This is a genomic window from Pristimantibacillus sp. Z349TD_6, from assembly GCF_056173205.1.
Genome location: NZ_CM149662.1, coordinates 5,132,965 through 5,190,635 on the forward strand (window position 1 = coordinate 5,132,965; position 57,671 = coordinate 5,190,635).

General features: G+C 45.4%; 42 protein-coding genes, 1 pseudogene and 1 riboswitch (2 of these 44 only partly in view). Of the genes and pseudogenes, 9 read left to right on the forward strand and 34 right to left on the reverse strand.

The annotated features are described in order from the left end of the window. Both AC0VYE_RS22610 and AC0VYE_RS22615 read right to left on the reverse strand, forming a co-directional pair. On the reverse strand, nt 1-332 hold the beginning of the coding sequence (locus AC0VYE_RS22610) for an extracellular solute-binding protein (protein WP_475449686.1). It extends 2,533 nt beyond the left edge of the window; the window shows 332 of its 2,865 coding nt (coding positions 1-332); it begins with the start codon at nt 330-332; its stop codon lies beyond the left edge, outside the window. 241 nt (nt 333-573) lie between these two features. Then, nucleotides 574-1,935: an ABC transporter substrate-binding protein gene (locus AC0VYE_RS22615; protein ID WP_475442942.1), complete on the reverse strand. Its 1,362-nt coding sequence runs from the start codon at nt 1,933-1,935 to the stop codon at nt 574-576. A 517-nt stretch (nt 1,936-2,452) separates the two neighbouring features. On the opposite strand from AC0VYE_RS22615, the gene AC0VYE_RS22620 reads away from it, so the two are divergent. Further along, nucleotides 2,453-3,457, forward strand: a complete 1,005-nt coding sequence (locus AC0VYE_RS22620; protein WP_339203713.1) for a LacI family DNA-binding transcriptional regulator — start codon at nt 2,453-2,455, stop codon at nt 3,455-3,457. 111 nt (nt 3,458-3,568) lie between these two features. Here AC0VYE_RS22620 and AC0VYE_RS22625 read toward each other — a convergent pair whose 3' ends face one another. Both AC0VYE_RS22625 and AC0VYE_RS22630 read right to left on the reverse strand, forming a co-directional pair. After that, entirely contained in the window at nt 3,569-5,023 is a 1,455-nt protein-coding gene (locus tag AC0VYE_RS22625) for a cellulase family glycosylhydrolase (protein WP_083681682.1), read from the reverse strand. A 145-nt stretch (nt 5,024-5,168) separates the two neighbouring features. Beyond that, nucleotides 5,169-8,393, reverse strand: a complete 3,225-nt coding sequence (locus AC0VYE_RS22630) for a glycosyl hydrolase (RefSeq protein ID WP_475442943.1) — start codon at nt 8,391-8,393, stop codon at nt 5,169-5,171. A gap of 483 nt (nt 8,394-8,876) precedes the next feature. On the opposite strand from AC0VYE_RS22630, the gene AC0VYE_RS22635 reads away from it, so the two are divergent. Then, entirely contained in the window at nt 8,877-10,895 is a 2,019-nt protein-coding gene (locus AC0VYE_RS22635; protein WP_083681680.1) for a serine hydrolase, read from the forward strand. 122 nt (nt 10,896-11,017) lie between these two features. On the opposite strand, the gene AC0VYE_RS22640 is transcribed toward AC0VYE_RS22635, so the two are convergent. From AC0VYE_RS22640 to AC0VYE_RS22695, 12 genes are all read right to left on the reverse strand, one after another. Next, nucleotides 11,018-11,662 (reverse strand): HNH endonuclease, encoded by a 645-nt coding sequence (locus AC0VYE_RS22640; RefSeq protein WP_076266682.1) that lies wholly within the window; start codon nt 11,660-11,662, stop codon nt 11,018-11,020. Between the two features lie 102 nt (nt 11,663-11,764). Beyond that, the gene (locus tag AC0VYE_RS22645; RefSeq protein WP_076266681.1) at nt 11,765-12,451 is read right to left on the reverse strand and encodes an ECF transporter S component; all 687 of its coding nucleotides are present in this window, start codon (nt 12,449-12,451) and stop codon (nt 11,765-11,767) included. After that, on the reverse strand, nt 12,439-14,088 hold the full coding sequence (locus AC0VYE_RS22650; protein WP_475442944.1) for an ABC transporter ATP-binding protein: 1,650 nt from the start codon (nt 14,086-14,088) through the stop codon (nt 12,439-12,441). The genes AC0VYE_RS22645 and AC0VYE_RS22650 overlap by 13 nt, the downstream gene beginning before the upstream one ends. Then, entirely contained in the window at nt 14,079-14,948 is an 870-nt protein-coding gene (locus AC0VYE_RS22655) for an energy-coupling factor transporter transmembrane component T (protein ID WP_475442945.1), read from the reverse strand. Before AC0VYE_RS22655 ends, AC0VYE_RS22650 begins: the two co-directional genes overlap by 10 nt. Then, the gene (locus AC0VYE_RS22660; protein ID WP_475442946.1) at nt 14,941-15,714 is read right to left on the reverse strand and encodes a DUF4430 domain-containing protein; all 774 of its coding nucleotides are present in this window, start codon (nt 15,712-15,714) and stop codon (nt 14,941-14,943) included. The genes AC0VYE_RS22655 and AC0VYE_RS22660 overlap by 8 nt, the downstream gene beginning before the upstream one ends. A gap of 176 nt (nt 15,715-15,890) precedes the next feature. Beyond that, nucleotides 15,891-16,091: riboswitch (cobalamin riboswitch) on the reverse strand. Nucleotides 16,092-16,105: 14 nt separating this feature from the next. Beyond that, nucleotides 16,106-16,771 (reverse strand): ABC transporter ATP-binding protein, encoded by a 666-nt coding sequence (locus AC0VYE_RS22665; protein ID WP_475442947.1) that lies wholly within the window; start codon nt 16,769-16,771, stop codon nt 16,106-16,108. Beyond that, a complete protein-coding gene (locus tag AC0VYE_RS22670) occupies nt 16,768-18,423 on the reverse strand; it encodes an ABC transporter permease (protein ID WP_475442948.1) in 1,656 nt (551 codons plus the stop codon). The genes AC0VYE_RS22665 and AC0VYE_RS22670 overlap by 4 nt, the downstream gene beginning before the upstream one ends. Nucleotides 18,424-18,425: 2 nt before the next feature. Then, nucleotides 18,426-19,565 carry a Fe(3+) ABC transporter substrate-binding protein gene (locus AC0VYE_RS22675; protein ID WP_076266675.1) on the reverse strand — a complete coding sequence of 380 codons (1,140 nt, stop codon included), beginning with the start codon at nt 19,563-19,565 and terminating at the stop codon, nt 18,426-18,428. 126 nt (nt 19,566-19,691) lie between these two features. Further along, nucleotides 19,692-21,107, reverse strand: coding sequence for an ATP-binding protein (locus AC0VYE_RS22680; protein ID WP_475442949.1), 1,416 nt, complete (start codon nt 21,105-21,107; stop codon nt 19,692-19,694). Beyond that, nucleotides 21,104-21,781, reverse strand: a complete 678-nt coding sequence (locus tag AC0VYE_RS22685; RefSeq protein WP_475442950.1) for a response regulator transcription factor — start codon at nt 21,779-21,781, stop codon at nt 21,104-21,106. Before AC0VYE_RS22685 ends, AC0VYE_RS22680 begins: the two co-directional genes overlap by 4 nt. A gap of 144 nt (nt 21,782-21,925) precedes the next feature. Continuing rightward, entirely contained in the window at nt 21,926-23,368 is a 1,443-nt protein-coding gene (locus AC0VYE_RS22690; protein ID WP_076267040.1) for a DHA2 family efflux MFS transporter permease subunit, read from the reverse strand. 57 nt (nt 23,369-23,425) lie between these two features. Then, a complete protein-coding gene (locus tag AC0VYE_RS22695; RefSeq protein WP_475442951.1) occupies nt 23,426-24,010 on the reverse strand; it encodes a TetR/AcrR family transcriptional regulator in 585 nt (194 codons plus the stop codon). Between the two features lie 212 nt (nt 24,011-24,222). Here AC0VYE_RS22695 and AC0VYE_RS22700 point away from each other — a divergent pair, with 212 nt between their 5' ends. Continuing rightward, nucleotides 24,223-25,212 carry an aldo/keto reductase family protein gene (locus AC0VYE_RS22700; RefSeq protein ID WP_475442952.1) on the forward strand — a complete coding sequence of 330 codons (990 nt, stop codon included), beginning with the start codon at nt 24,223-24,225 and terminating at the stop codon, nt 25,210-25,212. A gap of 14 nt (nt 25,213-25,226) precedes the next feature. On the opposite strand, the gene AC0VYE_RS22705 is transcribed toward AC0VYE_RS22700, so the two are convergent. The 6 genes and pseudogenes from AC0VYE_RS22705 to AC0VYE_RS22730 form a co-directional block, all read right to left on the reverse strand. After that, nucleotides 25,227-26,120, reverse strand: a complete 894-nt coding sequence (locus tag AC0VYE_RS22705; RefSeq protein ID WP_475442953.1) for a LysR family transcriptional regulator — start codon at nt 26,118-26,120, stop codon at nt 25,227-25,229. Between the two features lie 178 nt (nt 26,121-26,298). Beyond that, nucleotides 26,299-26,925, reverse strand: a complete 627-nt coding sequence (locus AC0VYE_RS22710; RefSeq protein ID WP_076266669.1) for an FMN-dependent NADH-azoreductase — start codon at nt 26,923-26,925, stop codon at nt 26,299-26,301. A 159-nt stretch (nt 26,926-27,084) separates the two neighbouring features. Beyond that, on the reverse strand, nt 27,085-27,744 hold the full coding sequence (locus AC0VYE_RS22715; protein WP_076266668.1) for a response regulator: 660 nt from the start codon (nt 27,742-27,744) through the stop codon (nt 27,085-27,087). Between the two features lie 9 nt (nt 27,745-27,753). Beyond that, entirely contained in the window at nt 27,754-29,406 is a 1,653-nt protein-coding gene (locus AC0VYE_RS22720; protein ID WP_475442954.1) for a GAF domain-containing sensor histidine kinase, read from the reverse strand. Nucleotides 29,407-29,513: 107 nt separating this feature from the next. Continuing rightward, nucleotides 29,514-29,843 (reverse strand): annotated as a pseudogene (locus tag AC0VYE_RS22725) (MFS transporter); the annotation flags it as partial. Further along, nucleotides 29,813-30,016 (reverse strand): hypothetical protein, encoded by a 204-nt coding sequence (locus AC0VYE_RS22730; RefSeq protein ID WP_475442955.1) that lies wholly within the window; start codon nt 30,014-30,016, stop codon nt 29,813-29,815. The gene AC0VYE_RS22730 and the pseudogene AC0VYE_RS22725, both read right to left, overlap by 31 nt. 176 nt (nt 30,017-30,192) lie before the next feature. On the opposite strand from AC0VYE_RS22730, the gene AC0VYE_RS22735 reads away from it, so the two are divergent. The 4 genes from AC0VYE_RS22735 to AC0VYE_RS22750 all read left to right on the forward strand — a co-directional run bounded on the left by AC0VYE_RS22735 (nt 30,193) and on the right by AC0VYE_RS22750 (nt 34,983). Beyond that, nucleotides 30,193-31,134, forward strand: a complete 942-nt coding sequence (locus tag AC0VYE_RS22735) for a ribose-phosphate diphosphokinase (RefSeq protein WP_076266664.1) — start codon at nt 30,193-30,195, stop codon at nt 31,132-31,134. A 152-nt stretch (nt 31,135-31,286) separates the two neighbouring features. After that, nucleotides 31,287-32,756, forward strand: coding sequence for a spore germination protein (locus tag AC0VYE_RS22740; RefSeq protein ID WP_475442956.1), 1,470 nt, complete (start codon nt 31,287-31,289; stop codon nt 32,754-32,756). Nucleotides 32,757-32,761: 5 nt separating this feature from the next. Continuing rightward, nucleotides 32,762-33,862: a GerAB/ArcD/ProY family transporter gene (locus AC0VYE_RS22745; RefSeq protein WP_475442957.1), complete on the forward strand. Its 1,101-nt coding sequence runs from the start codon at nt 32,762-32,764 to the stop codon at nt 33,860-33,862. Beyond that, the gene (locus AC0VYE_RS22750; protein WP_475442958.1) at nt 33,859-34,983 is read left to right on the forward strand and encodes a Ger(x)C family spore germination protein; all 1,125 of its coding nucleotides are present in this window, start codon (nt 33,859-33,861) and stop codon (nt 34,981-34,983) included. The genes AC0VYE_RS22745 and AC0VYE_RS22750 overlap by 4 nt, the downstream gene beginning before the upstream one ends. A 64-nt stretch (nt 34,984-35,047) precedes the next feature. On the opposite strand, the gene AC0VYE_RS22755 is transcribed toward AC0VYE_RS22750, so the two are convergent. The 3 genes from AC0VYE_RS22755 to AC0VYE_RS22765 all read right to left on the reverse strand — a co-directional run bounded on the left by AC0VYE_RS22755 (nt 35,048) and on the right by AC0VYE_RS22765 (nt 37,652). Beyond that, a complete protein-coding gene (locus AC0VYE_RS22755) occupies nt 35,048-35,812 on the reverse strand; it encodes a DUF3891 family protein (protein ID WP_475442959.1) in 765 nt (254 codons plus the stop codon). 58 nt (nt 35,813-35,870) lie between these two features. After that, nucleotides 35,871-36,173, reverse strand: coding sequence for a chorismate mutase (locus tag AC0VYE_RS22760; RefSeq protein ID WP_475442960.1), 303 nt, complete (start codon nt 36,171-36,173; stop codon nt 35,871-35,873). 171 nt (nt 36,174-36,344) lie between these two features. After that, a complete protein-coding gene (locus tag AC0VYE_RS22765; protein ID WP_475442961.1) occupies nt 36,345-37,652 on the reverse strand; it encodes a family 4 glycosyl hydrolase in 1,308 nt (435 codons plus the stop codon). Nucleotides 37,653-37,719: 67 nt separating this feature from the next. Between AC0VYE_RS22765 and AC0VYE_RS22770 the strand changes: the two genes are divergently transcribed. Continuing rightward, nucleotides 37,720-38,700 carry a helix-turn-helix domain-containing protein gene (locus AC0VYE_RS22770; RefSeq protein ID WP_475442962.1) on the forward strand — a complete coding sequence of 327 codons (981 nt, stop codon included), beginning with the start codon at nt 37,720-37,722 and terminating at the stop codon, nt 38,698-38,700. Here the strand turns inward: AC0VYE_RS22770 and AC0VYE_RS22775 are convergent. The 9 genes from AC0VYE_RS22775 to AC0VYE_RS22815 all read right to left on the reverse strand — a co-directional run bounded on the left by AC0VYE_RS22775 (nt 38,687) and on the right by AC0VYE_RS22815 (nt 51,349). Then, on the reverse strand, nt 38,687-40,303 hold the full coding sequence (locus tag AC0VYE_RS22775) for an alpha-amylase family protein (protein ID WP_475442963.1): 1,617 nt from the start codon (nt 40,301-40,303) through the stop codon (nt 38,687-38,689). The genes AC0VYE_RS22770 and AC0VYE_RS22775 overlap by 14 nt on opposite strands. Nucleotides 40,304-40,506: 203 nt before the next feature. Next, on the reverse strand, nt 40,507-41,598 hold the full coding sequence (locus AC0VYE_RS22780; RefSeq protein WP_475449688.1) for an LLM class flavin-dependent oxidoreductase: 1,092 nt from the start codon (nt 41,596-41,598) through the stop codon (nt 40,507-40,509). 199 nt (nt 41,599-41,797) lie between these two features. After that, a complete protein-coding gene (locus AC0VYE_RS22785) occupies nt 41,798-43,795 on the reverse strand; it encodes a beta-galactosidase (RefSeq protein ID WP_475442964.1) in 1,998 nt (665 codons plus the stop codon). Further along, complete coding sequence (locus AC0VYE_RS22790) at nt 43,792-44,619, reverse strand: carbohydrate ABC transporter permease (RefSeq protein ID WP_076266656.1); 828 nt, start codon at nt 44,617-44,619, stop codon at nt 43,792-43,794. The genes AC0VYE_RS22785 and AC0VYE_RS22790 overlap by 4 nt, the downstream gene beginning before the upstream one ends. After that, nucleotides 44,616-45,500, reverse strand: a complete 885-nt coding sequence (locus tag AC0VYE_RS22795) for a carbohydrate ABC transporter permease (RefSeq protein ID WP_076266655.1) — start codon at nt 45,498-45,500, stop codon at nt 44,616-44,618. Before AC0VYE_RS22795 ends, AC0VYE_RS22790 begins: the two co-directional genes overlap by 4 nt. A 186-nt stretch (nt 45,501-45,686) precedes the next feature. After that, a complete protein-coding gene (locus AC0VYE_RS22800; protein WP_339203749.1) occupies nt 45,687-46,982 on the reverse strand; it encodes an ABC transporter substrate-binding protein in 1,296 nt (431 codons plus the stop codon). Between the two features lie 101 nt (nt 46,983-47,083). Next, a complete protein-coding gene (locus AC0VYE_RS22805) occupies nt 47,084-48,145 on the reverse strand; it encodes a response regulator transcription factor (RefSeq protein WP_475442965.1) in 1,062 nt (353 codons plus the stop codon). After that, nucleotides 48,138-49,916, reverse strand: a complete 1,779-nt coding sequence (locus AC0VYE_RS22810) for a sensor histidine kinase (RefSeq protein ID WP_475442966.1) — start codon at nt 49,914-49,916, stop codon at nt 48,138-48,140. The genes AC0VYE_RS22805 and AC0VYE_RS22810 overlap by 8 nt, the downstream gene beginning before the upstream one ends. Before the next feature lie 95 nt (nt 49,917-50,011). Continuing rightward, complete coding sequence (locus AC0VYE_RS22815; protein WP_475442967.1) at nt 50,012-51,349, reverse strand: glycoside hydrolase family 30 protein; 1,338 nt, start codon at nt 51,347-51,349, stop codon at nt 50,012-50,014. Nucleotides 51,350-51,564: 215 nt separating this feature from the next. On the opposite strand from AC0VYE_RS22815, the gene AC0VYE_RS22820 reads away from it, so the two are divergent. Further along, nucleotides 51,565-57,671: the 5' portion of a DUF7507 domain-containing protein gene (locus tag AC0VYE_RS22820; protein WP_475442968.1), read on the forward strand. It continues 601 nt past the right edge of the window; 6,107 of the gene's 6,708 nt are visible here — the first part of the coding sequence; the start codon lies at nt 51,565-51,567; its stop codon lies off the right edge, out of view.

Genomic DNA, 57,671 nt, shown 5'->3' on the forward strand with positions numbered 1-57,671 from the left:
TAGAGCAAAGAAAGATTATAAAGACCCGCATCAGTCACATCAAATGACCATTCCACTTTGCCCGATTCGCCTGTTAATAAGGAAGATCCGTCCATGCCCTCGTAGTTGTTAAGCTTCTCGAACTCAGCACCCTCTACATGGCTGTAATTGATTGCTTCTAATACGATTTCCCGCTCTGGACGGGCAGCCGCCTCATATTGCGAGACATATTCATGATATTTTTGTTCATTATAAGCAGAGATCTTCGTCGATCCGGATTGAATGGACTCCTCCGTCAGCGCATTATCCGAACTGCCGACTGCATGCACCTTAGGCACTGACGGAAGTACCATTAAAACTGCCAAAACAAAAGGGACTATCTTCTTTGCCACATTGGTTAGCCGCAAATTGCTTATCACCAGAGGTCCTCCTTACATGCATAAACGGTTTCTCCGTCCATAGGCGGGGAAGCTCACGTTTGATGGTGAAATATAAGCCCATATATCTTCTAGCATTTATTTTCCTCGTTCTCATACAATCGGGGGAAGTCACGAAAGACGTCCCCCGACCTGTACATTAAACCGCTGCCTTCAATTACTTAGAAAGCTTGGCTATGGACGCTTCTGCTTCCGGCTTATACTTCTCTGCAGTCGCAGTCACTGATTGATTGTTTACGATAATATCTGTAACGAACTTTCCAGTCGGGAATTCAGGATAAGCATCATCCAGCAAGATTTGGCCTGTGTTCGTAATATGATCACGCTGCATAGCTACATCTTCCTCGTGATTGTAGAGACCTTCCAGCCACTCTTGGCTAGGGAACTCTTCCGTTTGAGTAATATCAAATGTTTCTTCGTAAATTTGGTAAACCAATTGAGCGTCTTTTACGCCTTTTGGAATAAATTTAGCCGCTTGTGCTGGGTTCGCATAAGTAACCTCAGGACTTCCTTGAGGGCCGTTCGGAATAGGCACTACGCCGATATCGAACGTTAAATCACTAATGTTCCATACCGGTGCTTGGAACATGGCTACATCGCCGTCTTTAAACGTGTTGAACTCTTCATAATTCATTCTGTCGCCTGTTTTAATTTTCATAACGTTCTCAACGTTGTATAAACGGTTCATGAACTCTGCCGCTTCAATCGTTTTTGGATCGGTTAAGCCTTGAACGCCTGTTCCTTCGTCAACGATTTTGCCGCCGTTTGCAGCAGTAAAGTTGCGGAAAATATCAATGGACCAGCCTGAGAAGCCATAAACGTCAATTTTTCCGTCATTGTCTGTATCCTTAGTTGCTAGCTTTGCAATTTCCAAAAACTTGTCCCAGTTCCATTGGCCGCCTGTGTAAAGCTCTTGAAGATCCGGAAGGCCAAGCTTTTTGAACAAATCACGATTGTAGTGCATAGCTGTACCGCCTGAGCCCGGATTGTCAAATGCGTATTCGCCGCCAGCAATAGCAGGTGCTTTGGCCATCAAGTTTGCATCGTTGTTGATGTTATTAGCTGAAGTTGTAAACTCGCTGATCGGAAGCAGCTGGCCTTTCAATACAGCCGGCAATGCTGCTTTGTATTCCATTTGAACGATGTCTGCAAAAGGCTCACCTGTCAGGACAGTAGCCGTAAACTTCGGCATGTATTCTTCAAAAGGAACGTTTATGAATTCGATTTTCACATTATATTTTTTTTCAACTTCTTCAATCTTAGCGAGACGCTCTTTCTCGGAAGCCGTTGCTCCTGCTGGTGTCAAATCCCACCATGCAGCTATTTTAATAACGCGTCCACCCATATCGACAGGTTCTGGTGTTGCTGTGGATTCCTCAGGTGCTGCAGTCGGATCAGTGACAGCGCTTTCTTTTGGAGCGTTATTTGTTCCTTTATTTCCGCCGTTCCCGCCGCTGCAAGCTGTAAGTATGAGCATGAAACATAACACCAAAATGGACAAACCTTGTATTTTTCTCATGACCGAACCTCCCATTTTCACATTCATCAGTTGGTATAAAGTAAAAATCCCCATTTAAAAGCGCTTTCATTCCTAAACTTTGAAAAACCCAACAGCTAACCTCACCGCCTTTTCGTTATTTGATTTCCGTAATTTGTTATTTCGTTTTGCATAACGAATATAACATCAAAAACAAAACTGGTCAATTGTTTTTTATTTGTTATCTAAACCCACTAAAATTTCTAAAAAAATAAGTTAAATTTCGTTTTATCGCTTGTATACCCTTGAAAAAACAGCTATATTTATCTACATAACAAAATAACAAAAAGAAAATAATAAAGCATTGAGGTGAATCAACTTCCTAAATAAAACTCTAAATAAAATAATGATGTTTAATGTTTTTTAGCAATTAAAAAACAAGTTTAATTGTTAGTAACAATACGGTAAAATAATGACTAGCATTTCTTCACATATAATAATGGACTTCTTTACATATAGATGGCTTGGCAAACTAACTAATTAAGGTAGGATGAAATTTATGCGCCGGAAGGTAACGATTCAATCAATTGCCGATTATACAGGGTTGTCAAAATTCGCAGTATCACGAGGGTTATCCGGGAAATCGGGGGTTAGTCCACAAACAAGAGAAGTGATATTAAGAGCTGCAGGACAGCTTGGTTATTTTAAGGACGCTCAGACGCCTCCTGTTTCAAGCGAACTGATGGATACAGAATCACGAAGCTGGTCCGGAACCATTCTTGTGCTTTTCCCAAATGTTCGTTATCAAAATACTGATTCCTTATATTGGGGTCCAATATTTAACGGCATATCTACAAGGCTGAACCAAAAGGGCATTAACATCCTTACATTAACCGAGCCTACTAACGACTCCATGTTCTCACTTTTAAACCCAGAAGCAATTATGGGCATTATTACTGTAGGCTCTATTTCTACCTCTGTGTTGCTTGATATTAAACGGCTCGGCATTCCTGTCGTGATGGTCGATCATTACGATCCAAACTTTCACTGCGACTCGATTTTTACAGATAACTTGTCCAGCATGAGAGAAATAATGAACGCCGTCATTACAAAAGGCTACAAAAACTATCAATTTTTAGGAAATATTAGAGATGCGCAAAGCTTCTATGAACGATTCCTTGGTTTCCGTTCAGCTCTCGAGGACAATGATATTGAACTAAAGCAAATTCCTTCCCTAATGGGACCGGAAATTGAGAACTTTCACGATACATTCAAAGCTGCTATTGAGGAGCATGGTTTACCTGAAGTATTTGTTTGCGCCAATGATATATTTGCCTCTTTTGCGTTAGATACCTTGAAAAATATCGGCATGTATATTCCAGAAACGCTCGTTTTCACCGGCTTCGACAATACCCATCCTCAGATTCCTTTTTTGGCAACTGTTAATGTAGATAAGGAGCTGCTCGGCAAACGTGCTGTTGATCAGATGCTTTGGAGAATACTCAACGCAACTACGAGCTACGAGAGGACCCTTATCCAAGCTGAGATTATTTTCAGAAACTAAACATAAAAAGAGGATGACCATCGCGGTCATCCTCTTTTCGCAGTAGTGCTTCGTTTAAAAATCCGGCAGGCCTTCCTTCCTCTCCCTATCTATAAGTACCTATCCATTTCGTTATTGCAGCACAACACTGTCTACATAAACCGAAGTTGATCCGCTTGAGTTAGTAGGTGAAATGAACTGAACGCCCACTTCACGCACATCACCCAAATTGGCTACTCCAGATAAGCTCAGTGAAATCGTAGATGCCCCCGATGAATTGATGTTTACCGTTCCTGAATCATACCAAGTGTAAGCGGAGCCCGTCTTAATAAACAGCTTCGCCTGCAGGCCGCTGCCAAAGCTTCCCCATGCCGCATGCTTCACTTTAACAGAAACAGAAGATTTGCCGCTGAAATTATTAGCACCCGCATATTGCAAATAAAATTGACCGCCGCCTAACGTAACGTCTGCTTTGAGCGAGCTGCTGCCGCTTGCCGCCCATTCGGTTACAGACCATGGCCCGCCAGCAACGTTTGATGCCGTCCAGCCTTGTGCATTTCCACCTTCAAAATCGTACAACGTAGAGCTGCTGCTGCTGTTAAACACGGAAGCTTTTGTAGAAGTAGCCCCAATGCCATTTGTTCCGTTAATGACAAGATTGCCCCATGTAGTAAGCGTCTGCCAATCACTTGTCGTCATATCCAGCCATGAATTGGCCGAATCATTTCCTGTCCACGACCATGCCATATAACCGATGCCTTTCGCCTGACTTTGGTTCATGACCTCTTGTGCATTAACTTGACTTCCCAAGTTGTTATTGCCGTTGTTGTAGTTATAGCCAAACTCTCCAACCATAACAGCCAACCCTAAATTTTTAATCGCTTGCAGCTCCGTGCCAATCCGAGACGAATCATTCCATGAGCCATACATATGAATGGAGAACATGACATTATGATCCGGATCATGAGTGAGGAGCGCGTTGCCATATGCTTTGATTGGTGAAGAATTTTGTCCCCAGCCTGAGGCATCAACGATAATCGTGTTATGAATTCCAGCATTTCGAATGGTTGAAATAGCCGTCTTGTACGCATCGCGCCAAGCGGTATCCGCAAGATTCCCATCGCCCCATTCATTAGCAATATTAACGAGCACATACTTTTCATTGCTCGTCAAAATCGTTTTAACCGCGCTGCTGGCAAAATAACTAGCCATATTATTTAAAGCAGTTGCGCTGTTAGAGCCTGTTGCATCATGCAGTTCAACAATGGCAACCATGCCGAGCTGTTTGCAACGATCGATAATTTGCTGCAATCGCGATGCCGAACCGCTTGTCGTCCAGACGATTCTAACAGCGTTCGCTTTTTTCGAGCTAATCGTGCTTAGCGCATCATACGCTTGTGTATCAAACCATGCGTGAGCATTATTGACACCTCGAATGACAAAGTTATTGCCGTTTGCATCCTTCAAATTGTTGCCGCTTACATAAAAACCGTTAGCCGCATGGGTTTGTTCAGTTGCGATAAAAGGCACAACCAAGGCTAGCATAAGCACAAGCATAAACGTCATTTTCAATCTCCTGATCATCATAATAACTAAATCCCTCCAACTGTTTTTTTGTTTTGCAGCCTTAGGTTCTTAGTGTTTGATCTGGTTGCCTGTTACTTTAAAGACGTTGACATATTTATGAGAGCCTACCACCCCCTTTCATCACCTGGTGCTTTCTTCGTTTTCCTTAATCGAGAAACCGCATCAAATTAGAAACCATTTCAGCCGCTTGCTCACGGTTCACAACTGACTTTGCTAAAATGGAATCATTACTTTTCCCAGCTGTACTTCCAATAAGCTTGGCGACGCGTTCCAACACTGCTGCCGCATCCTGCTTAGTCATGGCTTCGCGCGGACCAAAACTTCCGTTTTCTTTTCCTTTAATAAGCCCGAGCTTTTGAGCTGTTGAAACAGCCTTGGTATACCAGCCATCACTCGGAACGTCGTTAAATGTGTTGCTGGCGGTATCGTCATTCAAATCAAACGCTTGAATAATGATTTGAACAAACTCCGCTCTTGTCACAAGGTCAAGAGGCTTAAATAAACCATTGCCTTTTCCCTGTATGATTCCTCTTGCAGCCAAATAATCGATTGCGTCCTGGCTTGCTGCGGATGAGCCTTTATCCTTGAATGAAACATCTACTGCCGCAGCTGCATATTGACTGAAATGCGTGGGATGAAAAATAACTTTTTTTGTTGTTGCATCGTAATAGCTGTTTTTTACAACCTCAAGCTCGCCGTTTTCTTTGATGTGGTATGTCACGATCGTGTTTGAATTTGCGCCCGTGGCCAATGAATAATTCAAAGCAACTTTTAAAGATGCTGCATGAAATGTAGTTATTTTCTTTCCGTCAATGTCAAGATTCAGGTCATAAACCTGCGCGCCACCAAGCTTAGCTTGGGCAAGATCGCTCATTTGGGATGGATCGACAATAGCGAATGTGAACGTAATCGTTGCAGATGTTCCGCTTAAATGGCTTGATAATTCGGAAAGTGAAATTGTAATCGCAGCATAACCGATATTCACTTCTATCCGCTCAAGACCTTTGTCTATAGCCTTGGCTATTTGCTCAGCTGGAATATTGACCTTTACCTCCTTAGCTCCTGCTGCTGGAGTCCCGGTAACAAGGATTGTACCCTTTTGAGCTTTGGCGACAGCTGCCTCAAACTCTGCGCTATTAAGCTGAATCGTTTGTTTGCCGCCAGGTCCCGCTGCAGGAGGCTGGCTTGTGTCTGGATTAGACGGCGTAACGATGGGCTCAGACAAAGTGGTTACTTCAATCTGCGGACCGCCAACGCTCCAAACTCCATCTCGTGTAGCCGCTTCTACTTTAAACGTATATTTTGTACCCGCTGCTAGTCCGCTAACCTCATAGCTGCTGCTGGAGCCATTCACCGCAGCCAGTTGAATACCGTCTTTATAAATCAAATAATTTATGATTTCCTGCTCGCTTGATGCACCGCTCCATGACAAGGTCGCGTTCGTTTGATTGACATTTGTTGCTTTTAACTCAGCATTGATCCACTCTGGCGCTTTCAAGCCATAGGTTGACAAGTTGCTCGGCAGCTCATCGAGCGTAATGACATACTCATGGTTGAAGACATGAGTAAGATGCTCGGCCGTATTATAAATACCGTTTCTTATAAAATCACCCGTCCATGTGCTGAACCAGCTCCAGTCTGCACCATATAAAGGCAGCAAATCAGGATCTGGAATCGTTCCGGTCTCCGGAAGTGCCACAAGCTTGCGATCCTTGACGACCTCTACTAGACGATCATATTTATTAATATTTGGGCTATAATCGCCTGCTTGGTTGTAAATGTCGGTGCTAATAATATCAACCACATCATCTCCTGGATACCAGTCGGATGACACGGAGTTCCACACCCAAATCAAATTGTTCAATTGATGCTCGTTTGTTAACCGCTCATACATCAATCGATATAGCTGCTTAGCAGACTCTGGTCCTTTGGCGCCCCACCAGAACCAGCCTCCCTCTGCCTCATGCAGCGGTCTCCATAGAACAGGAATATTAGCATCCTGAAGCCGCTTCAGCTGAATGGCAATCACATCGATGTCACTGAGCAGCAGCTTATACTCCTCTGAATCCGGATGACTAAGCGCATACTCAACATCAAACGTTGTGGAGTCGGTGTAGAAGGCTCTCCACCATTCTTTGCCCGGCACATCGATTAAACCGTTTGGCGAATTCCAATGCCAGCAAAGGGATACGATCCCGCCTCTTTCCGCCCACTCCATCATTTTTTCTGTTTCCTCTGACTTCGTACCATGAGCTACCCGAGTAGGAGAATAGTCGATAAGGTCGAAGGAAACCATCGCAGGAAGCTTGCCGGTTTTTTCATAAATCCACTCCGCATCAGATAATTCCTGCTGGCCGGAAATGATGTTTTTGCCGTAGTTATCAACTAAATAATTCATGAGCGCACGCGCTTCCCTTGTTGCATTTGGGTTGATTAACGACTTTGAAACCTGATGCTCTTTATTCTCGATAGGCATTGGAGTGAGCTTTATATAATCAATGTCATACCAACTCCAATTGGCATCAAAGGTTATCGTGTTGTTTCCTGCATTCAAAAAAATCTTACCTGCCGATATTTCAACAAATTCAGCCGATTCATTAAGATCAACTTCAATCCCTGAAGCCCCGGCTTCATTTTTATTAACGGTTATTAGCGTTTTTTTGAAGCCATAAGAAGCTCTGTAACCAAAATCCAGCGTATAAAAACCTTCAGCAGGAGCCGATACATTTAACTGAACAGATCCTCCTGGAATAAAAACATAACCGTCGCCGGAATAGCCGTTTCCAGTAGAGCGTATTTCTGCTCCACCCGCCAAAATCCCCGCTTCCGCTTCATATTGGCTGGTATCTGGCACAATAACGGTATCCGCGGATTCAAGCGTAATGTATTCAATGCCATAATAACCCCAGCCTCTTTCAAAACGAATCGTATTGTCGCCTTGCTTCAGCATAACTTTCCCTGCGGAAGCTTCTGCCGAGACAGAGCCAGCATCCGTAATCGCAGGCAGCTCAATCTCCCCGTTGCTCTGACCGTTTACGAGCAGCGACGTTACCTTCCGTCCATAAGGCGAGTAATAACCAATGTTCAGCTTATATAAGCCAGTTGCTGCTGCTTGAACATGAAAGGTTGCAGCTCCAGGATCACCAGAGAAAAATGAAATGTAACCGTTTCCAATATATTCAATGTCACCTCCTGCAGTTGTAGTTAAAAATTGTGCTGCGCCCTCTACTTCTGCACTTGCTGCTTCATATTTAAAAGCAGATGCAGTCGCGTTTACATAAGGGTAGAGAGGAATGGCACCCATAACAAACGTTAGGATCAAAGCATAAAACAAAACCTTCCGTGTTCCCCATCGGTAGTTAAAACCCATTTCATTCGTCACCTCTAATTCATAATGATGAAGCTATGCTTTTGGGACGTGCCGCCTTGCGATAGTATAATCAGTCCCGCCAGAAAACGCTTTCAAAAATGAATCACCTCCTTTCTACGTTTAGTAGACGTAAGTAGCTAAGTTACATGAACAGGAGCATCTTGCTGCATGGGTAAATTTACAAGCTGCATTTCGTTATTGAGAAGATAACATAAATAACATTATTTTTGCAATACAAATAATAAATAACTTTACAATAACAAATATCACTTTTGTTATTGTCGAATTTGGCCGTATAAATGCTGCACTTTGTCTCATTTGCTAGCTCAAACGAATAACAATTTTCATAAACCTTGCAAACAAAACCTACCCTTTCGACTAAAGTCTAGGTAACAATTAGACCAATGACTGATTTGATGAAATGGCGATTCCATTAAAGTTAAGAGGAAATAAATTACATATTAATTGAAAGGATGGAAATCAATGATGTTGGTGTTTCAACAAAGAAGGAAAAGTAGGAAAGCTTGGGCTCCCGCCCTACTCGCAGCAGTGATCGCCTTTTCGGCCATCTCATTTCCTGCAAGGAGCGTTGAGGCAGCAGGTGCAACTGGCCCCAAGGATGCTAAGGAAGTTGAGGCGTTTGTCGATGAGTTCTTTAATCGTCCTGAGGTTGCGAGCTCGCTAGCTGGAAGTGCAGTGGTAGTGGTGGGCAATGATAAAGTACTGCTGAACAAAGGTTATGGTTATGCCGATGTGGAGAGTAAGAAACCTGTTGATCCTGATAAAACCATGTTCAGAATAGCTTCCATATCCAAAGTATTTACAGCAACAGCCGTCATGCAGCTCGTAGAAGAAGGCAAAATAGATTTGGATCAGGATGTAAGCCCCTATTTGAAAGGTGTGACGATTCCCAATGAGACCGGCAGCAAACTAACGATGCGACATTTATTGACTCATACAACAGGTTTCGACAAAACAGATGTATTGACTGCTCCAGATGCGACCCGCAAAGACTATCCTCTCGAACAATATATTAAAGAGAATTTACCTACCATCGTGCGTAAGCCGGGAGCGGCTTATCGCTATGATAATTTAGCTTTCAATTATCAAGGATTAATCGTGCAAAATGTGACAGGCAAGCCTTTCGAACAAGTCGTTGATGATCAAATATTCCGTCCGCTGCAAATGACAAACAGTGATTTCCGGTTGACGGATAAAGTGCTGGCAAACCTTGCTACCGGCTATAACCAATTAAAGGAGCCTTGGCCGCAATACCAGCTCACGCCTACAATAGCGCCAGACGGGGGCATGTTCGCAACTGGCACGGATATGAGCAAATTTATGCTCGCTCAGTTAAACGGCGGCAAGCTTGGTGAAAATCGTATTTTGCAGGAAAATACAGTTAAGGAGATGCAGCGGGTACAGGTTGGCATTCATTCAGAAATTCCGAACATGGCTTTAGGTTTTGAGATGTTTTTCCAAGAACATTTTAATGGCGAGACTGTCATTGGAAAGGGCGGAGATTTGGAGGGCTATCATTCGTGGATGTGGCTGCTGCCGGAACAAAAGGTAGGCGGATTTGTTGTTACGAACAGCGATGCCAGCGATATACGTGAGCAGCTGTTCGCCGCGTTTATGGATCATTATTACCCTCAAACAGAGAAAGAGCGGCCTGCCATTGCACTAACCAAGGCACAATTAGCACGCTTTGAAGGCAGCTACCAGTATTTGCGCGCCCCGCTCGTTTATTACAAAGTAAAGGCGGAAGATGGTTATTTATCCGTTGCCGGACCCAATAGCACCAGGAAACTAAAACCCGTTGGCGAGCTGCTGTTCCAAGATGAAGATGGAAAACTTGGCGCATTTAAAAAAGATGAAGCTGGCAATATCTCATACTTTTATTATTTGCTAATTGATGCTTGGTGTGAACGTATAACCCCATCACCTACCTATTCAGATGTACCGCGCAATCATCCGTATGCCGATGACATTTATACTTTACGTGATTTGGGCGGGGTTTTGAATCCAACATCTACCCTTTTCGAACCAGAAGGAAAAACGACTCGTGCTCAATTCGCAGCTCAGATTGTACGACTAGCAGGTATTACTAAATCACACCAACCCTCTAAATTCACGGATTTAAAGGCTCATCCATATGAATCAGAAATTCAAACATTGCTAGAGATTCACGTATTAAGCGGTACTTCAGCCCAGAGGTTTGAACCTGACCGATCGATTACAAGGGAAGAAGCTGCTGTCATTATCTATCGATTATCACGTTTTCTTGGTTTCCCTCCCATTCCAGCGAAGCTGAGCGGCAAGACTTCAGCTTGGGCCGAAGAAGCGGTTCAATTCATTGTTGGAGCTCGTTTATATGGACCAGAAATAAAATCAACAGATAAAGGTACAGATTTCCGTTCGAGAGATCCGCTGCTCCATAAGGAAGCTGCTGCGATTTTAAACCGTTTCGCTAAATTATTTGCTTCAAGTGCAGGCATCTAATAAAAAGAAAGACTGCGTAGTCGCCCTTCATCAAGGCGGACTATGCAGTCTTTTTTTGTATAAACGACAGTTGTAACGAAAGCAGTACAACATACGGATCACTCAATCATTCATTAATGCTTCTAAGGAATAAGCTCATCACCGTTCATAAACGTTTGCAAGTCTTGATCAGCCTTCGATTGGTTGCAAGCATTGCAAGCACAAACGCAATTATCCGGCGTTGTATGCCCGCCTTTAGCGCGCGGCAGCATGTGATCGATCGTATCCCCCTGCTCCCCGCAAAAATAACAAATGTGATGGTCACGCTCCAAGATGTAGCGCCGGAATTCCTTATTGCTGAACAATCGGCGTATCGTATGGCGATTGACGATAACCGCAGCATGCTCCTTTACCAGCGTTATCGCAAGCTCTGGCTCAATTTCTTGATACCAGCGCCGTCCTTTATCCGTCTTGCCTCTCATCCAAATCGTACCTTGACGCGTAGGCTTTAGTGCTGCCGGATCATTCGGCAGCGTTATGGATGTCATCGGTGGAACCGGGAATGGTTTGCTGGGATGAGCTTTTCTTCGTATTGCTTTATAATCATTAAGTTGAACATCAGGCAATGGAGCTAAAGCCGCTTTCGCTTGCCTGCAAGCTCGGCATGCACCGCGCCTTGCACCAGCGCCGGCTCGTTTGCCCGTTCGCCGCAGAAACTCAGAGAGCGGTTTCGTTTCCTTGCAAATGGCGCATGGTTTGGCAGCAAGAGGTTCTGTATCATCCATCATTTTTTCCGGAGCATATGATTAGCTATGCAGCCGAATTCGTCCCCTCGTGTTTTTATACTATTGTAGCATTAATATAAGCTCGAGGGGAAAATGGCGTATAAACTATGATTCCAATAAACCGTATTTCCTCTTGAAGCGCTGCAAAATGGCAATCCAGCTGCTCCCAAATACGGCGAGGAAAAAAACATTGGACAGCGCATGCGCTAGATCAAAATAAAAGCTTTGAATGTAGGCAACAAAAATCAAATTCCAGCTCAGCGCGTCCGGCAATCCGATGATAAACCAAATATTCATAATCCAGCCAAACAAGAAGCCCCATCCAAAACCAAATATGAGCAAGCCAGTCTTCGTCTTAATGAGCCAAGTATGCCGCAGCCACCCAGCACTAGCCCCGATCATCCCCCAGCAAAACATTTGCCACGGCGTCCACGGGCCTTGACCTAGAAAGATATTCGATACGACTGCAGCTATTGCGCCGATAATGAAGCCCGATTCAGCTCCAAACACAATCGCAGCAATAATGATGACGAAGGATGTGGGCTGAACGCTCGGCAGCGGCGCAAACGGTACGCGGCTGATGGCCGCAATGGCCGCCAGCACAGCAAGGATAACAATCTCGCGCGCTTCGATCTTCCGTCTCTCAAACCTTGCAAAAAAAGGAATCATCGTGACAAATAGCAACACGATACTTAGCATTAAGTAATGATCATCGGTAATGGCAGAGGATAAAGCCATAGCTGCGATGAACAATCCAATGCTGGCTATGAACCAGAGCTTTATTTTGCCCACGTTGCAATCACATCCTCTGTCGTCAGCGCTTCTGGCAGCCATTCCCGTACCGTTCGATTGATGGCTGTTGTGTAAAAATAATTAGTGCCAAAAAATTGTGCCGGCTCCGCCTCAGCAGATATTGCTCCATCAAACAGCATCGCGCAGCGCGTTGCATGCTCGGCAGCAAATTCAATATCATGCGTGACCATGACAATGGTTTTGCCAGCTTGGCATAACTGCTGCAGCAGCTCCGCTGTTCGCTGCTTGGCTATGGGATCTAGCCCTTTTGTCGGCTCATCCAAGCAAAGAACATCCGGCTCACCAAGCAGCACTAACGCGAGCGCCGCTCTCTGCTGCTCTCCTCCACTCAAATCATAAGGATGCTTCGGCAAAATAGAGGAAATCTGCAGGGAATCGACAACCTGAGCTATCTTCCGATCCCGATCATCGAGTTTGGCGTAATCCGCCATTCGCTGAAGCTCCTCTTCAACTGTATCGTAGCTAAAATAAAGCAGTGGATTTTGCGCCAAATAACCGACTTTAATCGATTTATCCCGCTTCAGCTTGCCTCGCTGCGGCTTTAATAATCCGGCCATCATTTGCAGCATCGTTGTTTTTCCAGCCCCGTTGCCGCCGAGCACCGCCAAAAACTCATGCTTGTAAACGTTAAGCGACAGCTTCTTCAACACCTCTGCACTTGCTTTTTCGTATTTAAACGTTATTTCATCACAAGCAAGCAGCCATTCCTTTTTTTCGAGCTCGCTGCTTTCGTTGATTACTGAATGATTATCGCCTATTGTATGTACGCCGAAAACATTGGAGAGCCACTTCTTCCCTTCACGCACGGTTAGCGGAATTTGATTTACTTCTGGTAGATTACCTGCCTTCTGGGTAGATAGAAACAGCTTCGTAACGGAAGGCAGGTATGGCATTTCTTTTTGTGCTGCATCAGCACCAACGAGCCGGCATAGCTCCCTCGGCGGCGCGTCGTATTTCACTTTGCCTTCCTCCAGCATAATGATTCGATCTGCAAGTGGAATAACATCCTCCAGCCGATGCTCGCTTATAATAACCGTCATCGACATTTCCTGATTTAGCCGATAAATAAACTGCAGAAAATCTCGCGCCGCTACCGGATCAAGCTGCGAGGTGGGCTCATCTAATAGAAGCAGCTTCGGCTGCAGCAGCAATACTGAAGCAAGATTAATCAGCTGCTTCTGTCCCCCCGATATTTCATGAACGGATTTGTTAATGAGCTCATCCAGCCCAAAGAAATGGCTCATTTCGGCTAGTCGTTTACGCATAACCGCTTGCCCATAACCGACATTTTCCATGGAAAAAGCCAGCTCATGCCAAACCTGGTCCATCACAATTTGATTTTCAGGGTTTTGAAACACCATGCCGATCTGCTCAGCCGCCTCGACCGCAGGCAGCTCCTCTAGCAATACACGATTATACTTAATGGTGCCTGAGCGTTTCCCCGTAGGCTGCGTTTCTTTTTTCAAGTGCCGAAGCAGCGTCGTTTTGCCGCAGCCGGATGCTCCGCAAAGAACGACAAAATCGCCTGGCTTGATATTTAAAGTAATGTTATCGAGTGCTGCAACCGTTGATTCCGGATAATGGAACGTCAATTGATCAACCTGAATTACTTCCATGACCTTCTCTCCATTTCTTCAAGTAGGACTGGTGTTAAAAGAAAGGCGCAATAGCAAGCGTATGCAATGCCTTCCCCCCTATGAAACTGCATTGTTTCCAGACGCGGGTAAATAGTAAGCACACCAAAGCCTTGCATCCAGCCCCAAATGCATACTAGTGCCATTGCTCCAAGAAACAAAAGAACATACCAATCTCTACGATCCATACGATAGATGACATAAGAGCTTCGTTTAGCTGCGCCATACCCTCTAGCTTTCATAGAATCAGCGGTCTGAAGCGCCTCCTCCAAGGACCAGGTCAACAGCACACGAACGAGCAGCATGCCGTCCTTGCTCCGTTTTTTTAAGCTGCCTTCGAGAATCGAAACCCCTTTTATTCGTTGAACCGTAGTAATTTGATCCAGTCTCCGCAAGAAAAGCGGTACGAACCGAATCGACATCGAGGTTAGCAGTGCAGTTCGCGGAGCGACTCGTGAAAATAAATACATCCATTTCTCCGTCGTAACAATCTGCTGAAACGATACAAAGGCAAGTAAAATACACAATAAAGAGAGCATCATCGTCACACCATATAAAATAGCTTCCAACGTGATCGGCTGATCCATAAAATAAAATAAAATATGCCGCCCGCGATGAGAAAACAGCGGGTTAAGAACAGCAACCAAACCGCCCATTAGAACATAATAAGGAAGCAGCTTAAGCAGCCGCTTCCCTTCGTCATGAATGACAATAATAACCGTAATCGCAGCCAGTGATGTCAATAAAAAAACAGGATGAAACAAGAGCATGCCGAATGTAATGACTCCTGCATAATAACTAAAGCTCGTAACCGGATGTACCGAACCGAACGCACTATTCATCGAATTTTGCTCCTATATCCTCGCCAAGATCAGTCGTATACAGCCATTCAATAACATCACCTTCATTAACCTTGTAAACCCCGGCGCCCTTGTTAGGAAACTCACCGTTTACTCGGTACATCCAGCCGCTCTTCGCGCCCAAATCGAATTCGTAAATATTATCGATGCCTTCGATATAAGCGCCGCCTTTAACACCTCTGTATTCCATTTGTATTTTGTTTTTTCTCGTAATTTTCTTCAATACATCTAGAACGGTATCGTCCTTCTTGAACTCTACGGCTGTAGGTGCAAGCACCGTTCCCGTATCTTTGTCCGCGACAATTGAAATCGTAACCGTCTGCACAGGATTCGGCGTTGCAACAGGCGTGACGGGCTTTGTCGTAGCCGTACCATCTGTTTTGTTTGGTTTCGCAGAAGCTGTAGGCTCCGTTTTTGGATCATCCAATTTCGGCTCATTTGTCTGCTTCGGCTTCGGGGAAGGTGTTGCTTGCTTATCGCCAGCGTTGTCAGTTGCCTTCGCTTTATCTTGATCTTTATCTTCGCTAGGCATCTGCGATGCCTCTGCCGTTTCTGATGCTGAAGTACTCGTTGGCTGCTCGTCAGCGGCTTTATCCGCTTCTTGCTCCACTTGTCCTTCGTTGCTGGTTTGTACTTGATTGGTATTGGAATTAACGCTCTGTGCCGGACTGGCACAGCCAGCTAATAAACCAATCACCAGCCATAGGATGATTAAGCTTGGTAACCATTTCTTACAGATCTTTGCCATCGTCTCTTTTCTACTCCTTTTTGTCTCATTCACACAAACCTTAACAATAAAAAAAAGACCCCCTTCTATTAGGGGATCTGCATGTCGAATGTAAGAATAGCAACCGTATATAACTAAAATATATGATGCGTCCTGCAAAACGATTACGCCTCCACATTCTTTACCCCCGAAGAATGAGAAACAAAATAAAAAAGGCAGGTTTCCTGGCTCGTGCGTCAACGCGATTCTCACACCTTCCCATCCTTGAATTGGACAGTGGCATTTGCAGAGAATCACTCTTCACATACAGTGGCGGGACCGCGCCGGCATTGAACCGGACTTCCCTATTAAGCAAACAAAAGCATGCTTTTGTTTGCACCTTCTCTATTCAATTATGCGATTATTTAATCAATCATATCGGGATTGCTGGGGTTTGTCTATATGGGATTTGAATGATTCGATCGCAAATAGCAGCTGCATCCTCTTGATCATGGGTGACGAACATACAAGTAATTTGGGCTTTGTGAAGCAATCGCTTCAGCTCCTCCCGAATGCTTTGCTTTAAGTGTGCATCCAAACTGCTAAATGGCTCATCCATCAACAGCATCAAGGGAGACGGGGCAAGCGCACGAGCAAAAGCAACACGCTGCTGCTGACCGCCGCTAAGCTCATGCGGATAACGCTTGACGAAATCATTTAACTGTATCAGCTCCAGCATTTCATCCAGCCGTATGAATCTATCTTTTCTCGATAATCGATGTAAACCAAATAATATATTTTGACCGACAGTCAGATGAGGAAACAACGCATAATCCTGAAACACCATGCCTATGCCGCGCTGCTCAGGCTGAATAAACTGCTGATCATCCACTAAAACCCTGCCGCCAGCGGCAATACACCCCGAGGCAGGAATCTCAAGCCCGGCAATAATCCGCAGCAGCGTGCTTTTCCCGCAGCCGCTTTGACCAAGCACTCCAACCACTTCACCCTTCTGCATTTGCATCGTAAAGTTTTCTAATACACTCTTTTTCCCATTATCATAGCTAAAAGAAACGTTAGTCAGCTCAAAAAAGTTCATCTGGATTTCTTCTCTCCCAACCAATGATAAACAAAAACAGTTGCCACGCCCACCGTGATTATGAATAAAGACGGTACGGAAGCTTGATGAATTTGCTCATCGCTTGCATATTGATAGGCTTTTGTCGCTAGCGTCTCAAAATTAAACGGGCGCAGCAGCAGCGTCAGCGGCAGCTCCTTCATAATTTCCATAAAGGTAAGCAGGAAGCCTGCTAATATGGAGCCTTTTATTAAAGGTAAATCCACTTTGAAGAAAGTCGCAGTCATACCTTTGCCGAGCGTTCTGGAAGCTTCAGAATAACGATTGCCTATTTTATCAAATCCTGCTTCCACCGCATTAAATCCTACACCAAGGAAGCGGATTACATAGGCGAAAATAAGCATCACGAGCGACATGCTGAGCACGAGCTTGCTCGATCCAAAGCCTAACCATGAATAGACGCCGCTTAATTGATGGTCTAGGGAAATAAACAAAGCAAGCACGCCAATGGACAAAACAGCACCCGGGATAGAATAGCCCATTAAAATTAGCTTCGTTGCTGCAAGCGACAAAAGCGACCGATTCAGGCTGCGGCTTACATTGGCGGCAATAACAGCAAGCACCATCAACACGGTAATCGCAACAATGGAAACCAAAAGCGTGTTGGAGACGAGCTGCGCAAATTTGCTGTTCAATACATCTTGATATGTCCATGTCGCCCAAACGAGGAGCTGAACTACTGGAATAGCGAACGAAAGGGCAAATATAACCGTGCTCACAAAAATAGCAGCAGCTGTCCCTAAATAGGATAACTTCCTTCGTTTAAGCGGATTGAGCTTGCTTGTCGCGGAATGATACATTTTTCGCCTGCGAAGCAGTCTCTCCAGAATAAACAAACCAATAATAGCGCTCATTAGGAGTGCAGATAATTTCAGGGCAGAATCAACGTCATACATACCAAACCATGTTTTGAAAATTGTTGCAGTAAACGAAGCAATGCCAAAATGTTTGGTTACTCCAAAATCATTTAGTACCTCAAATGCGACGAGGCTGGCTCCGCCGATAATTGCAGCCTGTGACAAAGGCAATACGATTCGAAAAAAAATATGAAGCTGCCCTTTGCCGAGCAATCTTGCGTTTTCTATGAAAGCTGCGCTTTGCTTCTCCATAAAGGTTTTGGTCATCAAATAAATGTAAGGAAATAAAAACATTGAAAATATGAAAATAGCGCCTTTCATGGACAATATATCAAAATAAGCTTGGTTAGGGGTTACGCCGAGCGTATTTCGCATAAAAACTTGTATGCTGCCCGTATAGCTCAGCATAGAACCGTAAGTATAAGCTGCAATATATGGTGGAATAGCCAGTGGCAGCAAAAATGCAAAGTGAAAAAACTTCCGCATCGGGAAATCATAGGCTGCAACAAGCCATGCAAGCGACACGCCGATGACGACGGAGAAAAAAACCGATCCTACTACAAGATAGAAAGATTGAACGACAGAATCAAACAGCATATAATCTTTGATTTGCTGCCAGTTTTCATTCGGTTTGTCAAACAAACCGAAAAAAATATAAAGAGACGGAATAAGGGCCATGATGGCCCCTATTACGCTCAATATAACCCAGCCGTTCAATATTCTCTTTAAATTTCGCAAAGAGATGGAAGCCATCATTATTATTTCCAGCCTACCTTAGCCAGAAGCTCGACTGCTTTTTTGTTATGATCGCCCAGCTTGGAGAAATCCAGCTTCTGTGTTTTAAAGTCACCCCAGCCCTTTAACAACTCAGGCTTTTCTGCAGCAGCATTTACAGGAAATTCGAAGCTTCCTTGCGTTAACAGCGTTTGCCCATCCTTGCCTGTCATGAATTCGATCAGTTTAACAGCGTTATCTTTATTCTTAGCATGCTTAGTAAGGCCTACGCCGCTGATGTTAAGATGTGTGCCTGTCGTTTCTTGGTTCGGGAAGAATACGCCAATTTTCTCAGCAACCTTAACCTCTTCCGCATCCTTCGAATTCAACATTTGCCCAACGTAATAAGTATTCATAATCGCAACATCACCTAGACCAGCAACGACCGCTTTCGCTTGGTCGCGATCTCCGCCTTCAGGATCACGAGCAAAGTTTGCTACAATCCCCTTCGCCCATTCTTCAGCTTTTTGCTCTCCATTTAGTTCGATGAATGAAGCAAGCAGCGACTGATTGTAAAGGCTGGCAGACGAGCGCGCCAATACTTTCCCTTTCCATGCAGCACTTGCAAGATCTTCATAGGTGGATAGCTGCTCCGGCTTTACACGATCTTTGGCATAAACGATAACTCGTGCACGGGTTGCAATACCAACCCAATTGTTCTCGTTATCCCGCAGCTCTGCGGGTACATTGCTATCAACCGTTGTGGATTGAATCGGCTGAAGCACATCATTTTGCTTCGCATAATTTAGAACGCCGCCATCTACTGTAATGAACAGATCTGCTTCTGAGCTTTCTCCTTCTCGCTTCAAACGTTCAACGAGCTCTTCTGCCGTACCTTTAATTTCATTGACTTTAATGCCTGTTTCTTTCGTAAAGGCATCAAACAACTGGCTGTCAACATCGTAATGTCTTGCGGTAAACACGTTTACGACTTGCTCTTTGCCGTTATTCTTACTCGTATCATTACTTCCACCAGCCGCTTCAGTCGTTGCTGGGCTCGCCTCTGGCGATGGCGAAGAAGCATTCGTCTTATCGTTTCCTGCATTATTCGCTCCACAACCTGCTAATACGAGCACTGTCAGCATCGTTAACAATACGACACTTACGATATAATCCTTTTTCATCTTGGTCATACCTCTCATTCTCTCTTTTAATTTGATAATGAAAATCATTACCACCAACTCAACAGTTCCTATTGTAACCGACTAAAATGAGAAAATGCTGTGAAAATAAAAAAAGCTACCCGACATTCATTTTCGGGCAGCTCGTTTAAAAATAGCTGAAACGGTTGTACCTTGATGAAGTTTACTTTCAATAAGCAAACTACCGTCATATCGTTGCACCAAACGGTTCGCAATCGCCAGCCCGAGTCCCTGACCGCCGCTTGTGCCGCTCCTCGAACGGTCTGCCCGGTAAAAACGATTCATAACGAGCGGTAAATCCTGATCGGATATGCCTACGCCAAAATCCGTGACTTGTATGACAACATCCGTTTCCCCTAGTAAGCAGCATAACTCTATTTTTCGGCTTTCTCCCGAATAGTTGACTGCATTATCGAGTAAGATGAGCATAATTTGCTCTAGATGCTGCTCAGACACAAATAGATCTACGTCTGACAAAAGACTCAAATCAGCTTGAAAAGTGAACTCCGGATGAAGCACCTCTATATTTCTAATAAGCTGTTCCATCTTCTGCTTCGAATGGCTGCTCATCTCATCTCCGTAAGTCGGCTCTTTCTCCGCACGTGACAATGCGAGCAGCTCCTGTACAAGTCCTTTCAGTCGAGCAATTTCCTGCGACGAAGCTTGCAAAGACTCTTCCAGAACTGCAGGGTCATCCTTTCCCCAGCGCTGCAGCAGTGCGAGATGACCTTCAATAATGGCGATTGGCGTTCTTAATTCATGAGAAGCATCCTCTACAAATTGTTTCTGTTGCCCGAACGAGCGCTCAAGCTGATCCATCATTTCATTAAACAGCTTCATGAGCGTTGCAATTTCATCATTTTTATTTTCGTTTAGCTGAACCCTTTCTTGTAAGCCCTTCTGCTTTACGCCAGTCATGGCAACATTCATCGCTTGAAGCGGCTTAAGCAGCTGACGAGCCAGCAATCCTCCGCCGATGCCGCTAATAACAATGGCACCGACACAGCAAATTAACATAATTCGAAAAAAAGCTGAACTAAGCTTCTCAAAATCCTCAATGTTTTTTACAATTTCGATTGTTCCGTTAAACGAGAAGATCGTTAAAGGGCTGCGCATAAGCAGCAGGTTTTGGTCAAGAAACCACGACCCTTTGTCAGTTAAACTCGAAGAAGGATAAGCATTTAACCACTGCTCTGTTAGATTATCAGAGACAATTATGATCGGTGCTCCATCTTCATCAAGCACGCGAATTAGCTGATTTTTACCATTTACTTTCTCAAGAAAACCTCTGATCGAGCTCAGTTCCGATTCGTCGAAAGTGAACTCCTTTTCCAACAAATAGTTTAATACTTCCCGCATATCTTCCTGTGTAGTCGTCTCTGCTTGTTTCTTCATCCACTTCTCTACAAACATATATTGAACAGCGTTATAAGCAGCAAATAGCAGAAATAGCAGCAGCGCCGACCATAATGTCAGCTTCCACTTGATCGGTATGCGTGAGAAACTTACGCGCAAATTATTCATTTTTTCATCACATACCCAATACCGCGCAGCGTCTGAATGCAGCTCGTTCCTCCGGGGACATCAATCTTATTGCGCAAATATCTCACATATACATCAACAACATTCGTATCGACAGCCGCATCGTAACCCCATACGGTATCAAGCAGCGTTTCGCGTGAGAACACACGGTTCGGATTTTGCATGAAAGCAAGCAGCAATCCATATTCCCGCTTAGTCAACTCTATGATTTGTTCGCCTCTGCTAACGATTCTAGCGTCTAAATCAACACTTAACTCACCTGAAGACAAAATGGAACGCTGATCTGATGCAAGCATATCCTGTCTCCTAAATACAACGCGTAGACGTGCAAGCAGCTCTTCAATCGCAAACGGTTTCGGGATATAATCGTCCGCACCGCTATCAAGGCCAGATACTCGGTCCGTAACGCTGTCTCTCGCTGTCAGCATAAGAATAGGTGTTGCTTTTGATTCACGAATACGCCTGCAAACCTCTAGTCCGTCCATACCAGGCAGCATAAGATCCAATAAAATAACATCCCACTCTTCTCGCAAGGCGCGCTCCAATCCACTATTGCCATCATAAGAAACAACTGTCTCAAACGATTCATGACGCAGCTCAAGCTCAATAAAACGCGCTAAATTTCTTTCGTCCTCAATAAGTAAAATCTTTTTCATGGATTGACCCGCCTTTAGTAATGCAAATGCTTCTCTGCAGCATATTTTCAATCATTGTAATTGATAATTGTTCTCACCGTCAATCATTCTATTAAAAAAGAGACAGCCCATGTTCCCATAGACTGTCTCTAGTATTCAAATCTATTATTTCTGTTTGCTCACATGAACCCGTTTAATGAAGAAAGCAACGATCAGACCGATAATGGCAACAATCATAGCGAAAATAAATGCGTTCTGAATACCCGCCGTCAAAGCAAGCGGAGCATTTGCCGGATCTGTAGGATCTGCTACATCCTTCATAAAGCCTGTCATTCCTGCGGTCATAATACTTACTGCAACTGCGGTACCGATAGCGCCAGCGACCTGCTGCAGTGTATTCATAATCGCCGTACCATCCGGGTACAACTCGCGTGGCAGCTGGTTGAGCCCGTTTGTTTGTGCAGGCATCCATACCATCGAAATACCGATCATCAAGCATGAATGAAGGACAATAATTAACGTAATGGTTGATGCTGTCGTTATGCCTGAGAAGAACCATAGCGCAGCGGCAACGATGACAAGACCTGGAATAACGAGCCACTTAGGACCAAACTTATCGAACAGGCTGCCCATAATGGGAGACATAATTCCGTTAATAAGACCGCCTGGCAGCATAATGAGGCCAGCTGTCAGTGCGCTAAGACCAAGTCCACTGATCAAATACATAGGCAGAACGAGCATAGAAGATAAAATAACCATCATACAAATAAATACCATTAATGTTCCTACAACAAACATCGGATGCTTAAACGCCCGTAAGTTCATCATCGGCTGCTTCATCGTCAATTGACGAACAGCGAAAATCGCAAGGGACAAAATACCAACGATCATGGTCGCAATCACTTTTGTACTGCCCCAGCCGCCTTCACCTTCACCCGCGCTGCTAAAGGCAAACACGATGCCGCCGAAACCCAGCGTTGAGAATACGAGAGAAAAAATATCAATTTTCGGTTTTGTTATGGTAGAAACATTTTGCATATACATAATCCCGAATAATAGTGCAATGACTAGGAACGGAAGCGACAACCAGAAAATCCAGTGCCAGCTTAAGTTTTCAATCAAAAGTCCTGCAATCGTCGGGCCTACAGCAGGCGCAACCATAATAACAAGCCCAATTACACCCATTGCCGCTCCCCGCTTCTCTGCCGGGAAAATAATGAGGATCGTGTTAAACATAAGCGGCAGCAAAAGCGCCGTTCCGACTGCTTGGATAACACGCGCAGCCATAAGAACTTCAAAGCTTGGTGCGAGCGCCGCTACCAATGTACCTAGTACGGAGAAACTGAGTGCAGCTATGAAAAGCTGCCTTGTCGAGAACCATTGGAGCAGCAGTCCCGATACGGGAACCAATATGCCCAGCGTCAGCAAGTATCCCGTTGTAAGCCACTGTACCGTTGGCGCCGTAATATCAAAGACGCGAATTAAATCGCTTAGTGCTACATTTAATGCCGTTTCACTAAACATTCCGATAAAGCCGCTTAATAATAATGAAATCATAATGGGGATTACTTTATATTTTTGCCCCGTATTTTGTTGCGATTCTGTCATTGTTGCTTGCAAGCCTTCCACTCTCCTATTATCTATCTAGCATTTATTCATGACTTCTCATAGAGAAGGACATTTATTAATGATATACGGCAAACATTTCGCTGCGGATAACAACGGCTGCTTGTCCCGATTCGTCAGCGTTAGAATGAGCGCACCTTCCAATAAGGAAACGGTGACGACGCCAACCTCAACTGCTCTAGTGTCTTCCATTCCAAGCTGAACCAGCCTATCGGAAATCACGTTCTGCCATGCTGCAAATACACCTTGTCCAGCTGCTCTCAGCGTTTCGCTAATCGATGAGGTTTCGACTGCCATCCAGAAGCTAAACGGCATATAACCCTTATAATCAAACTTCTCTGCGTCATCAGCCATATCAAATACAAAAGCCTGAACGGCTTCAGCAGGGTCCTCATAATCAGCAAATTTCTTTCTCCATTTCTCAATCACAAGCTCCTTCGTGCAGTTAATGCATTCCAGCGCAAGCTCTTCCTTGCCGTTTGGGAAATAATAATAAAGAGATCCCTTCGGACAATCACTTTCTTTAATAATTTGGCTTAATCCCGTCGCATGATAGCCCTGCGTAAAAAAAAGCCTAGCTGCCGTATCAAGTATGGCATGCCTTGTATTATGTTTTTCCGACATTGATTCACTCCTCGATTATAACGATCGGTCTATATAATAAAAACATTGATCCGCTTATCAAGTCAACCTTTTTTTATATCCAGTAACAATAGAACCAATCGTCCTTCGATCCTATTAATACATAAATCAACTTAATAATGCGTTTATTATATATTTTTAATATTAAATATAGGTTGCTATAATCAGATTTACATTGAAAGGAGGAATGAAACATGAATTATAGGAAACTAGGTAAAAGCGGCTTATTAGTAAGCGAAGTGGCTCTCGGAAACTGGATAACCCACGGTGCACAAGTGGATGACAACACCGCACAAGCATGCGTAAATGCTGCACTAAACGCTGGAATTTCAACTTTCGATACAGCTGATGCTTATTCGGAGACGAGGGCGGAATCGGTCTTAGGTCATTGTTTAAAGGGAATACGTCGTGAAAGTATTGAATTGTGCACGAAGGTTTTTCATCCAACAGGGAACGGGCATAACGATAGAGGGTTATCACGCAAGCATATTATGGAATCCTGCCATGCTTCACTTCGCAGATTACAGACGGACTATATTGATATTTATTATGCTCACCGATTTGATACGACCGTATCGCTTGAAGAGACATTTGTGGCGTTTTCCGATTTGGTTCGACAAGGAAAAGTTTTGTATATCGGCGTAAGTGAGTGGACAGCAGATCAGATAACGCAAGGATCGGCTTTGGCAAGGGAGCTGAAAGTTCCTTTTGTTGCGAGTCAACCCCAATATTCTATGCTTTGGCGGGTTATTGAAGCCGAGGTTATTCCCGCTTGCGAGCGTGAAGGAATTGGTCAGATTGTATGGTCACCACTTGCGCAAGGTATTCTTTCCGGTAAGTATGCTCATGACAAGCCTATACCAGAAGGCTCGCGCGCTTCTACGGCCGCTGGTTCGCCGTTTTTCAAACGTTTGGCAGGACAATGGTTGAATAAAGAAGTCCTTCAGGCAATAGAACAACTAGGGCCGATTGCACAAAAATGCAGCTTAACGCTGCCACAGCTCGCGGTAGCGTGGGTTTTGCAAAACCCGCAGGTGTCCTCCGTTATCATTGGCGCCTCGAAGCCGGAGCAGGTATTGGAAAACGTAAAAGCGGCAGGAGTTAGTCTAGATGCTGAGATTATAATGCAAATAAATAACGTATTAAAAGACGTTGCTCAATTTGATGCTAGTAAAACAGGTTAGAGCGTTCTCACAAGTCAGTTAGTCTGGCTAGCGGCTGTTTCCTCCACTGCTTTTAGAAAATGAGTCAGAACCGTTTCACTCTTCTCTGTTTTCCAGGCTGCATAAAGAGGAACACGCGGTGTATCCTCATCAAATGATCGAAATACGACATCACTGCGTTGAAATACGGAAACCGAAGAGGGAACAATTGAGATGCCTATGCCTGCAGCTGCCAGATTTACAATCGTGTACATTTGAACAGCTTCCTGCACGATGCGGGGCTGAAATCCATGCTGCCTGCAAAAATCTACAATTAGGTCATGAAATGAAGCCCCCATATGATGTGGTGACAAGATAAAGGGTTCTTCCCTCAAAGAATGCAGTGAAACGGTTGGTTGATCGGCTAACGGATGTGTTTTGGGCAATACAGCAACAAGTGATTCGTTCGTGAACAGTCTAGATGTGATATGTCTTGAAGGGTCCAGCAACCGATGGAATCCAACATCTATTTCCCCATCATGCAGCGCTTTCAGTTGCTCAGCAGATGTCATTTCAGATAGTGTAAGCTGTACATCTGGGAACCGTTCTCGATATTTCTTTAGAACATTGACCATCATACCGCCTGCTGCTGAATCCACAAACCCGATGGATAAATTGCCTATTTTACCTTCACTTGCAAGTTGTGTCATCTTTATCGATCGTTCCAAATGAGCAACAATGTTTCTCGATTCCTCCAAAAATATCGCACCAGCAGTCGTAAGTCGAACCTGTCTCTTGGTTCGTTCCAAAAGTTTCACACCAAGCTCTTCTTCAAGAACTTGAATTTGTTGGCTCAATGGAGGCTGAGTCATATTCAGCTTTTGGGCAGCACGGTTAAAATGCAGCTCTTCTGCTACTGCGATAAAATAACGCAGCTTTTTCAAGTCCATAGACATCATACCTCTTCCTGTATCAGCTCTGATTTATCAACCTTTCGTCCATGCTCTTATATCGCCATCGTACCCGATCACGTATCGCACCGCAAATTTTTTATTAACGGTTTGAATTCATCCACATGCAAAAAGGCAGCCGAAAATGTCCGGCTGCCTTCGCATTTAAACGGTTGATTTAGAAACGAGCAGCTGATGCTGCTGCTTCCTCAAGACCTTTTGCTACAATAGCTTCTGCTTGGTCAGGAAGTTGGTTGTGACCTTCAATGATGATGCTCTCTAGGTTAGTCACACCGTAGAAGCCCATTACGGTGCGGATAAAGTTATGTGCCATTTCAACCGAAGCTGCAGGGCCTTCGGAATAAATGCCGCCGCGAGCAGTAAGCAATACGACTTTTTTATCAGTGATCAGACCAACTGGGCCTTCAGCTGTATATTTGAACGTTTTGCCAGCTTGTGAAAGGTAGTCGATATAAGTGTGCAATACTGCAGGAACAGTGAAGTTCCAAAGCGGGAATGCAAATACCACTTTATCCGCCGCAAGAAATTGATTCATATATTTGTCCGAAACAGCTACAGCTGCTTGCTCTTCAGGTGTAAGGTCATAACCGCGAGCTGCTTTGAAGTTGCCGTTAATCATATCAGCGTTCATGTAAGGCAAGTTTTCATTGAACAAATCAAGCTCAACCACTGTGTCTTCTGGATGGCTAGCTTTAAAGCTGTCTAGAAAAGATTGATATAGCTTAACGCTGACTGCCTGTTCGATTCCACGATCGTTTGCTTTAATAAATAATACTGTACTCATTGTATATTTCCCTCCAAGATGTTTGTTTACTTTTTGTAAGTACCTTAATTGTATATAGTTTTAGGGCAACAATCATCGGTAAATAGACCGAAAAATCGACATAAAAAAACCGCCAAAGGCGGAGAGCTAGTCTTACGACTATAGTCTTACGTCAGCGTGTTATTCAGGTTCTCGCATTAACTGCACCGCGTATAACGCAGCTTGCGTTCGGTCCGTTAAATCCAATTTGCTTAAAATGCTGCTCACATGCGTTTTGACTGTTTTCTCCGCTACAGTGAGCGAGTGAGCAATATCTTTGTTGCTCATTCCTTTGGTAAGCAATTGCAGCACCTCTAGCTCTCTCGGAGTCAATATTTCACTTAACTCACGAATAGGTAGCCCTTTCACCGAACTAATCTGCGGCGATACTTGAGCGAGTAACGCACTCGCTATATCCGGATGCAGCTGAATATTTCCTTTATAGGCGCTGCGAATCGCTTCTGCAAGCTGATCAGGCTCTACATCCTTCAGCATATACCCAGCAGCTCCGGATTGTAGAGCAGGCACGATATGACTGCGATCCGAAAAGCTGGTGAGCACAAGCACTTTAATATCCGGATTTTGCCTAGCGATTAAATTGCTCGCCTCGATCCCATCCATAACCGGCATGTTCAGATCCATCAGTATGATATCAGGCTTTAGTTCAGCAGCTTTTTCCACCGCTTCCTTGCCGTTATTCGCTTCACCCACCAGCTCAAAATCAGGCTGCATGCTTAGAAAAAAAGAAATTCCCTTCAACACAATTTGATGATCATCAACGAGCAATATTTTTATCGTCAAAACAGTTCCTCATTCCTCTTCCCACATTTCCATTTCCGTTGCAATCGGTATAACAGCTGTCACCATTGTAGGCTGCCCTTTTCCGCCCGTTATCGTTAGCTCTCCGCCAAGCGTTTCTGCACGTTCCCGCATCGTCAGCATTCCCATGGTCAGTTTTCCTTTACGCTTCTCTTGCGAAAAACCGCGGCCTCGATCCAATATTTCCAAGCAGGCGCGAGACTCTGTTTTGATGAGCCGCACATAAACGGTATTCGTATCTGCATGTTTTCTTACATTATTAAGCGCCTCTTGCCCGATTCTCCAAAGGGCTTCTTCAATCGCACGCGGAAGCTCGCGAACGCCCTCCACCTTCTCATACACGGTTAAGTCCATGCTCTTGCCATATTGCTTAAGCGCAGTAATCAACCCATGCTCAAGACCTGCCGGCCGCAGCTGCCAAATCAGCGTTCTCATTTCCTTCAGCGCTTCCTGTGACAGTTGTCTTATTTCTTGTAACGATCGTTCCACGACAGGTTCTTTGCCTGCCAGCACCGTCTCGGCGCCCTTCGCTAGAAAGGATAAAGAGAACACCTTTTGAATAACCGAATCATGCAAATCTCTAGCCATTCGATTTCTCTCTTCCATGCGTGCGAGCTCGCGCCGCTGCTCATATACCCGCAAATTTTCTACGCTTAACGTGAAATGATCCCCAAGCGAATACATGAAGTCCTCTAAGTAATCATCAAACTGCTTGCCTAACTGACTGCTTACAAACAGAACGCCAATAGGGCGGCTGCGAATGCGAAGCGGTATTGCGACTGCTGATGAGAATGGCGGTATCCCTATGGATGATAAAGACGAGCAGGAATTGCTGTCGCATACGGACTGTTTGACAAGACGATTCTCATGAAACGCTTTGCTAACCATCCCGCCTTGATCGATGGCAAGCGAAAGCCACTCTTTTCGGACGTGATTGTCTGTATAATGTGCGCGAAGCGATAATTGCTCTTGTTCATACATAAATAACGATACATGCTGCCAGTTGAACGTATCGCCTATATGGCTAACCGCTTGCAGCGGCAGATGGTTTATATCTTGTATGGCGTTTATTTTCTGAATAACATCACCAAGCTTCGCATAATGAATCGCATGCTGCTCCTGCACCTGATACAGGCGGATTCGCTTAATCGCCGTCCCGATCTGATAAGCAACGGCTTGCAGAAGTGCAAGCTCCTCCTCAGTAAAACGATCCTTGCCAGCTTCAGCAACATTTAACAAGCCGAATTGATCCGTTCCTGCTCGTAGCGGAACCGTCGCATGATGAGTAACACCCTCATTATCACCAAGCTTGTTCGTGATGGCATATGTAATTCTTGAACACTCTATAATATTTACCGCTTGATCCAGCTTGTTTTGCTTAAAGCTTTCAATGCACCAGCAAACCTCGCCGCACATGACCGCCTGATTGTTTGCCGCTAAACCTTGAGGCAAATTATATGTAGCCGCGCAAAGGTTTTCACTTTTATTGTCAATCATAAATATCCAGCCCGTAGTAAAACCTGTAACCTGAAGCAGCTTGGCAAGCACATCATTCAGCATTTGATCCATGTCGTTTGTGCTGTTAAGTGTCTCTGCTATCTCCTTCAATGCGACCAGCTCATAAGCTCTTTTTTCTCTGGACATGCTTCCACTTCCTTCTAAGCACACATTATACACCTACCTGAACCGCAAAAAAAAGAGCCGATCCAAAGCAGCTTGCACTGCTTATGCTGGATGGCAGGCTCTTTGGATTAGCGCTTTCGAAACGGCTTTTTGATCAAAAGAATATAACAGGCTACAGCACCCAGCTCTGCAATGGCTATCCAAATTCCCATAGGGAGCGCATTTGCGCTGCCGCCAAGACCTACGAGCGGTGAAATAATGCCCCCAAATGTAAAGGATAATATCCCGAGCAATGCAGATGCGCTGCCCGCAGCATAGCCATGCTTTTGCATCGCTAAGGAGAAGCCAGTCGTCGAAATAATACCAACGCTTGCTACAACAAAAAACAATGGCACAAGAATCGCAGCGAGCGGCGCGTCAATTAATATCATGATAAGCAATATTCCGCCGGCTGATGCCGAACAAGAGATGAGCTTGTAACGAAATCATCCGTTAGCTGCGGCAGCGCCGGCAAATACATGTCAAGGGACAACGGCCCAAACGCGGAGAGCGATCCAAGCAAGAGGATCAGCCAAAGCCGTTTAATGCCAGTGGATTGATGTTGAGTTTGGATTTTTTTCTGAGCAAGCAAGTGGGGCATCTCCCTCTGTGGTACTTTTTCCTTGATCCACTTTATCACCTTTCATTATTTGTTCCAATAGAAAAGTCGTTTCATCAAATATTTGTCCTCTTTTGTTTTGTTTGTTATGATTGAGCTAATAATGTCGTTTAACGTAGCATCTTGTAGCTACCATTTAGGAGGATCACATGCAAAAGATTAAAATTTTCTCCGGCACTTCGAACCAGAAGTTGGCTGAGGAGTTATGTAAAGAACTTGAGCTCCCGCTAGGCAATGTCGCAATATCAAGGCATCAAAGCGGTGAGATTCATGTTTCATACGGAGAACCTATTCGTACTTGTGACGTATTCATCGTCCAATCACTTTCCCATCCCGTAAATGAGCATTTAATCGAAACTCTCGTCATGATAGACGCTGCCAAACGAGCATCAGCGAAAACCATTAATATCGTTATGCCATACTATGGTTATGCACGTCAGGAAAGAAAATCGGCACCGCGAGAGCCAATCTCCGCTAAGATGGTAGCCGATGTATTGACTACCGTTGGAGCAAACCGAATCATTACCGTCGATTTGCATGCAGATCCGATTCAAGGCTTCTTCGATATTCCAGTCGATCATTTAACGGCGCTTGATTTGATCATTGATTATTTGCGAAGCAAAAACATCAAAAATCCTGTTGTCGTATCGCCAGATGCGGGCCGAGCTACAACTGCCGAGAAGCTTGCCGGCTTGCTTGACTGTCCATTTGCGATCATGATCAAAAATCGTCCCGCTCATAATCAGTCTGAAATCACGCATATCATCGGTGATGTTGAAGACATGACACCAATTATTATTGAAGACTTAATTGATACAGGCAGCACAATTGTAAATGTCGTAGAAGCGCTTAAGAAAAAAGGCGCGCATGATTCCTACATATGTGCAACGCATGGCCTATTCTCAGCCAATGCGCTTGAGAAGCTGGATCATCCGAACATCCGCGAAGTCGTTATTACGGATACGATCAGTATTGGCCAAGAGCATTCGAGTAAATTTGTCGTACTGCCGATGTCCCCGCTCCTTGCAACCGCCATTAAAATCATTACCGAAGGCGGCTCGATTGCAACGTTGTTTAAATCAGGCTCATAGGCCGTTAGTAAAGCAAAATAACATATAACATCAATTATACCCCCTTGCTCTTTCGCAAGGGGGTATTTATGTTGCATGCGTATAGCTATGGTAAACCGTGGCAAAATAGGTGTATCAATCAAGACGGCAGCGAGGATGGGAGGACGCAAGCAATGGATCAAACAGAACCTATCAGCTCAGACCTGAAAGTAAACATAGAACGTATAAAAGAAATTTTTTCGGATACAAGCGATTTAGTCATAAGGAATCTAACGATCAAGCAAACAACTGAGCAAGCAGCACTCATCTACATCGATGGGCTGACAGATGGAGCAGCAATTAATAGTGACGTCCTTCGTCCCTTGCAGCTAGATTCGAGCGAGGGAAAACCTGGTGATGAGTTAATGATGACCATTGGACAAATCGTACCCGAAACGGATTGGTACCAAATTGAGATAGCAATACTGCACGGTAAATCCATATTATTCGTGAGCGGCAGAGAGATGGCCTATGTGCTTGGCACAAGCGGCTGGCCGCAGCGGGCAATCGAAGATCCACAAATGGAAGCCTCCTTAAAAGGCGCCCATCAAGGCTTTGTCGAAACCAGCGGCCAAAATATCGCTATGATCAGACGTTATATCCCGAATCGCGAATTAAAAATGAAACGGCTGATTGTCGGTCGGCGCGGCCAGACCTCCGTAACGATTATTTACCTGGAGGATGTAATGAATCCTCAATTGTTAAACGATCTTAAGGATCGAATTCAAAAGATTGACGTAGATGTCATTTTAAACACGGGTGAGCTGGCAGAGCTGATCGAGGATAATCCCTTCTCACTCTTCCCGCAATTCGTTCTTACCGAGCGGCCAGATTCTGCAGCATCGCAAATTTTGCAAGGAAGATGTGTCGTTGTCGTCGACCGCTCGCCAAGCGTACTCGTTGCTCCAATCAGCTTCTACTCTTATTTCCAAAGCATCGACGATTATAGTACTCGTTGGTCCATTGCAACCTTTTTGAGGCTGCTGCGAATGTTTGCATTTATTACTGCTACATTTTTGCCTGCCTTTTATATCGCAGTTGTTTCCTTCCATATTGAGATCATTCCAATGAAGCTGCTTCTCACCCTGGGAGAATCACGCGGACAAGTACCGTTTCCACCTTTTGTGGAGGCCATTATAATGGAAATCACTTTGGAAATGCTCCGTGAAGCTGGCGTCCGGCTGCCCGCCCCCGTTGGCCAGACTGTTGGCATCGTTGGGGGTATTGTACTTGGACAAGCTGTCGTTCAAGCTGGCTTAATAAGTAACGTTATGGTTATCGTTGTAGCATTTACGGCCATTTCTTCATTTATTTTGCCAAATTACGATATGGTTGCAGCCGTTCGCTTAATTCGTTTCATGCTCATGATTTTATCCTCACTATTCGGGTTTGTTGGGATCATTGTTGGTTTGATGACGATGATCGCTCATTTATTAACGCTTAAATCGCTTGGCATGCCATATGGAAGCCCACTGGCTCCGCTCCGTTTCTCAGATTTGAAGGACACCCTAATAAGAGCACCATTATGGCTGATGGAAAAGAGACCAAAAAACGCGCTCCCGCTTCAAGAAAAACGTCAAACAAACACTCGGAAGGAGGATTGAGCACATTGACGAACACCGAAGGTAATACGATAACTTCGATGCAATTTATTTTTATTATTTCCGGTATTCAGATTAGTGTCGCCGTCCTTTCCTTACCGAGAAAGTTAGCAGAAATAGCAGGAACGGATGGCTGGATTTCCATTCTAATTGGTTATGCCATCAGTCTTTTATGCGGGTATATCATTATTATGGTGATGAGACATTGTTCGGATAAAACATTAATTGATGCGCTGCCTGCAATGATGGGGAAATGGCTTGCCAAAGGATTTACCCTATTGTTGGCCTTGTTTTTCCTCTCTCTTATGTATGACGGTCTTGTGCGCACCATCCTGATTATTAAAATTTGGCTGATGCCAAACACACAGTCCTACATACTCATGATTCTGCTGTTAATACCCGCTTATAAAATCGCTATAAACGGTCCTCGCATCTTAGGACGATACGCCGAGCTAGTAGCTGTCATATCATGCTGGTTGCCCTTTGTTTATCTATTTACCCTTAAATATGCTCATTGGCTCAACTTGCTGCCCATATTAAAAGTAGGCTGGCTTCCCGTCCTCTCGGCGGTGAAAGCAACGATCTATCCGAACCTGGGCCTCGCTGCCGTTTTTATATTTTATCCTTATTTAGTTAAGAAGGATAAAGCTGCTTCTTCACTGTTTATATCCAATACGATTACCCTATCCGTACATCTATTTATTACAATCATATGCTTCATTTACTTCAGTCCCCATGAAATCACACTTTATAATGATCCAATCATCAGTATTCTCAAAACAATTGAATTTCGCTTTATTGAACGGATTGAGGTGCCTTTCATCGCTTTTTATTTGTTCGTCTTCTCACTCGTTTGGATTCCGTCTATGTATATCGTCTCTTTCTGCATAAGCAAGGTTTTCGAGCTAAGCAACCATCGTGTCCCATTACGTATATTGTGCATTATTCTTGCGATAGCTACTTTTATTCACATCCCCTCATTCAAGCGAAGCGATCAAATTGAATTATGGCTTACTTGGTTTGGTTTTGGGATGGAATATATACTACCTAGTCTACTGCTGCTATATATGGTCATTTACAAACGAATACATCGGAGGGCTGATCTATGAAGCTGCGCCTCTTTTTTGTATGTTGCTTGTTCATTACGATTTGCCTTACTGCATCCGCCTGCGGGGATCAGCTGTATTTAGAAAATGCGGCAACACCGCTTGCTCTTGGCATGGATTTGGATAAAAATGAGAAATTTCATTTTTATTCTTCCGCTCCTGTTTTCAGCAAAAACATAAAGAAAAAGAGTCAAGAAACATCAGGAAGCGCTAATTCGCTTCGCCAATCCAAAGCGATTCAAGACTCGCAATCAAGCGGCTCCATCCAAGGTCGAAATTACCAAGTGATCCTCCTAGGCAGACATTTTCTGAGTTACGAGGACTGGTTTCCGATGCTTGATGTGTTGTTTCGTGATGCAAGAAACACAGTAACCGACCGTGTTATTGCTGTTGATGGCTCATTAGAGGAGGTATTTTCACTAAATCCTCCTGATCAGCCGCTGCTTCCTATTCTGCTTCGAGGCATGGTGGATACCAAATCGATAAAATCGGAAACGTATGCGACGACCGCCCAAGAATTTCACAGGCAGTTTTATGATAAAGGCTTAACGCCTTACATTGCTGAGGTGAAGATCGTCAATAACCAGGTTAGGCTGAAAGGCTCAGCATTGCTGAATCAGAAAGGCAAATATGAGCTTTCTTTGGGCCCCCAAGAAACGATCCTGCTAAGTATTTTGCAGAAACAAGCGGCACCGGGCTTCAGCTTGTCCTATCCCATCCCTGGCGAGCCCGTAAACGGACCATTCGAAACGAATATTTTGAGCCTGACTGGCGCCAAAGTAAAAACAAAAATCAAAACAACCTATGAAAACAATAAATTCAAGTTTGATATTCACGTGAAGACAAGGGTCGGTCTCTCCGAGCATCTATTCCCTTTCAATGTAGAGAAGGATGATACAAAGCTGGAAAAACAGGTTGCTGTTCTCATGCAGGAGCAATTTACGAGCATTATCGAGAAACTGCAAAAGCATAAAATCGATCCCATAGGGCTTGGGGTGTATGCAAGAGCAAAGGAATACGAGAAATTTTGCAAGGTAGAGGATCATTGGAGTGAAGCATTTGCAAGTGCAGAAGTGCGTGTAAAGGTAGACTTAGAAATAGCTTCAATGGGGCCTGTTAAGTAAGTATCGAGGGATTAAAAAAGAAGGATACCGGGCAAGTATGCGGTATCCTTCTTTCTAGCGACGACTATTCCAATGGCGCTTGCTGAAAACGAATCTTATGCTCAAGCAGCTCTGCACGCTGATAAGCTTCTGCGATCCCATAAACAGCTATGTCCGCCTTGCTTACTTCTTTATAAGATAATGAAGTCTCCACCTCATGTATGAAAGGGAATGGATGCAATTGGATGGTCGTTTCATCCTTCCAATCCGCTATCAATGAGGTTTGCCCCGTACGATCGAACCAATAGGGAAACCCATCAGCAAACCATTCATATTGATTTCGAGGCGTTCCCGGCTGCTCCATACATACAAACAGCGACAGCTCATCACAAAGCAGCAGCGCTTTCGCATGAAGCTGAAGCAGGCTAACATCCAGCTGCAGTCGCTCGATGATCGCGCTTTGTCTTGCAAATTCACGTTCTACAAACGTAATCGTATCCTCATTTCTGAACCTTTCAGCAAGCGTCGTATACAAAATGCTGCCAAGCAAAGCGGCGTATTCGCTCGTTTTCTGAACATGATCCAAACCTTTAGAATAGAAGAAAAAGCGGATGTTGCCTGGAAAATCGCGGAACGAAAACGGCATATTTGCTGCATCATTCCAAAGCGGGATACGGTCCAAATCAATCCAGCTGCTGTCATGCTCATATGCAGCGTAAGCTAATTCATCTTTTCGTTCCTCACTATGAAATAACTGGCTCTGCCAGGCAGAAACAAGATCTCCGGATATTCTCGCATGATCATGTTGTGCGATCAATATGAATGCGTCTTCCTTCTCATATAAAATCATCGTTTCCATCCCTTTCTTCGTCACACAGTAGTTGATTGATATTGTATTTCTATATCAGCTAATCACTAGTGTTCAGCGCGTAAACCTGCTCAATCTCCTTATGCCGTGAAATAACAACGTCCATTAAACATCTATAAATCGAAGCTGCTGTCTCTGGATTTAAATCATGGCTGCTCGCAAGTTTCTTTATTTTATCAAATTGTTTGGCTTCACGGCTCAGGTCTTGTGCAGCGAGATGATTTGCTGCTTTGTACATACCCACTTCTTCCGTTAATTGAAACCGCCTTGCAAGCAAGGAAATGATGTCTTGATCGATTTGATCGATCGCTTGTCTTAATTCATCTAGTCTAGAAACTTCCATGCGTCTCTCCCTTAAATATTTTTCCTATAATTGTACCATCTCCATCACCCAGCGGCTATGTGCATTCGCATTTATCGGATGTAAGCACCAGAACAATAAAAAGAAGAGCCGCCTAATTTCTAGGAAGCAGCTCTCCTGTGAACATTTCTATCGTTCTATTTCGCGAAGACATTACAAATGAAACTGTGGCAGTAAATCAGCATGGCTTTCGAGCATCTGCTCCAAAGCTTGATAAGCAGCCTCTTTATTTTCAATAGCAGGATCGGCGTCTATCGCTTTCTTCGCAATAGAGACATTGCCCGTCACTGCTGCTTCAACGACAAGCTCATGAACATCCGAAATCGCGCGGCACAATTGAAGCAGCGGCTCTGGGAAAGCTGGAACCTCTACCGGATGAATCATGCCGCCTGATACGGTTACTGGTATTTCTACGATTCGATCCGAAGGAATACCCGATATTGCGCCATCATTCTTAACGTTCAAAATATCAATCTGAAGATCGCTGCCCGTATACAACGCTTGAGCTAGCGCAACTGGATGCTCCCAGCTGCCATGATCAAATAAATGATCATAATGCATTTTGCCTGCACCAATCTGCTTCAGCTCTTCCAAGCGTCTGCTGCGTTCTTCGAGCGACCCATGATATGGAGGTGCTGTCGTGTAATGAATGTCCTCTTGATAAGGAAGATATTCCGCATGATGGTCAATGTGTCCAGCCGCGACTGCTCCATACTCGCTCAGCCATCGCTTAGAGATGCGAAGCTCGCGCTGCGTCTCTTCATCTTGATCAGACCAGTTCTCCTCTTCAATATAGTGAATAAGCTTAGGCAGAAGATCCTCACCCGTGCGGCTATCTTTTATTTCCATCACCCATGCAAAGTGATTAAGTCCAGCAGTTACGATAGATAGCTCAGAGGCCGATTTGCCAAGCAGCTTTGGCAGGAATGTGTAGCCCTCAGCACCCCTATACGCAATATTGCAAAATCCAGCTATGCGAATCGATGAATAACGTGCTGCTGCCGTTACGACACGAGGCATTGGATTCGTTACATCCAGAATCCACGCCTGCGGGCACAGCTCCTCCATATCACGGCAAATATCCATAATCAGCGTAATGGACCGGAATGCATTCATTAAGCCCCCCATGCCGCCACATTCCCTTGCTTGATCCGCCATCCCCAATGCATGTAATATATCAAAATCGATTTGCCAACGGCGTGCACCTTGAACCGAGGCGGATACGATAACAAAGTCCGCACCTATTAGCGCTTCTCTTCTGTTTACCGTTGCAGTCGCAAGAATATCTACCTCTAACTGCCTTGCTATTTCTCTTGCAGCTGCTGCCATCCCTTCAGCCGCATCCAGATTTGGATCAACAAGGACAAGCTCACAGCCTGCAAGCCTCACCTTTACGATAATATCTTCGAGTACCGTTGGTGCAAATACGAAGCTTCCTCCACCTATCAATACAATTTTCACGATAGTCTCATTCCTCTCGGTTGTCTTTGGATTGCTATTGTTGAGCGTTAAGAGAGATAATAAAGGTATGAATAATTCCGTTTACAAAGGAGCTATGATGAGCAATCTGAGTCCTGCCCTCAACCAATCATTTCCTAATTATAAAGAACAGCTTATCCTATACGGCATGCGCACGTTCGAAGCCGGCCAAGGCCCTGTATGCGATTTACATCTGCATCATCGGATGCTGGAGATTAATATTGTCCTAACAGGCGATCAAATCGCTCGTATTGGAAATGAAAGTTTCACACAGCATGAAGGTGATATTATTCTCATTCCCCCCATGAAGCTGCATGACTTTATTGTTCCCGAGCAGCAGTCGATGCACGGTTTTGTCATTCATTTGCAAAATGTGGACAGCAAGCTGCTCTACGCCTTTCGAGCTTGCGGAGAGTATTTATTTGCGAGAGATCATCCGCTCAATGAGCGCCTGAATCCGCTGCTAAAAGCACTTATTTCATGCTTGCAGCAGAATCCTTCTGCTCACCGCGTCTTTATGCTTTGTAATGAAATGCTGGTGCATTTGGAGGAGTTCGTGCAGAGCGAAGCCTTGCTCTCCATCAATGAACCAAATGAGCAGCCGCTTGCTGATCGGATCGCGAGGGAAATTGAGGCGCTCATCAGCACCTTCAATGAACTCGGTACAGATTCCTCAACGAGCAACTGGCTTGAAACCATTGCAGCCAAAACAGGCATTAGCCGCAGACATGCCGGCCGTTTGTTTCAACAAGCGTACGGCATGTCGCCTCGTCAATATTTATCAATCATTAGACAGCAGGAGGCCATGCATATGCTTGTCATGCGAAACATACCGCTTGAAGAGATCGCATTCCGAATCGGATTCGAGAATGTGCAAAGCTTTATTAGGCAGTTCGCCAAATGGACAGGATTAACGCCTGGCGCCTATCGGAGACAGCATAAATCAACGATAAGCTATTTGACGCCGCTTGAGGTGGAACCTCATGCCGGTCATTTATCCAGCCACGTTCCTTCTGCTACCTCAGAATAATTTCAGGACGCTCATTCAATTGTACGCCTCGTTCAGCATACCAATTGAAATGCCGCTCCTCTCCGGCTATCTGCCAACGGGACGGGCAGCGATCATCAAGCCAGTCCAGCGGTTCAGCCGGTGGCAGCGGTTTAGACGCTCGTTCGAACGCTTTGCGAATCGCTGCTTCCTGTTCCGCGCCAACCGCCTTTGGATCTGCAGAAATGAACAGCGGTGTTCCGCTTTCGGACAATAGCTCCAGCCACTGCTTGTTCAAATGCCAAGGGACATCGTCGGTCAAGCCAACACAATCCGCATCAGCCGCAAAAAAAGTGTCATGCTGCGGCATGCGGAAAGCAAGCGTGTTGACGCCCATTTTACGTGTACGCTCCCATTCCTTACCGCTCGTATCGTCACCGGTCCGCTGAATTTCAACCAAGCCCGCTGCTAAGTGCCCTACTGTATTACAGCCAATAATTAAACTGTCCGCTGAAGCTTCTGCAATCTTCTTATACAAAGCGACAATAATTTCCGCCGTCGTCTTCGTGCGATCAGCAAAAGCTAAACCATGATCACTCATCGATGCGCCCATTTCAAAGCCCCATTTGGCAAAAATATCGAAAGTGGAAAAATCATGCTTAATCAGTTCATAACCCCAATCGTGCAGCTTGCGAATTTCATTGCCCACATAGTCAAGCACATCAGGAACGCTTGGGTCCAAATAAATGCTGCCCGCATTGTGGCCACCATATCTTCTCCAATGATTTGGCACACTGTTTGCGACTAATAGCGGTCTGCACCATATGCCAGGACGAACCCCGATTCCTTTCATATCGCTGGCCAGCTTCTGCATATCAGAAAACTGATAATTGGGTTCCCAAGGCCCACCATTGCAGCTGCCCCCGCCGCTGCAGAGCTGCCAACCGTCATCAATAACCATAAACGGACGGTTATCGACCGAAGAAGACCAATCTGACACGCGCTCCGAATCAGCGATTATCTCTGCTGTCGAGCTATTCCCATAGGCATAATACCAGTTGTTTCCCCCATACACAGGTTGTGAAGGCAGGATCGGCTGCTTGCACATCTGTTCGCAAAACGCCGTTGCTGCACGAAATGCCGATTCGCCTTCCGCACCTTCTCTCGTTACAATGACCGCAGCCTCGAGCGTTCGATCACCAAGCAGCACTCCCGCTTCACCGCAGCGAACATCAAGTGTCAGGCTGATTCCGCCTGCATCCGCTTGCCAGTAACAAAAGGAGCTTGTACCGGTCTCTACGCCATAACCATGCGTGCGTCCCCCTTCTGACAACAGGAAATACCATGGCATTTCACGTTCAGCAACTAACCCCCGCCATTCCAAATCACCGTAGCCTCGTTCCCATTGATCACCCAGAACACGCATGCCCCCGCTGACCAGTTCTCGCTGCCATCTCAGATGAAGCCGCCTAACTGGCGTCTGGCCTGCACTTAATCGAACGGCCATACGATTAGCCATCGTTTCAAATGAAATAACGGTTTCGCCTGCATACCATTCTCGTGAACGGAATGACGCGCGAACCCATCCCTCTTCCCACTCCACTTCAACATTGTCCGGATTGGTTAATAGATCTAAAAACTCCATCGTGAGCGCCTCCCGTATTGAACATCGTTCTATAAAACCGAGTATAGTATTCGCTGCCAGCAATTTGAATAACGAAATGAGTCGTATCACGAATAAATAATGAACCAAATGGGACATCCAATAACATAAAAAAAAGACTGCCGCCGCCACATCATGGCATTGAACAGTCTTTATATTCATGATTAATCTAGCTTAGCTGCCTTTTATTTGTTCAGTTCTCTGCGTACAACCGGCGCAACCTTCGTCGCCAGCAGCTCAATGGAAGCCGCTACCTTTGAGAACGGAATGCCGCCAATATCAAACTGAGCCATGAAGCGCTGATGACCGAATAGCTCATGCTGCGCCAATATTTTCTCAACAAGCATTTCCGGGCTGCCAACAGCCAGCGCATTGATTGGGTTTGCCAATTGTTCGAATTGCTCGCGTGCCATCGACTCGCCCCTCTGCTTGCCTCCCATAAACTGGCTTACATAATGAGCATAATAAGGATAATATTCATCCTTCGCTTGCTCAGTCGAGTTGGCAATATATCCATGGCTTGTGATCGCTACTTTTAGATCTTCTTGTTTATAGCCTGCGCGAACACCAGCAGCACGATATACGTCTACAAGCGGTTTAAATCGAGCTGGATCTCCGCCAAGGATGGCAAGGGCCATTCCTAGACCATGGCTTCCTGCGAGTTCCGCGCTCTGAGGCGTACCTCCGACACCGACCCATACGGGTAGCTTCGCCTGCTCTGGACGAGGTGCAATCTCAGCATTCAGCAGCGGCGTTCTATATTTTCCATCCCAAGTGATATTCTCGGTTTCATTTAACTCAAGCAGCAGATTAAGCTTCTCCTGAAAGAGCTCCTTATAGCTCTCAAGCTCATACCCAAACAATGGAAATGACTCTATATACGCTCCTCGTCCCGCAATAATTTCCGCGCGTCCATCCGAGAGCAAATCAAGTGTAGCAAAATCCTCGAATACTCGAACTGGATCTGAGGTTCCAAGCACCGTCGTTGCGCTCGTTAACCGAATCCGCTTCGTCGCTTGTGCGATTGCAGCAAGCAGAACAGGTGGAGATGTAACAGCAAAGTCCAAGCGATGATGCTCACCCACTCCAAATACATCAATGCCCGCCTCATCTGCAAGCTTGGCAGCTGCGACGATTTCCTTCAAACGTTCTCTCGCATTTGGCGATACTCTACTGATAGGATCAGTACTTATATCGCCTAATGTGTAAATGCCAAATTCGAACACATCTGCTCGTTCCTTCGAAGGCTGAGCAACTTGTTGTATTTTCTCGTTGATTTCAAACACCGCTTTCCTATATTTATGTCCAAGGCAAAAGTACATATTTTGTTCGCTGACCTAGTTACTTTACGTAAGTAATGATACATAAGTTATTAAGTTGCGTCAAGATCAAGAGCATGAAGCCCGCCTAAATGTCTTACAAAGTACAAAAGAACCTTCAAAATCACAGTAAAAGTGATCGGAAGGTTCCTACTATTTAGGCTGATATGATGAGAAAGCCCCATGGTGCGAGCTCCAGCTGTTGTCCACTAGTAACTTTACTACCATTCAGCAGCTCAGTACCGTCCTGATGCTTATAGTCAAATGTAACGGCATCATCTGAGTAGTTGAAATAATATCGTATATTCTTTCCGCTACTATTCAAGCCCGATTTTACGATGATTGGAAAAACAAGCTCTTGCTCTGCGCCCCAAAGACCTGCATTCTGCAAAGCCCCGCATAGCACACTTCTTACAACAGCAGGACCAGGCAAGCATCCTATATAGGTAGCTGTTCCTTTTCCATAGTTATTTCTTGTAATTGCCGCATATTCACTCCACTGCGCATGATCATAAGAAGCCAGCACTTCAGCGGTTGTTGGCGTGATGAGCTCCATCCACGCTTCAACCTCTTTCGCCTCGTTACTCTGATCGATCAGCGGGCCTTTTAAACCGACATGATTTGGCGTTACGAACATGCTATAGGATATGCCGCAAGCTGCTTGTATGATACCGGGCTGCTGTGAAGTACGTACCTTAATGACCTCGTCGGCGAAGCCGCTTTTGAACGTATAAACGACATGTCCTCCGCTTCGTACGAATTCATTTAATCGCTCTAAACTCTCTGAAGGGGCAGCGTAAAGCGCTGGTACGACAATCATCTTGTATTTATCCAAGTGGGCGCAGGTCGGCTGAATAAAATCAACCTCGACATTAAGCTTGTACAATTCGTCATAGAGTGCGCGAACAACATCATTGTAGGTTTTGCCATCGGGAAGCTTAAACCATTCCATTGCAGATAAAGCCTCGTTGCTGACCATTACAGCCACTTGATTGTTTTTGCGGAGGCTGGCAAGGTCCTCGCTCAGCCTAGCAAAATCCGCACCGATCGTTTTGGCTTCGTTATAAACAGGATTAGGCTGAAAATCATGGCTGAGCAGCCCCTTCCAATACGTTTCGAACGAATTGTGAATCGAATGCCAGTGCCAATACGCGACCATATTGGCGCCGGAAGCAAGGTGGCTGAACGCCTGCAAGCGCAATTGCCCGGGATATGGCGTCCAATGCGGAAAGGCCTGTGCCTGCGTTTCGAGCACTAAGTAATTATCGTTTTTGAGCGAACGTGTCATGTCGCCGCCAAATGAGATTTCGATGCCGGTTAAATCATCCTGCGAAGGATGATAAATATCGACGCCCGCAATATCAAAGGGCTCTGAAGCAGCAAAGTGATCAACGGAAGGCTGAACGCCAAATGAGTAGCCTCGCCATTCAAAATCAAAGTTTTGAGTTACAAATTGTCCCGGCTGCTTATATTCGTTCACGATAGAGACCTGCCATGCCAAAAACTCATTTACCAGCTTCCGCTGGAACTTCGCGAACTCCGCGCCTAAGCTGCCATTGATTGTGCCGATAACGGAAGGGAACTCCTCCCAGCTGTTGATGCGATTGCTCCAATAATCAAGCCCAAACAGCTGATTAACGACGTCCAGCGTTTCATAAGTATCCCTCATATATTTGACGAACTGCAGCTGGACATTTGGTCCCGCCGTATCATAATGTTTCGTTTCATTATCCGTCTGATAGCCAATCACGGCTGGATGTGTACTTACGCGGCTAATGAGCTTGCGGATGATTCGCTCTGAATAGAAAAGATAAGCAGCATTCGTAATATCCATAATTTGGCGAGCGCCGTATTTGCCTGGTCCGCGAGGGGTTACGGCAAGTACATCCGGGTGCTCCTTGACCATCCAAGCAGGCACGGCATAGGTTGGTGTGCCAACAATGACGGCGATACCGGCTTTGTACATCGCATCCAGTACTCTGTCTACGGATGAGAAGTCGAATACGCCGTTTTGCGGCTCATGTGTGCTCCATGTCGATTCCGCGATTCGAACCACGTTAATGCCTGCTTCCTTCATCATCCGAATATCCTCATCTAATCGCTCATAAGGCATATATTCGTCATAATAAGCGACGCCATATAACAGCTTATTCATCCTTTAACAGCCCCCTCGGCAATCCCATGCATAATAAACTTTTGGAAGAACGAGTAAATAATAATGACTGGAATCGCGGTCAGTACGAGCGCCGCCAAAATAAGCGACCATTCTTTGTTATACTCACCGAAGAGCGTGTTTGTCGATAAGATAAGCGTGTAATTGCTTACGTCCGTCAGCATGAGCAGCGGCAGCAGGAAATCATTCCAGATCCAGAGGAAATCTAAAATCGCTATCGTCACCGTAATCGGCACAAGCAGCGGGAAAATAATTTTAAAGAACGTTTGATATTCATTGCAGCCATCAATTTGCGCCGCCTCCTCCAGCTCCTTAGGGATAGACTTCACAAAGCCATGATACAGAAAGATCGCCATATTGACGCCGAGTCCAATATATATGATTGCAAGCCCATACGTACTGCCTTGAACAGACAAGGCTTTGGCCATTCTAGTCAATGGAATCATAATCGAATGAAACGGCACAAGCATGGAAGCGATAAACAGGAAAAAAATCAAATTGCTTATCTTTCCGCTCGTACGTGACAGCTTATAGCCAGCAAGCGATGCACAAAAGACGATTCCGCCGATGCCGAGCACCGAAATAATGATCGAGTTGAGTGTGCTGCCCAGCAAATTGATTTGATGAAAAGCATTTACATAATTATCGAATTGAATCTTTGATGGCAGCGAGACGAACGACTTGAACATCTCACCTTGTGTCTTAAATGAGTTAATAACCGCCAAGTAAATCGGGAAAAAAGAGATCGCAGCCCCAATCGACAGGAAAATGGTAATAAGGAGGGAGGTTGATTTATTCTGTCTCATGCTTCCACCTCTCTTTTCTTCATGACACGAATTTGGATAAATGTGAAGATGAGAATAATCACGAATAGAATGACCGATTTTGCGCTGGCATAACCATATCGGAAGTTGTTTGAGAAGGCTTCCTCGTAAATGTTCATCGTAATAACTTGCGTGCTTCGCCCAGGTCCTCCGCCTGTCAAGCCATATACAACCTCGAACACTTTAAACGCGCCGTTTAGCGTAAGAAAGAAACAGATCGTAATCGCATGTGAAATCATCGGCAGCGTCACATTGCGAAACGTTTGGAAAGCGGTAGCTCCATCGATAACAGCTGCTTCCTTCAAGCTTTGAGGCACACCTTGCAGTCCTGCCAAATAAATGATCATCATGTAGCCGACGCCGTTCCAGAGGGAAACGGTCAGAATCGAGAAGAAGCTTACTTTTGGATCACCGATCCAAGCTTGATCTAGAAACGTAAGCGCTGTCTTTTCTGCCAGCTGAGGAAGCACCTGCGCGAATACAAATGTCCACATAAATGCGCTGATAATCGTGCTTATCATGTTGGGCATAAAGAAAATGGTACGGAAGAAACCTTTGCTTTTGCGGCGTGATTCAATAAATACAGCCAGCAGCAGCGCAAATACATTTTGCAGCACAACCATGAACAGCACATACTTCAAGGTGAACAATAACGAACCGACAAAATCGGGATCGTCTCTAAGCGCTTCAATAAAGTTGCCCAATCCAATAAAGTCATAGTCACGATTCAAGCCATTCCAATCCGTGAAGCTGTAAAACATTCCGCCGAGCGTTGGAATCAGCAGGAAGATCGCGTACAAAATAAAAGCGGGCGCGACAAACGTAAATAACGAGATGTATTTTTTGTAGCTCTTGATCGGCACAGTATCCGCCCCTCTCCTATGTGTCTTTACTGAGCAAAAACGTCTTCGGCGTCCTTTAGACGCTGAGTAGCTTTGACGGTGAAATATAAGATAAGTATGAGAAAATGATATACTCTCTTATTTTTAAAAAACGGGATGAAGCGAAGCAGAATCTCCTTGTCTCCCTTCATCCCGAGCATGTGCTGTTTATTTATTTACCTTGTTGTACGATTTCCAAGCTTTATCAAGTGCTTTGAGTACGTCATCTTGCGATAATTGACCGGCATAATACGCTTGCAGCCCTTTGCCCACTTCATCCTTCACGGATTGAGGAATAGCCGGGTCTTGATAAGACTTGCCTTCTTTCACATAAGCTGTTGCATCATTAACCCATGGATAGCTCTCATACGTATGCACGGTGGAGATTGGGTTGAATTTAAGCGCTTGGAAGAAAGCATTTGAAGCAGTGTCATCCAGAATGTAGTTGATGAAATCCAGCGCGACTTCCTTGTTTTTTGTGCTCTTAGAAACAGCAAGAGAAGTCGAAGCACTTAGGTTAATAAGAGTCGCATCTGGATTGTCATTGATTGGCAGAGGTGCTACACCAAAATCAAGATCCGGATTGGATTTAAGAATTGTTTCTGCGTACCACGGCCCTTGCAGCCACATTGCGCCTTTGCCTGCTGCAAACGCTGCTGCGCCATCATCGCCGCCCACTTCTGTCGCTTTTTCCGTTCCGTTCGCATTGATAAGATCAAAGATGTCGAACATTGCTTTTAGCTCTGTAAAGGAGCCTTCATCCTTATTCATCCGTTCGATGAAATCAGCATCCTCCGTATTGATAAGTGCGCCCGCTGCGAGCGGCAGCACGAGCTGTGGAATCCAAGCTTCCTTATATGAAAGCACAAAAGGCGTTACCTTATTCGCTTTCAGCTTCTCGACAACCGCTTTCATTTCTGTCAGCGTTTTTGGAGGTGTAATGCCAAGATCCGTAAAGATCTTTTTGTTGTACAAGTAGCCCCAAGACAAGGTTTCCAGAGGAACGGCTACGACTTTACCATCTGTCGTTGTAACTGAAGGTTTAACGCTGTCCAGCAGCTTGCCGACAAAAGGCTGATCGGATAAATCCTCTAAGTAACCTGCTTTGTAGTAAGAAGGAATTTCGTTAATGGCATGAAGCGCGAAAATATCAGGTGCATCATTGGAGGCAAGGCGCGTCTTCAAAATTTGCGCCGCATTATCGGCTGTCGGCATTTCGAGCTGTACCGACACGTCGATGTTTTTCTCAGCTTTTTCCTTGGCTACGAAGTCAGCAATATATTTATCGTAATGCTCTTTAAAACGAGGCTGAGCAATGAACATTTTCAGCTTTACGCTCTTGGCTTCACCGCCGCCGCTTGCTGCCCCATCTGTGCTGCCAGCATTATTTGTATTGCTGCCGCAGCCAGCTAACAGTGTTGTCGCGAGCATCGTAACGAGTAAGCCTTTAACTATTTTTTTCATCTCATTTGACCTCCCAGAAGCTTGTTTTGTTTACGCTTTCATTGTATCTAAAAAATGAAAGCGTTTAATTGGACAGAATTAGACTCTTTCGTTGGACATTTTTAAACCTCGCTGCTCTTCCTCATCTCACCTGGCGCGATGCCAAAATGTTTCTTGAACACACGATAAAAATAGGTGATATCCTCGTAACCCGCCATTTCCGCAATCGCTTTAATGGGAATGCTCTCATCCATCAGCCACTCTTTTGCCTTCACCATGCGTAGGTGCAGCATATAATCCGTGACATTGCGTCCATATTCCTGCTTGAACACTTTACTCAAATATTCCTTGCTCACAAAAAAAGCTCTAGCGAGCTGCTCCAGCGTAACCGGCTCCGTATAATGTTTCTCCATATACAGCCTAACTTCATCCAAATTCAATTTGTTTTTAAATTTGCGCTGCTGAATAAGCTGCCTCAGTGTAGTCACATAATGATGGGTAAGAAAAGCAGCTGTATTCTCGCCTGACTGGGTGATCTCATGCCCATACGGCGCATGCAGCGAGTCGCTGTCTTGTGAATTAGCATTCATTAATTCCTTAAGCAGCAGAAGCAACTCTTGTACGACCTGCTCCAGCATGACGGCTTTCGTAATACCGCTCTGCTCGAGCTCCTTCATCATTTGATCAAGCGTTGTCTTAACGCCATCTGTATTCAGCTCATTGAAACGCAACTTTAAAAGCTTCTTATACGATGCCAATGTATATGAAATATCAAGATCAAGTGATATTGTTCCACGCTCCATTTGAACAGCTTCAAGCCCGCTTTTGCAATTTTGCAGCGCCGTATTAAGCTCTTTCGGATCAACTGGCTTAAGCAGATAATCCATCGCCTTAAAGCGAAGCGCATGTTTTGCATATTGAAAATCATCATACCCGCTGACGACGATCGTCTTAATTGCTGGAAACTGGTCATTAAGCTGCTGCAGCAGCGCAGCGCCATCTGTTCCGGGCATCCGCATATCCGTAATGACAATATGAGGCTGCAAAACCTCCATCATTCGAAGCGCTTCTGTACCGTCCTCTGCTTCTCCTACAATTTCCATGCCGAGGCTTTCCCATTCTCCGAACGCTTTGATGATGTCTCTTGCCCAGCTCTCATCATCCACAATGAATACTTTAAGCATGCTGATCTCCCCCTGCTATTGGAATCGAGACGGTGACCGTCGTTCCCGCTCCTAACTCGCTTTCAATCGTAATCCCATAGTCTGGGCCAAAATGCATTTGAATGCGGGACGCAACATTTTGAATGCCGATGCGATTGCCGTGCGTCCAAACCTGTCCGCTATGTTGGTGAAGCCGCTTTTGCAGGTCGGCAAGCTTATCCTCGCGTATGCCGACGCCATTGTCACGGATTCGAATTCGAACTTTATCATGCTCACGCGCTACGCTCACGCTAAGCTCCCAATGACCTGATTTATTTTCTAGTCCATGGAAAAAAGCATTTTCAACAATTGGCTGAAGCGTCAGCTTCGGAATGGGAGAAAGCATCATGGACTCGTCCATTTCCGTGTGATAGGTAAGCTTGGAGTAAAAACGCTGCTTCTGGATAAGCATATAATTGTTTAAATGATCGATTTCAGCTTTTAAGGAGGCGAGATCGTTGGGATCGCGAATGACATATCGAAACATATCGCTAAGCGATCGAATGATTTCGTAGCTCTCCGCAGGTTTTTTCGTAAAGAGCATGCTGCCGATCATTTGAAGTGTATTTTGCAAAAAATGCGGATTGATTTGCGCTTGGAGCGCTTTAAGCTCCGCGGTTTTTTTCTCCAGATTGATGCTGTATTCCGTTTTAATATGCTCTCTAATGCGGTATGACATGTTGTAAAGCTTTGTTTCAAGCAAGCCGATCTCATCTACGCGGTTGCTTTGAGGCAGCTCTGTTTCCTTGATGATGCCAAGGCCCTGCATCGATCTTGCGAGCGTAACAATTGGCGTGGCCGTCCGCCATGCTAACAAAATAGCAATCAAAATCGACAGCACGATAGAAATTGCGCCTACGATAAGGCCAAATCGCATCGTCGATTGCGCGCTCTTATTAATAAAGCTGGTCGGAATAATCGTAATCAGCTTCAAGCCGACGGGATCAATCGTGTTATAGAAGACGTACGCCTTCGACATGCGGAAATAACCTTGATCCTCTGTTGTTTCCTTGATCCGCTGCATAATGTTATCCGAGGGGCGCTCTCCGAAACGTTGATAAAGAACATTCCCGTCTTCGCTCGCGATCAGAACCTGATGATCCTTGCCGCGGCCTATCAAATCGAGCGTCTGATCAAGCATCGACCAGCGAATTTTAAGCGAGATACCGCCTAGCTTCTCCCGATTCTCAAAACGGTTAATGCTCCGAATCAATTGAAAGTGACCTTCATCCCCGTTATTAGATTGAATAAGAAAATCTTTATTTTCCTCAAATAGCTGCTTGTAAGGAGAAGGGATCGTAGGCGAGGTTTCCAAATCATATTGATTTCCGCTTATGGTAAACAGTTTCCGCGGCTCTTTCAAAAACAGCTCGACGCCGATGACATGATTTCCTGCGGAATAAAACAAATTGCTCAGCGTATCCATAATATTTTTTTGAGCGGCAAATTGGTTAATGAGCAGCGAACCCTCTGTGCTTGCCAAATAATCACTAAGATGAGGGCTGATGAGTACGGAATAAACGAGATTGTTCAATTGCGAGAACTGCTCGCCCAAGTAGACGCCAGTCCACTTCATATTGGATAAATTCGTTCCGATAACTTCCGCTTCCATCGACTTTCGGTTGTTTTCGGCGGCCAAGGCAGTAACCGCTATAATCGGAATAACGGATAAAAAAATCATCGTAAAAATCAATTTATTCCGAATACTGCGCCGGAAGGGCTCTGTCAGTATACGGATTAGCTTGGCCAACATTTGCTCTCTCGCCTCCCGCTTCTCTTCTAGCTATTGTGTGCAAAAAACTAACGCCCCATCGATTGCTGGCGTTAGTTTATATGCTTTCATCATCCTCATGGAATGACGATCGTATGAAAGGATTCCGGTTCCAGCTCGAGCAGCTGGAGTTTGGAGCCGACGGACAGACGCAGCTCCCTTTTTTCCTTGAATGGATTCGTTAAGACGATGATGCGTGTGCCGTCTGGCTTCTCGAAAGCAATTGCATTGCCTGACCATGGACCCTTCAGCCCTATTCTTCGATCATCAGGCGAAGTGAAATGGGCAAAGTGCTTCATCACATAATACTCCGGATTACGGATGGCAAGCTGCTTTTCCTTGTCTACGGTCAGCATTGCATTTTGCTCCCAGCCCCATGTGCTGCGGCCCTTTGGCTCCAGCACCATGTTCCAGTAAATATAAGCGTTCACGCCGTTCGTAAAATAATGATGATAGAGATTAAACACATATCTTGCATAGAACCAACTGTTTTCACCGTCACCGCATTCATTTTCCGTTTGCATATAACGAAGCTCAGGATAGCTTTGAACGGTGCGCTGCAAAGCGTGCTTGCCCGCCCATTGATAGCCCACGCCCTTCACATATTTATAAGCTTCAGGGTCGCTTAGCACCGTATTGGCATACGCATCAAAATCAGTTGCCTTCTTCTTCAGCCATTCATCCCATGCCTCCGGCGCATTAATTGTGCCAAGCCATATTTCTGTATCGAGTCCATGGCTCTCGAAGGCAGGTCCCAAATAATCACGTATAAATTCACGAAGCTGCTCGCCCGTCCATACGCAGGAAGGAAACTTCTGATCCGCAACCACCTCATTTTGAACATGAACCTGGTGAATCGTAATGCCTTCTGCCTTGTATGCCTCAACAAACTTTACGAAATAGAGCGCGTACGCTTCTAAAATTTCTTTCTCCCAGCGCAGCGTGCCGTAATTGTACGCCTTCGGAAATTTCATCCAGGTCGGAGGGCTCCACGGAGAGGCGAACAGCTTCAATTCAGGATTGAGTTTTAGCGCTTCCTTAATATAAGGAATCAAATGTTGTTGATCACGGGCAATGGAGAAATGCTCCATACTTAAGTCTCCGTCTGTTTCGTTTAAGCTATACCATTCCAGTGCATAATCGCTAGCGCCTATCGGAAGCCTGCAAATACTGAATTTATGCTCGCCTTCGGGATGAAAGAGCGCATGCATCACTTGACTGCGTTCTTCCTCCGGCAGATGCTGCAGAGCAGCAAAACCAAGCTCGTTAAAGCAGCCTCCAAACCCTTCTAGCCGCTGAAAGCTCTCACCTGAGAATGTCAGATTATGATGTCCATTACCGGCTTCCTCTATCGTTTTATTGAACCATCGCTTGCTTTCCGTGCTTGCAAACCATTGTATCTGTTTCTCTCTCATCACCGCAAACCTCACTTTTTGAAAGCGTTTTTATCATTATATCTTGTAAATGAAAGCGTTTAATTGGACGAAATTAGACTCTATTCTTGGACGATATTAAACCAACGCAACAGAGCGCAAAAACTATATTTTAAGAAGACAAACAAAATAGTGCCTAAAGTCTCATAAACTAAGCAATACATTCATTTTTACAACAAAATTAGCTTTTGAAGGGGGTGAATACGATACCTCTGGTCGTCCGATCAACATTAAACGCAACCGGCGCCATTACATTTACCGGGAATACGCTGGGTCTCAGCCGCTCAGATGTTGCTGGAACCCCAGGTACTTCAGACAGTATAGGCGCTTTCAGCACTACGAATACAGCAGCTCGGTACGGCACGTACCCGCTTGGAACGACGAGCAACTATTTGGAAAATAGTTCTGCCGCCGTTCTCGTTCTCCCCACTGGAAGCACTGTACTTTATGCAGAGCTTATTTGGGGCGGCACTTATGTCAATGGAACCGTTAATCTAACCGCAGCCATTAACAATCCCGTTACGTTTATTACACCGCTGGGAACCTCAAGCATCACTCCTGATGCAGCAACAAGCAATACGTTCGATTTGGGGGGAGGCGCACTTGGCTATACTCGTTCAGCCAATGTCACCTCGCTTGTGCTGGCGGCTGGCGCGGGTACCTATATAACAGGCGGCGTAGTCGGAACGATTGTTATTCCCGGCGATTCAACTGCTAACCATGCTGGCTGGACCCTCGCCGTCATTTATCAGAATCCTTCACTTCCGTTTCGCAACATGTCGCTGCGGGTTGGAGCTATTTTGGTTCAAAGCACTTCGGCAGCGGTCAATACGACAATAACCGGATTTGCCACACCGATCTCGGGAGCCTTAGGCGGCAGGGCGTTGTTTAGCGCTCAGGAAGGAGATGCAAACCGAACAGGTGATCAGGCGTTGTTTGGCCCGACGGCAGCTAGCTTAGTAGCTCTATCTGGCACAAACAATTTCGCGAACAATTTTTTCGCCTCACAAATTAACAATGATTCCGGTGCATTAAACACAACTGGAACTTTCGGGGACCGCAATCAAACAAATGGCACACCCGGCACGAACATCATTGGCGGTCGGCAGGGCTGGGATATTACGAATGTTGATATTTCCGCTAGGCTGACGAACAACCAGAGCTCAGCCGTTTTGTCGCTTACAACTTCCGGAGATGCTTATGTATTAAACGCAAATGCCATCCAAGTCAATATAAATGCGCCCGTTATCAATGTAACGCTAAGCGAGAATGCAACAGGGCCTACCATCGGCGACATCATCACCTTTACGGTCACGGTCAGCAACTCAGGGACAGCAAACGCAGCCAGTATCGTCTTAACCGATACATTGCCTGCTGGCGTTGCGTTCGTACCAGGCAGCGTCGTTGTAGGCGGCGTCTCAAAACCGACGTTCGACATAAGAACCGGAGCACCGCTTGGCTCATTAAATCTGGCAACCTCCATCACCGTTACCTATCAAGCAACTGTAACCTCCTTGCCAAGCACAGCTCAGCTTTCAAGCACAGCCAATGCGGCCTTTACGTTTCAAAGTATAGCCGGCGGTTCCATTATTACGGGTGTCATTCCATCCAATACAGTCACTATCCCTGTTTACGCTCCTAATTTATCCATTGTAAAAAGTGCGAGCACACAGAACGCAACGGTTGGTAATCAAGTCGTCTATACGCTGCTCGTAGCGAATACCGGTAGTTCAGCAGCCATTGTCAACCTGACGGACAACATCCCTGCGGGAACTTCATTTATACCGAATAGTTTCCGTGTCAACGGAATCGTTGTAGCAGGTGCGAATCCTTCTGCGGGAGTAGCCATTGGAACGATTGCAGCTGGGGGATCGTCAACAATCACGTTTCAAGTGCAAGTAAATGTTTTACCATCTCCACCTCAGCTTGTGAATCAGGCATCAGCCACCTATACGTATCAAATACCAGATGGAAGAATCTTTCCCGGCTCATTAACTTCAAATACGGTAACAGTTCCTGTAAGACTTCCAAATGTTGTTGTCACGAAGAGCGCTAGCTTAACCGACATCGCTGTAGGTGAAACATTAACCTATTCCTTAGTCGTCATGAACAGCGGCATCGAATCCGTCACCAATGTCACATTGGGAGACACCATTCCTGTTGGAGCGGAATTCACCTCTGGGAGCGTAATTGTAGCTGGCGTATCCAAACCAACAGCAAATCCCGCGAGCGGCATCAGTTTAGGAACCATTGCGCCAAGCAGCTCTGTCACCGTTACTTTTGCAATTCGCGCGACTGCTATTCCTAGCTCAGGTACATTTGTTAATCAGGCTTCGGTATCCTACAGCTCTGGCGTTTTCACAGGTCTCTCACTGTCTGGCAGCGTGACAACGCCTGTATATCAACCCATCATCAGCATTACAAAAAACGGTACGCCTACGAACGCTACTGTTGGAGGAACAATAACCTATTCATTCAGCGTAAAAAACAGTGGAAATATTGCTGCCCAAGTGACCTTAACGGATAATATCCCAACCGGCTCATCCTTTGTGCCAAACAGTGTCAACGTTAATGGAACAGCACTTCCCGGCAGCAGTCCCGTTACAGGTATTTCACTTGGAGCTTTGCCTCCTTCCGGCGTATCAAGCGTCTCATTTCAAATCTTGTTAAACTCGCTTCCGTCGCCGCCATCTTTAGTCAATCAAGCCTCAGGCTTATATACCTATCAGTTGCCTAGCGGCAGAAGCTTAAGTGGGAGCAGCAGCTCCAATACAATCACGCTCACTGCCCAAGCGCCAAACGTCACAATTACCAAAGCTGTCAACGCCACCGCAGCTGCTATAGGTGACATTTTGACGTTTACGATTGTCGCTGTGAATAACAGCGTCGTACCCGTTACAAATGTCAACATCTCCGACACATTGACCAGCAGCGCAGCTTTCATTGCAGGAAGCGCAACAATTAACGGGGTAGCAACAACTGCAAACCCGAATGTCGGCATATCTATCGGCACCATTAATCCATCTGCCAGCGTAACTATCGTATTTCAGGCACAAGTAACATCGCTGCCCGATCCCGCTGTCATATCTAATCGTGCGGCCATCAGCTATACATCAGGTTCATTTACAGGATCATCGTTATCCGAAACGATTCAAATTCCGGTGTACCAGCCCATCATATCTATTGTTAAGCTTGCAAGCACTCAAAATGCAACGATAGGCGACACTTATACTTATACATTAAGAGTCCAAAACAGCGGTAATATTGGCGCTACAGTAAACGTAACGGATAATATCCCAGCCGGCGCTGTTTTCGATACAAACAGCGTGCTCATAAATTCAGTACCCTTTCCCGGATTAAACCCTGTAACAGGGATTCCCATCGGGAATGTACTGCCAGGGAGCATGACAGAAATCAGCTTTGTCGTGACGGTTGCAACACTGCCTTCACCTCAATTTCTCGTCAACCAAGCAAGTGCACCCTACAATTACTCACTGCCGGACGGTCGTCAATTAAATGGTGCATCGGCTTCTAATACCGTATCAATACCTGTGTCACTGCCCAACGTAACTTTAGTGAAATCTGCAGCACCAACCTCCGTCGTTGTAGGCGATACCTTTACCTATACCTCCATTGTAACCAACAACGGTATTGCTCCTGTTAACCATGTCGTAGTTAACGATCCTTTGGCCGATAATATTGCCTTTATTAGCAATAGCGTGTTCATTAACGGCACTCCCCGGGCGGATTCAGCTCCATCCACCGGTATCCCAATCGGTACCCTCGCCCCTGGCGGTTCGGCTACCGTAACTTTTGAGGTGAGAGTAACGATGGCAGTCCCAACGCAAATAACGAATCAATCAACCGTAAGTTTTACATCAGGTGCATTCTCAGCTTCATCCTCGTCTAATACGACAACAACTCCTGTAACTCAGCCGCAAATTTCTTTGCAATTAAGCGCAAATACAAGCAATGCTACGCTTGGAGACACTGTTACTTATACTGTACTTGTAAGCAATACTGGGAATCTTGAGGGAATACTCACGTTGACTGATGCACTTCCGGCTGGAACAACGTTTGCGCCAAACAGCGTCGTCGTTGGCGGCGTTCCGCATCCTGGAGAATCGCCTGCAACCGGCATTAGTGTGGGAAGCGTTTTGCCTGGTGTGCCGATAACTGTTACCTATTCGACTGTAATTACAACACTTCCAAACCCGCAGGTCCTTGTGAATCAAGCCATAGGAGCTTATACATTTACACCGCCAGATGGAAGGCTTCTGAATGGCTCCACACAATCAAACGTATTGTCTGTTCCTGTTTCTGCACCTAACGTTGCGGTCGTCAAAAGCACAACGACGGTCGATGCTGCACTTGGAGACATCATTACTTATTCAGTTGCCGTAACAAACAGCGGCATTGAATCGATCAATAATGTTGTACTTACAGATCCTGTACCGGACGGAGCAACATACGTTGCCGGCAGCTTGACGATAAACGGCAATCCCGCACCTGGTGTGCCTGCATCGGGAATTGCCCTTGGATTAATCCCTTCATCCAATACGGTAACCGTGTCGTTCAAGCTCAGCGTTACTTCTATTCCAGTCTCCGGGCAAATCGGAAACCAAGCAAATATTACCTTTACATCCGGTGTATTCTCGGGCATGACGATGTCCAACGTCGTTAATACCCCTGTCTATCAGCCCGTAATCTCACTCGTTAAAAGTGCAAATTCTATTAACGCCACACTTGGGGACACCGTCAGCTACCGAATCGACGTCAGCAATACAGGAAATTATGCTGGGAATGTAACATTGACTGACAATATCCCGCTCGGTGCAATCTTCGAGCCCAATAGTGTCCTAGTGGGAGGGCAGCCTCAGCCAGGTGCCGACCCTGTAACAGGCATCAACATTGGTGCTGTTGCTCCTAATGCAACAGTGTCCGTTACCTTCTCGGTCATCATCGATTCCCTGCCGAATCCGCAGCAGCTTTCAAACCAAGCTCTTGCAAGCTTTGCATTTGTTCTGCCAAGCGGCCGCCCGCTTAGCGGCAGCTCAAGCTCCAACACCGTCGTAATTTCTGTATCTGCACCTAATGTCAGTGTTGTCAAAAGCACAACTTCAACAGCCGTAGCAATTGGCGATATCGTCACCTATTCTATAAACATTCTCAATAGCGGCATCGCAGCGGTAAATAATATTATTTTTACAGACCCATTGCCGGTCGGAAGTGCTTTAGTTCCAGGCAGCGTATTGGTAGACGGAGTGCCAAGACCAACGGCCAACCCCGCAACCGGCGTAGCTATAGGGACGATCGTGCAAGGCACTACCGTTGTAGTATCCTTCAACGTATCCGTCATTTCTTTACCCGCTTCTGGACAGCTTAGCAATCGTTCATCTGTCAGCTTTACATCAGGTGTATTCTCGGGTGTCACTTTCTCGAACACAGTGATCATTCCTGTCTATCAGCCGATACTAACAGGAACCAAAAGTGGAAACACAAGCAATGCGACGATTGGTGACACCGTTGTCTATACGATTGCAATTCAAAATACCGGCAATTATCCCGGTAACGTTACCTTAACGGATACGATTCCAGCTGGCACAAGTCTTGTCCAGAACAGTGTCATCGTAAATGGCCAGCTCGTGCCAGGTGCAGATCCGGCAGCAGGAATATCGCTTGGCAGCGTCACAACTACGGCAAGCGTCACTTTTTCGGTAGTCATCAATGCGCTTCCGCAAAATCAGCAGCTTGTGAACCAAGCGTCCGCTACCTACAGCTTCTTGCTGCCAGATGGCCGCACCTTAGGCGGCTCATTTAGTACAAACGCCTTGTCCATTCCTGTATCTGCACCTAATGTTGCCGTTGTGAAGAGCACCACTGTTACCGATGCGGTCGTAGGTGACACGATAACCTATCGAATTGCAGTTACGAACAACGGCATTGAGAATATTAATAATGTGCTGGTGGTCGATCCCTTGTCCCCTGGATCATCCTTTCAGGCTGGAAGCGTCTTAATTGATGGTGTTCCTAGACCAGCAGCTAACCCGTCCCTTGGCATCTTAGTCGGGTTGATCGCGCCTAGCGTTACGGTGTTGGTTGATTTCAGCGTACTAGTAACGTCGCTTTCAGATTCCGGCACGCTCAGCAATAGAGCTACCGTAAGCTTTACGTCGGGTGCTTTTTCAGGAAATACGTTTTCCAACACGATCGTTACACCAATTTATCAGCCTATTCTTGCACTTGGCAAATCTGCCGATACCGCAAATGCGACTGTCGGAGACACAGTAACTTATTCACTGAC

Excerpts from the sequence above, each read along its gene's own strand:
- AC0VYE_RS22615 (WP_475442942.1), bottom strand. The coding sequence starts at position 1,935 with ATGAGAAAAATACAAGGTTTGTCCATTTTGGTGTTATGTTTCATGCTC.
- AC0VYE_RS22650 (WP_475442944.1), bottom strand. The coding sequence starts at position 14,088 with ATGGAAGTAATTCAGGTTGATCAATTGACGTTCCATTATCCGGAATCA.
- AC0VYE_RS22660 (WP_475442946.1), bottom strand. The coding sequence starts at position 15,714 with ATGGCAAAGATCTGTAAGAAATGGTTACCAAGCTTAATCATCCTATGG.
- AC0VYE_RS22775 (WP_475442963.1), bottom strand. The coding sequence starts at position 40,303 with ATGGAGTTTTTAGATCTATTAACCAATCCGGACAATGTTGAAGTGGAG.
- AC0VYE_RS22630 (WP_475442943.1), bottom strand. The coding sequence starts at position 8,393 with ATGGGTTTTAACTACCGATGGGGAACACGGAAGGTTTTGTTTTATGCT.
- AC0VYE_RS22785 (WP_475442964.1), bottom strand. The coding sequence starts at position 43,795 with ATGAATAAGCTGTTATATGGCGTCGCTTATTATGACGAATATATGCCT.
- AC0VYE_RS22655 (WP_475442945.1), bottom strand. The coding sequence starts at position 14,948 with ATGAATAGTGCGTTCGGTTCGGTACATCCGGTTACGAGCTTTAGTTAT.
- AC0VYE_RS22635 (WP_083681680.1), top strand. The coding sequence starts at position 8,877 with ATGATGTTGGTGTTTCAACAAAGAAGGAAAAGTAGGAAAGCTTGGGCT.
- AC0VYE_RS22735 (WP_076266664.1), top strand. The coding sequence starts at position 30,193 with ATGCAAAAGATTAAAATTTTCTCCGGCACTTCGAACCAGAAGTTGGCT.
- AC0VYE_RS22705 (WP_475442953.1), bottom strand. The coding sequence starts at position 26,120 with ATGGACTTGAAAAAGCTGCGTTATTTTATCGCAGTAGCAGAAGAGCTG.
- AC0VYE_RS22760 (WP_475442960.1), bottom strand. The coding sequence starts at position 36,173 with ATGGAAGTTTCTAGACTAGATGAATTAAGACAAGCGATCGATCAAATC.
- AC0VYE_RS22815 (WP_475442967.1), bottom strand. The coding sequence starts at position 51,349 with ATGAGAGAGAAACAGATACAATGGTTTGCAAGCACGGAAAGCAAGCGA.
- AC0VYE_RS22625 (WP_083681682.1), bottom strand. The coding sequence starts at position 5,023 with ATGATGATCAGGAGATTGAAAATGACGTTTATGCTTGTGCTTATGCTA.
- AC0VYE_RS22755 (WP_475442959.1), bottom strand. The coding sequence starts at position 35,812 with ATGATTTTATATGAGAAGGAAGACGCATTCATATTGATCGCACAACAT.
- AC0VYE_RS22790 (WP_076266656.1), bottom strand. The coding sequence starts at position 44,619 with ATGAGACAGAATAAATCAACCTCCCTCCTTATTACCATTTTCCTGTCG.
- AC0VYE_RS22680 (WP_475442949.1), bottom strand. The coding sequence starts at position 21,107 with ATGAATAATTTGCGCGTAAGTTTCTCACGCATACCGATCAAGTGGAAG.
- AC0VYE_RS22620 (WP_339203713.1), top strand. The coding sequence starts at position 2,453 with ATGCGCCGGAAGGTAACGATTCAATCAATTGCCGATTATACAGGGTTG.
- AC0VYE_RS22675 (WP_076266675.1), bottom strand. The coding sequence starts at position 19,565 with ATGAAAAAGGATTATATCGTAAGTGTCGTATTGTTAACGATGCTGACA.
- AC0VYE_RS22670 (WP_475442948.1), bottom strand. The coding sequence starts at position 18,423 with ATGATGGCTTCCATCTCTTTGCGAAATTTAAAGAGAATATTGAACGGC.
- AC0VYE_RS22640 (WP_076266682.1), bottom strand. The coding sequence starts at position 11,662 with ATGATGGATGATACAGAACCTCTTGCTGCCAAACCATGCGCCATTTGC.
- AC0VYE_RS22720 (WP_475442954.1), bottom strand. The coding sequence starts at position 29,406 with ATGTCCAGAGAAAAAAGAGCTTATGAGCTGGTCGCATTGAAGGAGATA.
- AC0VYE_RS22800 (WP_339203749.1), bottom strand. The coding sequence starts at position 46,982 with ATGAAAAAAATAGTTAAAGGCTTACTCGTTACGATGCTCGCGACAACA.
- AC0VYE_RS22770 (WP_475442962.1), top strand. The coding sequence starts at position 37,720 with ATGAATAATTCCGTTTACAAAGGAGCTATGATGAGCAATCTGAGTCCT.
- AC0VYE_RS22740 (WP_475442956.1), top strand. The coding sequence starts at position 31,287 with ATGGATCAAACAGAACCTATCAGCTCAGACCTGAAAGTAAACATAGAA.
- AC0VYE_RS22710 (WP_076266669.1), bottom strand. The coding sequence starts at position 26,925 with ATGAGTACAGTATTATTTATTAAAGCAAACGATCGTGGAATCGAACAG.
- AC0VYE_RS22750 (WP_475442958.1), top strand. The coding sequence starts at position 33,859 with ATGAAGCTGCGCCTCTTTTTTGTATGTTGCTTGTTCATTACGATTTGC.
- AC0VYE_RS22685 (WP_475442950.1), bottom strand. The coding sequence starts at position 21,781 with ATGAAAAAGATTTTACTTATTGAGGACGAAAGAAATTTAGCGCGTTTT.
- AC0VYE_RS22695 (WP_475442951.1), bottom strand. The coding sequence starts at position 24,010 with ATGTCGGAAAAACATAATACAAGGCATGCCATACTTGATACGGCAGCT.
- AC0VYE_RS22700 (WP_475442952.1), top strand. The coding sequence starts at position 24,223 with ATGAATTATAGGAAACTAGGTAAAAGCGGCTTATTAGTAAGCGAAGTG.
- AC0VYE_RS22665 (WP_475442947.1), bottom strand. The coding sequence starts at position 16,771 with ATGAACTTTTTTGAGCTGACTAACGTTTCTTTTAGCTATGATAATGGG.
- AC0VYE_RS22810 (WP_475442966.1), bottom strand. The coding sequence starts at position 49,916 with ATGTTGGCCAAGCTAATCCGTATACTGACAGAGCCCTTCCGGCGCAGT.
- AC0VYE_RS22805 (WP_475442965.1), bottom strand. The coding sequence starts at position 48,145 with ATGCTTAAAGTATTCATTGTGGATGATGAGAGCTGGGCAAGAGACATC.
- AC0VYE_RS22690 (WP_076267040.1), bottom strand. The coding sequence starts at position 23,368 with ATGACAGAATCGCAACAAAATACGGGGCAAAAATATAAAGTAATCCCC.